Source organism: Bacillus sp. NP157 (assembly GCA_018889975.1).
In the GTDB taxonomy this organism is placed as follows: Bacteria; Pseudomonadota; Gammaproteobacteria; order Xanthomonadales; family Rhodanobacteraceae; genus Luteibacter.
In genome coordinates, this window is record CP076546.1 from 4092501 (window position 1) to 4150171 (window position 57671).

A 57671-nucleotide genomic window follows, 5' to 3' on the forward strand; every position below is an offset into this window, starting at 1 on the left:
GCGAACCCGGGGAACTGAAATATCTAAGTACCCGGAGGAAAAGAAATCAACCGAGATTCCGTCAGTAGCGACGAGCGAACGCGGACTAGCCCAAAAGTGTCGTACATTCTAGTCGAACAGCGTGGAAAAGCTGGCCGTAGACGGTGATAGCCCGGTAGACGAAAGGGTGCATGGCATGAAATTGAGTAAGGCGGGGCACGTGAAACCTTGTCTGAACATGGGGGGACCATCCTCCAAGGCTAAATACTCCTGACTGACCGATAGCGAACTAGTACCGTGAGGGAAAGGCGAAAAGAACCCCGGAGAGGGGAGTGAAATAGACCCTGAAACCGTATACGTACAAGCAGTGGAAGCCCGCAAGGGTGACTGCGTACCTTTTGTATAATGGGTCAGCGACTTACTGTCAGTGGCAAGCTTAACCGTATAGGGGAGGCGAAGGGAAACCGAGTCTGAATAGGGCGAATAGTCTCTGGCAGTAGACCCGAAACCGAGTGATCTATCCTTGACCAGGTTGAAGGTGCGGTAACACGCACTGGAGGACCGAACCCACATCTGTTGCAATAGATGGGGATGAGTTGAGGATCGGAGTGAAAGGCTAAACAAACTCGGAGATAGCTGGTTCTCCTCGAAAGCTATTTAGGTAGCGCCTCGTGCGAACACTGTTGGGGGTAGAGCACTGTTATGGCTAGGGGGTCATTGAGACTTACCAAACCATGGCAAACTCCGAATACCAACACGTGATACACGGGAGACACACGGCGGGTGCTAACGTCCGTCGTGAAAAGGGAAACAACCCAGACCCGCAGCTAAGGTCCCAAAGTCATAGCTAAGTGGAAAACGATGTGGAAAGGCATAGACAGCCAGGAGGTTGGCTTAGAAGCAGCCACCCTTTAAAGAAAGCGTAATAGCTCACTGGTCGAGTCGGTCTGCGCGGAAGATTTAACGGGGCTAAGCTATGCACCGAAGCTCGGGGTGTACAGATTTTGATCTGTACGCGGTAGAGGAGCGTTCCGTAGGCCTGTGAAGGTGAGTCGTAAGGCTTGCTGGAGGTATCGGAAGTGCGAATGCTGACATGAGTAACGATAAAGGGGGTGAAAAGCCCCCTCGCCGAAAGCCCAAGGTTTCCTCGCGCAACGTTCATCGGCGCAGGGTGAGTCGGCCCCTAAGGCGAGGCAGAAATGCGTAGTCGATGGGAAGCAGGTTAATATTCCTGCACTTTTCTACAGTGCGATGTGGGGACGGAGAAGGTTAGGTCTACCAGGCGTTGGTTGTCCTGGGGAAAGGCGGTAGGCATGATTCTTAGGCAAATCCGGGAATCTCTATGCCGAGCACCGAGACGAGTCCTATGAGGACGAAGTGACTGACACCACGCTTCCAGGAAAAGCCACTAAGCTTCAGCTGTAGAAAAACCGTACCGTAAACCGACACTGGTAGGCAGGGTGAGAATCCCAAGGCGCTTGAGAGAACTCGGGTGAAGGAACTAGGCAAAATGGCACCGTAACTTCGGGAGAAGGTGCGCCCCTTGGTGTGGTCACGTGCGTGACTGAGCATCGAGGGGTCGCAGTAACCTGGCCGCTGCGACTGTTTATCAAAAACACAGCACTCTGCAAACACGAAAGTGGACGTATAGGGTGTGACGCCTGCCCGGTGCTGGAAGGTTAATTGATGGGGTCAGCCGCAAGGCGAAGCTCTTGATCGAAGCCCCAGTAAACGGCGGCCGTAACTATAACGGTCCTAAGGTAGCGAAATTCCTTGTCGGGTAAGTTCCGACCTGCACGAATGGCGTAACGACAGCGGCGCTGTCTCCACCCGAGACTCAGTGAAATTGAAATCGCTGTGAAGATGCAGCGTTCCCGCGGCAAGACGGAAAGACCCCGTGAACCTTTACTATAGCTTTACACTGAACGTTGAGTTCTTCTGTGTAGGATAGGTGGGAGGCTACGAAACCAGGACGCTAGTTCTGGTGGAGCCATCCTTGAAATACCACCCTGAAGTGCTTGACGTTCTAACCTAGGTCCGTAATCCGGATCAGGGACCGTGTATGGTGGGTAGTTTGACTGGGGCGGTCTCCTCCCAAAGAGTAACGGAGGAGCACGAAGGTACGCTCAGCGCGGTCGGACATCGCGCACTGTGTGCAAAGGCATAAGCGTGCTTGACTGCGAGATCGACGGATCAAGCAGGTACGAAAGTAGGTCTTAGTGATCCGGTGGTTCTGTATGGAAGGGCCATCGCTCAACGGATAAAAGGTACTCCGGGGATAACAGGCTGATACCGCCCAAGAGTTCATATCGACGGCGGTGTTTGGCACCTCGATGTCGGCTCATCACATCCTGGGGCTGTAGCCGGTCCCAAGGGTATGGCTGTTCGCCATTTAAAGTGGTACGCGAGCTGGGTTCAGAACGTCGTGAGACAGTTCGGTCCCTATCTGTCGTGGGCGTTGGAGATTTGAGAGGGGCTGCTCCTAGTACGAGAGGACCGGAGTGGACGTTCCGCTGGTGTTCGGGTTGTCATGCCCATGGCATTGCCCGGTAGCTACGAACGGAAGCGATAACCGCTGAAAGCATCTAAGCGGGAAGCGCGCCTCAAGATGAGATCTCCCGAGAGCTAGACTCTCCTTAAGGCACCATCAAGACTAGGTGGTTGATAGGCACGGTGTGGAAGTGCAGCAATGCATTGAGCTTACGTGTACTAATGAGCCGTGAGGCTTGACCATATAACCCCAAGACGCTTCACCGTCTTAACTCAAGCTTCGATCCGGACGTTCCCGGACGCTTGTCACTCGTTTACACCCTCTGTGGAGCCGGCGCTCAAAAAGCGCTGCTCCCACCCCTTCCCTGGCGGCTATAGCGGCGTGGTCCCACCTGATCCCATCCCGAACTCAGAAGTGAAACGCGCATGCGCCGATGGTAGTGTGGCTCAAGCCATGCAAGAGTAGGTCACCGCCAGGGGCTTTATCCCGGAAACCCGGTCTCATCTGAGACCGGGTTTTCTTTTGCCTGCGTTTTGGCATCCCCGATCGCCGGATCGCTGTAGGAGCGCGCCTGCGCGCGATTTGCCCCTCGGCCTCACCGCTTCGTTGGCCATCGCGCGCAGGCGCGCTCCTACATGTCTTTGGCTTTCGCGCGCAGGCGCGCTCCTACAAAACTGGTCTGATCGGCTACTCTAGGCCTATGTATCTACAGACCTTTGGGCTGCGCGAACCGCCGTTTGGCGAAGCACCGGATCCGCGTTTCGCGTGTCTTTTCACGCGCGAGCGCGAGGTCCTGGCGCACGTCGAATACGAGCTCGGCGCCAGCAACCACAGCGTCACCCTGCTCACGGGCGAAGCTGGCATCGGCAAGACCCTGCTCTGCATGCTTATCGAGGCTGACGCGCCCCAGCACGGGGTGCGCCCGGTGCGTCACGGCGCGGGCGATTACGCCCTCGAACCGATCGCCTGGCTGCGTTCGATGTACGCGGGTTTCGGCCTGCCGCTACCCCTCAGCGCCGAAGCCAATACGCAGGAACACCTGGTCGATGGCCTCGCGCTGGGCCTCGGTCGGCTGGCCCATCACGTCAACCATCGCTTCCTCCTGATCCTCGACGATGCCGACCGGTTGGGCGACGATGACCTGGCTATCGTCGAAAGACTGCTGATCGCGAGCGAGAAAGCCAACGCGCCTTTCCACCTCGTCCTCGCCGGCTTGCCGGCGTTACGCGAGCGGCTCACGGGTACCCATGCTCCGTCGATCGCGCGCCATGTACGCAGCCGTTTGCCGCTCGGACCGCTGACCGCGGACGAGAGCGAACGCTACGTACGCCACCGCCTGCATGTCGCCGGCACGGCCCAGATGCCCTTCAGCCGGCTCGGCCTGCGCTCGCTCCGCGACGATGGCAAGGGCAATCCCAAACGGTTGAATGCCCTGGCCCAGCGCGCGCTCGAACGCGCGGCCGAACGCGGCGAACAATCCATCGGCGAGCGCGCCCTGGGCTTCGTCGCCCGCGAAGTGCTGCCGCAGTACGCACGGTATTGGCTGCGTCGCTACCGCAAGCCGATCCTCGCGATCACGGCCGTGCTCGCCGTCGTCTTCGTCAGCGGCTTCGGCATCTGGGTGTTCACCGGCCATAGCCCGTCTCGCCCGAAGAGCTTCGTCACCGTGAGCCCCGACCAGGCGCTGGCCAAGTTGCAGGACGCGTTGCCACCGCCGGAAACTGGCCAGCTGCGCGTGTGGGGCGAACTGCTCGCACGCTGGCAGGTGTCGTCCAAGGAAACCTCGGTAGCCAACGCGGTCAACTGCGACGCGATCATCTTCCCCGGCTTCGCCTGCGTGAGCGGGCGCGGGACCCTGGACCAGCTACGCCACTTCGATCGGCCGCTCGTGCTCGAGCTGGACGAGGCGCACGCGAAGCAACAGGTCCTGCTGGTCGGCGCCGGCGACGAAGCGGTCCGCTTGTACCTCGGCAACAAGTATGTCGAGCTCACTCGCGACGCTTTCGAGCGCATCTGGAAAGGCCGCTTCTATGCGGTGTTCCGTGTCGATCCGGCCATGCCGGGGAAACTTGCGCGTGGCAGCAGCGGCGACGGCATGCACTGGCTGCTGGGCCACCTGCCGGGCGCGATCCCGCACGCGACCGAGCCGACCAGCTTCGACACCGGCGTGGAGACGCGCGTACGCAACGTCCAGCAGCGCTTCGGCATTTCCGCCGACGGCGTGGTCGGTCCGGAAACCATGTTCGCGCTGTCGGCGCTTGAATCCGAAGGGCCCCATCTCACCCGCGGCGTGCCGTGATGATGTTCGTCCGGGTCGACACACGCCGGCGCTCGCGCGTGTGCTGGGCAACGATGCTCATCGTCATGGTCTGCGTCGTGTGTTTCGTCGGCCTGGCCCTGGCCGGCCGCACCGAGCGCATGGCGATCATGCTGCATTGGGGCACGGTGCCGGCGCACCTGTTCGGCACTGGCCTGCCTTTGTGGCAACAGATCAGCGATCCGGCCCTGCTGCGCCTGTTCACGGCGCTGTTCATCCATGGTGGATGGTTGCACCTGCTCAGCAACCTGCTCTTCCTGGTGATCTTCAGCCTACCCGCCGAGCGTAGCCTCGGCTCGCCGCGCTTCCTGCTCCTGTTCCTGCTCGGTGGCGTCGTCGCCAACCTGATCGGCGCGATCTCACTGACCGGCGCCCTCGTGGCGATCATCGGCTGCAGTGGCGCCGTGTCGGCGGTGGTCGGCGCCTACGTCACGCTGTTTCCGCGGGCCAGGCTCGGCCTGGTCGTCCCGCTGGGGCTTTATCTCGAATTCGTCCGCGTACCCGCCTTCGTCCTCATCGGCATCTGGGCGCTGGTCCAGCTGCTTTTCAGCTACGGCGGGGCGAGCTATGGCGCCGTCGTGTGGTGGACCCACATCGGCGGCTTCCTGTTCGGCATCGTCTTCGCGTTCTTCTCGCGGGGCGCGATCGAGCGACGCCTACGCGGCTGACGATGCCTGCGCCGTGGCCAGGTGCGTGCGGACGAAATGGCGGAGCAGGCCGGTCGCATGCGGCGTGGCGACCACCGCCGCCAACATCGCCGCCGGCGGCGTGCCCTCGCTGGCCAGCACGTCATGCTTGCGACGGATGTAGGCGCGCATTACCTCGGCCGAGAACTCCGGGTGGAACTGCGTGCTCACCGCGTGTTTGCCATAGCGGACCAGGTGGTTCGGATCGCGCGCGGACCGGGCGAGCGAGACCGCGCCCCGTGGCAGTTCGAGCACGCTCTGCTCGTGCGTCGTATGCGCATGGAACGTCTGTGGCAGCGCCGCGCCAAGTTCATCGGCAGCCGCCCCGGCCTGGATCGCCAGCGGCACCGTGCCCATCTCGCGACCGCCCGGCAGGTAATCGACACGCCCGCCCAGGGCGTGCGACATCAGCTGGTGGCCGTAGCAGACCCCCAGCAGCGGCAGGTCGGCGTCCATGGCATGGCGGATCCAGCCGGCCGTGCGTTCGCTCCACGGCAGCCGCTCGGTCACCATCGATGCCGAGCCGGTGAGGATCGCACCGGCGACGTCGTCGGGATCGGGCAGCGCGTCGCCGCGCTCCACGTCGACCACCTGCAGGCGTGGCGCGCGCAGGCGCAGGCCGAGCTGGAACCAGCGTGGAAAATCGCCGTGGCGTTCGCTGATGACGTCCGGGGCGCGCCCGGTGCGGACGATGAGGAGAGGCTTCATGGCTTACGTTGCGTCGTCGATATCGGAAGGAGGCAGGACATTGAGTACTTCGCGCACGGTGGTCAGCCCCGCGGCGACCTGCGCGGCGGCGGAAATGCGCAGCGGCTTCATGCCTTCGCGCAAGGCCACGGCATTGAAGCGCGCGAGGTCCAGCTCGGCGGTGATCTGCGCCCGTAGTTTGGGCGAGATAGGCATCATTTCGTACACGCCGGTACGCCCGAGGAAACCGGTCTTGCGGCATTCGAGGCAACCGACCGGCGCGAACACCCGCTCGGGCAGCGGCACGTCCCAGCCGTGGGTGAGCGCGCGCCATTCATCCGCATCCTGGGTGGTCGCCTGCTTGCAGTGCGGGCACAGCGTGCGCACGAGGCGCTGCGCCACCACGCCGGCCAGCGTCGACTGGATCAGGTAATGCGGCACGCCCAGGTCGAGCAGTCGGGTGACCGCGCTGGGCGAATCATTGGTATGCAGCGTGGACAACACCATGTGCCCGGTCAGCGATGCCTGCACCGCCATCTGCGCGGTTTCCAGGTCGCGCACCTCGCCGACCATGATGATGTCGGGATCCTGGCGCAGCAGCGTACGCACGCCCGCGGCGAAGTCGAGGTCGATCGCCGGCTGCACCTGCATCTGGTTCAGCTCGGGGGAAACCATTTCGATCGGGTCTTCCACCGTGCAGACGTTCAGCTCCGGCCGGGCCAGGTGCTTCAGCGTCGAATAGAGCGTGGTCGTCTTGCCCGAGCCGGTGGGCCCGGTCACCAGCACGATGCCGTGCGGGCGCTCCACCATCGCGCGCCAGATGCGGTCTTCCTCAGGCGCAAAGCCGAGCTGGCTGAAATCCTTCATCACCAGGTCGGGATCGAAGATACGCATCACGACCTTTTCGCCGAACGCCGTCGGCATCGTCGAGATACGCAGTTCCACTTCGCGGCCGGCGACGGAGCGCGTCTTGATGCGACCGTCCTGCGGGCGGCGCTTTTCGGCGACGTCCATGCGCGACAGGATCTTGATGCGCGAGGTCACGGCCGTCATCACCGGCGGCGGCAGTTCGAACACCTTCTGCATCACGCCGTCGATGCGGAAGCGCATCTGTCCCGCCTCGCGGCGCGGCTCGAGGTGGATATCCGACGCGCGCTGCTCGAACGCGTACTGCAGCAGCCAGTCCACGATGTGGACGACGTGGCGATCGTCGGCGCCGAGTTCGCCACCCTTGCCCAGCTCGAGCAGCTGCTCGAAGTTGATGATCTTCGACGACGCGTCCTGGCCCTTCGCATCCTGCGCCAGCTGGATGGAGCGCTGCACGCCGTAGAACTCGAGCAGGTAGCGATTGATGTCGATCGGGTTGGAGACCACCCGGCGGATGTCCCGGCGCAGCATGTGGCCGAGGTCCTGCGCCCAGTTGCTGTCGAAGGGTTCCGCGCTGGCGAAGGTCACCTCGTTGGGCGACGCCGCCACGGGCAGGATCCGGTGGCGCTGGGCATAGGCGCTGCTGACCACCTGGGTGACCTGGGCCACGTTGACCTTCATCGGGTCGATCTTCAGGTAGGGCAGGTTGGCCTTGCCGGCCAGCCACTCCACCAGCATCTCCAGGCTGATCGGACGGCCGGGATCGCGCCGGTTCTCCAGCTTGCTGTTGGCGATGAGGACGAGCGGGTGCAACTCGATCGCGCTTTTGCCCGAGCGCGAGCCGGCACGGACGCGCTTGGCGTCGTCGCCGGTGAGGAACCCGTCCACCACGAGGGAGGCCAGCACCTCTTCAAGTTCCAGTCGGCCACGACGCCCGAGCAGGGCGGCGTGTTGCGGATTGACTGCCATGCGATCCAACCCTGTAAATAGGCTACGCCGTTATACTAGCCCGCTTTATCAAGGACCCGGGAACCATGTCCGCGCCCACCTTCCAAGACGTGATCCAAACCCTGAACCGCTACTGGGCGGCGCAGGGCTGCGTGCTCATGCAGCCGCTCGACACCGAGGTCGGCGCCGGTACGTTTCATCCGGCCACGTTCCTGCGATCCCTCGGACCGGAACCCTGGGCTGCCGCTTACGTGCAGCCGAGCCGCCGGCCTACGGATGGCCGCTACGGCGACAACCCCAACCGCCTGCAGCACTACTACCAGTACCAGGTGGTGCTCAAGCCGAATCCCGACAACATCCTCGAGCTGTACATCGGCTCGCTGAAGGCGCTCGGCATCGACCCGCTGGTGCACGACCTGCGCTTCGTCGAAGACAACTGGGAATCGCCGACGCTGGGCGCCTGGGGCCTCGGCTGGGAAGTCTGGCTGAACGGCATGGAAGTCACCCAGTTCACCTACTTCCAGCAGGCGGGCGGCCTGGAATGCCGCCCGGTCACCGGTGAAATCACCTATGGCCTCGAGCGCATGGTGATGTACCTGCAGAACGTGGACAGCGTCTACGACATCGTCTGGACGCACGCGCCGCATGGCGTGGTGACCTACGGCGACGTGTTCCACCAGAACGAAGTGGAACAGAGCACCTATAACTTCGAATATGCCAACGTCCCGGAGCTGTTGCACTGGTTCGACGTGTGCGAAGGCGAGGCGGGCAAGCTGATTGCCGCCAACCTGCCGTTGCCGGCCTACGAGCAGGTGTGCAAGGCCAGCCACGCCTTCAACCTACTGGACGCGCGCCGCGCGATCAGCGTGACCGAGCGCCAGCGCTACATCCTGCGCGTGCGTACCCTTGCACGCGGCGTGGCCGAGGCCTACGTCGCCCAGCGCGAACGGCTCGGTTTCCCCGGCCTGAAGAACGACAAGGAGGCCGCCCATGGCTGACCAGCGCCTGCCGCTCATGATCGAGCTCGGCACCGAAGAACTCCCGCCGAAGGCACTGGACGATCTCGCCGGCGCTTTCGCGCGCGGTGTCGTCGAAGGCCTGGAGAAGCGCGGCGTCGCCGGCGATTACGCCGCGGCGAGCACCTACGCATCGCCGCGCCGCCTGGCCGTGCACATCCCGGCCGTCGCCGTCGCGCAGCCGGAACAGAACGTCGAACGCCGCGGCCCCGCCGTGAACGCGAGCATCGGCGCCGACGGCGAGCCGTCGAAGGCACTGGTCGGTTTCGCCCAGTCCTGCGGCGTCGACGTGTCCGCGCTGGAAAAGCTCGAAACCGACAAGGGCGCGTGGTTCGTGTTCCGCGCCGTGAAGGCCGGCCAGCCCACCGCAGCCCTGCTGCAGGAAGTGGTCGGCGAGGCACTCAAGGCGCTGCCGATTCCCAAGGCCATGCGCTGGGGTAATCGCGAAGACAGCTTCGTGCGTCCCGTGCATACCTTGCTGATGCTGCATGGCGCCGACGTGGTCGAGGGCAGCGTGCTGGGCCTGGCCAGTGGCCGGTCCAGCCTGGGCCACCGCTTCCACCACCCGGAGCCGGTCGAGGTCGCCCACGCCGACGCGTGGCTGGACACCCTGCGCCAGGCCCACGTGCTGGCCGATCCCGCCGAGCGCCGCGAGCGCGTGCGCAGCGAGGTCGCCCGCGTGGCCGCCGGCGGCACGCCGCGCCTCTCCGACGACCTGCTCGACGAAATCGCCAACCTCACCGAATGGCCGGTCGGCATCGCCTGCACCTTCGAGCGCGACTTCCTCGAAGTGCCGCCGGAGGCACTGGTCACCACCATGGAAACGAACCAGAAGTTCGTGCCCGTGTTCGACCAGGCCGGCAAGCTCACCGAACACTTCATCGGCGTGGCCAACATCGAAAGCCGCGACCCGGCCGAGATCCGCAAGGGCTACGAGCGGGTCATCCGTCCGCGCTTCGCCGATGCGAAGTTCTTCTGGGACGGCGACCTGAAAACGCCGCTGGCCGATAACCAGGAAGCGCTCAAGAGCGTGACCTACCAGCAGTCGCTGGGCAGCCTGTGGGACAAGACGGTGCGCGTGGCCGAACTGGCCCGGGTCATCGCCAACCGGGTCGGCGTCGACGCCGGCCAGGCCACCCATGCGGCCGCGCTGGCCAAGTGCGACCTGCTGACCCGCATGGTCGGCGAGTTCCCGGAACTGCAGGGCGTGATGGGCCGGTACTACGCCACTCGCCAGGGCATCGATGCCGAGGTGGCCGAGGCGCTCGACAGCTTCTACCAGCCGCGCTTCGGTGGCGACGCCATCGCCGCGGGCAAGGTCGGCCAGGTGCTGGCCGTGGCCGAGCGCCTGGACACCCTCGCCGGCATCTTCGCCGTGGGCATGAAGCCCAGCGGCAACAAGGATCCGTTCGCGCTGCGTCGCGCGGCGCTGGGCCTGGCCCGTACCCTGATCGAAGGTGGCCTGGACATCGACCTGCGCGCCGCCCTGGTCGAAGCCTTCGAGATGGTGCCCGAGGCGGCCTTCGTGGCCGGCGTGAAGCCGGGCAAGGACGGCAAGGCGCCGGTCGTGGACATCGGTGCGCGCAGGCGTGAACTCGGCGACGAGGTGCACGCCTTCGTGCTCGATCGCCTGCGTGGTTACTACACCGAGCAGGGCTTCAGCGTGGACCAGTTCGAATCGGTGCTGGCGGTGTCGCCGGCCACCCTGCCGGACTTCGACCGCCGCCTGCGCGCCGTCGCCGGGTTCGGCCGCCGCAGCGAGGCCGCCAGCCTGGCCGCCGCGAACAAGCGCGTGGCCAACATCCTGCGCAAGCAGGCCGAGGAAGCCAACGCCGCGCCGATCCCGGCCCAGGTCGATCCCGTGCACTTCGAGTTCGATGCGGAGCGCGAGCTGCATGCCGCCCTCGAGGCCGCCCGGGCAGACACCCGTGCGCTGCTGGCCACGGCGGATTACACGGGCACGCTGGCCCGCCTGTCCGCACTGCAGGCCCCGGTCGATCGGTTCTTCGACGACGTGCTGGTCAACGCGGACGATCCCGCCGTGCGGGCCAACCGGCTGGCCTTGCTGGCCCAGCTCAAGGCCTCGTTCGGCGCCATCGCCGACATCTCGCGCCTGTAAGGCGCGATGCGACGGGTAGGAGCGGCGCGATCCGCTCCTACCGGCTCGCCGTTCAGGCGGCGACCATGCCCGGCTCGTCGCTGATCCGCGACATCACGGTGCGGCGGAACGCGATCACCCGGTCCGCGTAGTCCGACTCGCTGGAGCGACCCAGGATCGCGTACATCTCGGCGACCAGGTCGGCATGCCGCACCGGCGAGAACCGGCTACCGGCCATTTCGATGTCCGACTGGAGCAGCTTCATCGCCGCGGCCAGTCGCGACGGGTCGAGCACGCCCGGGACCGATGCCTGCACGTGGTGGTGGTCGTCGCGGCCGCGAGCGGACTCCGACGTCTCCACGCGCCCCGTAGAATCTTCGGTGTTGGCGTCCAGCACCATCGGGCCTTCGCCCGCGGCCAGCCACACCAGCGAAATGCCCAGCGTGCGGGCCATGGTCACGCAACGACCACGCGACGGGTCGGTGTTGCCATCGCGCCAGCTGCGCACCACGCCCTCGGAAAAGCCACAGCGGCGTGCGATGTCGCTCACGCTGCCATTCATCTTGATGACCTGCCGTACCCGGCTTGCGAACGACGATGCCGGAACATCGCCGCCGGCGCGGCCGGTGGTCTCGAAGCTGCCACCGGCGGCGTCGGCCAGGAAGGATCCCCTCGAATTGTCATTCATGCGCTTGGAACCTCTTGGATTTGGATTAGCCGCCCCCCGGCGTCTCCGCGCAACAACGCGCGAGCGTGGTTACGGTGTACACGGAAATACCTTCGATGGCCTTTCATTTGAGAAGTTTCGTAATCAGAGGGCCTTGTGCCCGACTTTACGACTCTTCGGCGCCGGAAACGTGCGATCGAAAAGGCCCCAAACCTAGGAATGACCGCGTTTTTGCCTAGGAATGTTTCCTAGGCGTGAAAATGCAGGGTGCCCTACCCGGAAAACGTGCCTCTTCGCAAATGCCTGACAGATAAGCCGATTTTTCTGCCCGGCCTACGCATGCTAATGCGTAAGTAATTGCTGTGTAGGGTATTTTTTGCGAATTTCCTTTGTTGTGGATCGCAAAATCCTGCGATATACGTTTCCCGCGGCGACATAACGGGGAAGGCCGCAAGGGGGAGCAGGGTTCAGCCCAGGTGCCGTCCAGGCCCGCGAGCAGCGGTGCCGCGGCCCGCGGCCACGCGCCCGCTTCGTCGAAACACGACTGCCAGTTCCCGGCCTTGCAAGAGGCCGGGCGGGAAAGTGCGCCCGTTTTTTCTGCGGGCACCCGAAGGGGGGTGCCTTGTCCATTCTGGGGGAGACGATTTGATGAAGGTTCTGACACACGGTTTCCGGCCGCATCGCCGGACCGCACTTGCCATCGCGCTGGGTGCAAGCCTTGCAGCCGGCGGCGTTTACGCACAGTCCAATGCGTCGGGCGTGATCTTCGGCCATGCCGACAACGCCGATGGTGCGGTCGTCCGCATCGTCAACCAGGACACCGGCCTGTCGCGCGAAGTGCCGCTGCCGGCCGATGGCCGCTATCGCGCCACCTCGCTGCCGGTCGGCCGTTACAAGGTGACCCTCGAGCGCAGCGGCGCCGTGGCGGAAAGCCGCGACGTGCAGGTCAACATCGGCACCGGCACGGACGTGTCGTTCGTGGCGGCCGCCAGTGCCGCCGCCGCGACCAGCCTCGAAGGCGTGCAGGTCACCGGCACGGCCATGCCTGCGATCGACGTCTCGTCGGTCGACTCGCGCACTGTGCTCACTGCCGACCAGCTGCAGCGCATCCCCGTCGCGTCCAACGTCAACGCCGCCGCCCTGCTGGCGCCGGGCGTGGTCAGCGGCGACTCGCGCTACGGTGGCGTCGTCACCTTCGGCGGCGCGTCGGCTGCGGAAAACCAGTACTACATCAACGGTTTCGCGGTGACCAACCCGCTGACCGGCCTCGGCTTCGCGACGCTGCCGTTCGATGCGATCGACCAGCAGCAGATCCTTACCGGCGGCTACGGCGCCGAGTACGGCCGCTCCACCGGCGGCGTGGTCAACCTGACCACCAAGCGCGGCGGCAACACGTGGAAGTTCGGCGCCCAGGCGCAGTGGAGCCCGCGTTCGCTGAAGGCCAACCCGCGCAACATCTACTACCCGAAGACCTCCGGCCAGGTCACCGACGGCACGATCTACCAGTACCGCGAGGGCAACAAGACCACCGACCTGCTCTATGGCCTCTACTTCAGCGGCCCGCTGATCAAGGACAAGCTCTTCGTCTACGCCGCCGCCGACGTGGTCCGCACCGACAAGTCCGACGGCGTGACCAACGTGCTGACCAAGACCTCGTTCGATGGCCCCCTGAAGGCCAACCACTGGGTCGGCAAGGTCGACTGGAACATCACCGACAGCCACATCCTCGAACTCACCGGCATCGGCGACACCAACCTCAACGACACCAAGATCTATTCGTACGACTACGCGACCAACTCGCGCACGCGCCTGCTCGGCTCGGAGCACCAGAAGAACATCGGCACGGCGAACTCCACGCCGGGCGGCATCATGTACATCGGCAAGTACACCGGTTACATCACCGACTCGCTGACCGTCGATGCCCTCTACGGCCACAGCTCGACCAAGCACGTCGACGATATCTCCGGCGCCGCTGGCGTCACCTGCCCGAACATCGTCGATAACCGCAACGTGCCGGCCGCCCTCAAGCGCGTCAGCTGCGCGCCGGTGCAGGGCAACCTGATCGCCCCGGGTGCCGAGGACAAGGTCAAGAACTGGCGCTTCGATATCCAGTACACGCTGGGTGACCACGACCTGCGTGTCGGTATCGATAACCAGACGGCGGAATCCTACGGCGGCCTCGCCGTGCAGGGTGGTGCGCTGTGGACGTACAGCAACCCGCCGGCCTCCGGTGCCATCCCGGGCTTCCCCGAACTGGCGATCCCCGCCGGCACGACGGAAATCGCCCGTCGCCAGATCTTCCGCGCGGCCGGTAACGTCAAGGTCGAACAGGAAGCGCAGTTCATCGAAGACCACTGGCAGGTCACGCAGAACTGGCTGGCCTACATCGGCCTGCGCAACGAGCAGTTCAAGAACTTCAACACCGACGGCGTGGTGTTCGTGAAGCAGCGCCACCAGCTGGCACCGCGCCTGGGCGTCACGTGGGACGTGTTCGGCGACAGCACCCTGAAGGTCTATGCCAACGCCGGCCGCTACCACCTGGCCATCCCGTCCAACGTGGCCATCCGTGGCGCGGGCCCGCAGCTGTTCGAACGCCAGTACTTCGTCTATTCCGGTGTCGATCCGGTCACCAGCGCACCGATCGGGCCCACCCCGATCTCCGACATCCACTACGCCAACGGCGCGGATGGCACGGCGCCCGATCCGAAGACGCTGTCGGCGAAGGACCTCAGTGCCTACTACCAGGATGAGTACATCCTCGGCTTCGATAAGCAGATCAACAGCGAGTGGACGGTCGGTGCGAAGGCCACCTACCGCAAGCTGAAAAGCATCATCGACGACATGTGCGATACGCGTCCGATCGAGGCATGGGCCGACGCGAACGGCGTGACGATCAGCCCGGACGCCGCCATCCCCGGCTGCCTGCTGTTCAACCCGGGCAAGGGCAACACGTTCACCATCGACCTCGACAACGATGGCACCTACGAGAACGTCAAGCTCAACAAGAAAGACCTCGGCTTCCCGGACCTCAAGCGCAAGTACCTCGCGTTGAACATGTACGTGGAGCACCAGTTCAACAAGGAGTTCTACGGCCGCGCCGAGTACGTCTGGTCGCACAGCTTCGGTAACTCCGAAGGCCTGCTTAAGTCCGACATCGGCCAGCTCGATCCGTCGGTCACCCAGGACTGGGATTTCCCGGAACTGATGATCGGCTCGAACGGCCCGCTGCCGAGCGATCGTCGCCACCAGCTGAAAGCTTACGGCTATTGGCAGGCCACGCCGGAATGGCTGTTCGGCGCGAACCTGTCGGCCGTGTCGGGTCGTCCGAAGAACTGCCTGGGCATCCGTGATCCGGACATCTACCAGTACGGCTCGTCGTACTTCTACTGCAACGGCGAAGAGGCCCCGCGTGGGTCGCGTGGTCGCCTGCCGTGGACCTACCAGCTGGCGCTGAACGCGGAATACCGTCCGGCCTACTTCAACCACGACCTCGCGCTGAAGATCGACGTCTTCAACGTGTTCAACCAGCAGCGCGAGCAGAACATCGACGAAACGTACCAGACCGGTGACGGCACCCTGAGCGCCACCTACGGTCGTCCGTTGAGCTTCTCCACGCCGCGCAGCTTCCGCCTGACGGCGCGTTACGACTTCTCGCTCTGACCAAGGCGGCAGCAACTTTGTAACTACAACAAGTGGCCGCACGGTCCTCCCACCGTGACGGCCCCCCAAGGATGACTCCCCAGATCGCCCCGGCTCGCACCCGGGGCTTTTTTTTCGCCTAGGAATTTTTCGTACCCGGAACGTGGCATTTTTTGTTCTTGCCGGAAACGACCATGACTTAAGTCATTGATCTTTTTCTCAATCCGGTTGAGAGGCGTGGGATATTGCGGCGTAAGTAATTGCCTTAGCACGTAATTTCTTAGGCATTTTCATTGTTGTTACAGATCCGTGAACACCGTATACAGGTGTCGTGCGACGCCATCAGGCGGCGCCACAGGGGAAGGGGGATTCCCGAAACACGCCACGTGACCCGGCCAGGCGCCGGGGCGGAAGCGTGCACGGGTATCACGTCACAAACGGTACGTCATCCACCGCGATCGCCTTCGATCGTGGCGGGAAAGTGCTGCCAATTTTCGGGCCGTCGTTCGGCCATCGGGGAAACTACGTGAATAACGCTTCGTTCAACGGCAACCGCATGTTGCGCAGGTCAACCCTGGCGCTGGCCATGGGCATGTCCCTGGCCGCAGGCGGCGTGCATGCCCAGTCCAACGCCACCGGCACCATCTTCGGCGCGGCGGCGCCGAATGCCACGGTGGTGGTGGAAAGCCCGGACACCGGCCTGCGCCGCGAGGTCCAGGCCGACAAGGATGGTCGCTACCGCGCCTCGTCCCTGCCGGTGGGCCGCTACAAGGTCAGCCTGATGAAGGACGGCGCGGTGGTCGACAGCCGCGACAACGTCCAGCTGACCATCGGTTCGGGCACGGAAGTGGCGCTCGGCGCCGCGGCCACGTCCGCCACCGCCAGCAACCTCGAAGGCATCTCGGTAAACGCCTCGGCGCTGCCCAGCATCGACGTCAGCGCGACCGACTCGCGCACCGTGTTCACCGCCGACCAGCTGCAGCGCATCCCGGTGCCGCGTGACGTCACGGCGGTGGCCCTGCTCACCCCGGGTGCCGTCGCCGGCGACTCGCGCTACGGCAACGTGCCCAGCTTCGGCGGCTCGGCCGTGTCGGACAACGCCTACTACATCAACGGTTACGCGGTGACCAACCCGCTGACCCAGATCGGCTTCTCGTCGCTGCCGTTCGACGCGATCGAGCAGGAGCAGGTGCTGACCGGCGGCTATGGCGCGGAATTCGGTCGCGCCACCGGCGGCGTGATCAACATCGTGACCAAGCGCGGCACCAACCAGTGGAAGGTGGGCGCCGAGCTGCGCTGGGAACCGCGCAGCCTGAAGGGCGATCCCAAGAACAACTACTACCAGCAGACCGGCAACCCGGAAAGCGGCACCCTGTACCAGCGCCGCGAGAACAACACGTCGTGGCGCGAAACCGCGTCGGCCTATGTCAGCGGCCCGCTGGTCAAGGACAAGCTGTTCTTCTACCTGACCGGTGAAAGCACCCGCCAGGAAGGCAGCACCGTGGCCAGCGTGGAAGCCAGCAAGCCCACCGCCTACGACCAGTACCGCTTCGACACGCCGCGCTGGCTGGGCAAGGTCGACTGGAACATCACCGACAACCACATCGTCGAAGTCACCGGCCTGTCGGACAAGACCAAGCGCGAGTACGCCGATTACGCCTACGACTACACGACCGACTCCCACGGCGACGTCAAGAACGACGCCGCGCGTTACAAGGACGGCGGCGAGGTCTACGTCGGCAAGTACACCGGTTACATCACCGACAACCTGACCGTGACGGCCCTGTACGGCCGCAGCGACCAGGTCCACATGATCACGCCCTCGGGCTCCAACGGCGCGAACCCGCAGGTGCTGCGCAGCGCGACCACCTCGACCCCGGCCGGCCTGGCCTTCAACCCGAACTACTCGGCCTACGTGCCGTCGGTGCCGGGTGCCGAAGACAAGACCCACGGCTGGCGCTTCGACATCGAATACCGCCTGGGCGACCACAGCCTGCGCGGCGGTATCGACAAGCAGAACCTCGAGTCCACCTCGGGCAGCAATGGCTATGCCGGTGGGCAGTACTGGCTGTACGGCCGCTCGACGCGTCCGAACAACCCGATCAGCACCGTCTATGGCCAGGCCTCCCCGGCCAGCGGCGGCGGCTACGGTACCCAGGGCTATTACGTCCGTCGCCGTGTCTTCAACACCTTCGCCTCGGTGGAAGTGAAGCAGTCCGCCCAGTACCTCGAAGACAACTGGCAGGCCACCGACAACCTGATGATCCAGGTCGGCCTGCGTAACGAGCAGTTCTCCAACTACAACGGCGACGGCGAGGCTTACGTCAAGCAGCGCCACCAGCTGGCCCCGCGCCTGGGTGCCTCGTGGGACGTCTACGGCGACTCGTCGCTGAAGGTCTACGCCAACGCCGGCCGCTACCACCAGCCGCTGCCGAACAACGTCGCCATCCGCGGCGCCTCGGCCTCGCTGTACACCAACCAGTACTTCACCTACACCGGCATCAACCCGGCCAACGGCGCACCCACCGGCCTGACCTCGCTGGGCGCCCCTTACTCCACCAACAACGAGCTGGGCCAGCCGAAGGATCCGAAGGGCGTCGCCTCGCAGACGCTGAAGCCGCAGTTCCAGGACGAGTACATCCTGGGCATGCAGCACCAGCTGACCCCGGCGTTCGACTGGGGTGCGAAGGTCACCTACCGCCGCCTGCGCAACATCATCGACGACTTCTGCGATGACCGTCCGATCGCCGACTGGGCCGAGCGCAACGGCAAGGAGTTCAACTTCCTGTTCACCTGCGCCCTGTTCAACCCGGGCCGCGGCGGCACCTGGAGCTGGGACGTCGATGGCGACGGCAAGGCCGAGCAGGTCCACCTCAGCGCGAAGGACCTGGGCTACCCGAAGCCGGAGCGTAAGTACCTCGCCCTGGACCTCTTCATGGAGCATCCGTTCGACGGTACGTGGTTCGGTCGCGTCGACTACACCCTGTCGCACAGCTTCGGTAACACCGAAGGTCCCGTGCTGTCCGACATCGGCCAGTCCGACGTCTCCGCGACCCAGTCGTGGGACTACCCGGAAATCATGGAGCACACCAACGGCAACCTGCCTAACGACCGCCGCCACTACCTGAAGGCCTACGGCTACTACCAGCTGACCCCGGAATGGTCGTTCGGTGCGACGGCCACGGCCGCCTCGGGTCGTCCGAAGAACTGCATCGGCCTGTACCCGGATTCGAACGACTACGCGTCGGGTTACGGTTCGTCGTTCTTCTACTGCGACTTCAGCGGCACGGGCGTCACCGGTGCCAACACCGTGGCCACGCCGCGCGGTTCGCAGGGTCGCCTGCCGTGGACCTACCGCCTGGACCTCAACGTCGGCTACCGCCCGAACTACTTCGACAACAAGCTGCTGCTGCAGGTCGACGTGCTCAACGTGGCCAACAGCCAGAAGGTGCAGAGCATCAACGAAACCCACGAGTCGACCTACAACGCCGGCGTCATCAACTCGTACGGCCGTCCGATCAGCTTCCAGGATCCGCGTACCGTCCGCCTGACCGCGCGCTACGACTTCTCGTTCTGATCACGGCAAAAAACCGTAAGTAACTACAACAAGTGGCTGCGCGGGCTCCCACCCGTGACAGCCACGACCCGAATGGACTCCCCAGGTAGCCCCGGCCCCAAGCCGGGGCTCTTTTTTTTCAAGTGATTGTTTCCTTTCTTGAAAGTTTCACCCTTATGTGTCATTTCGGTGCAATCGATGTCCATTCGGGTTGAGATACGGGTGTAAATAATTTGTTGACAGGGTGGTCAAGGTACGCCTAGATTCGGCTTCGGCGAAGTCCGTGTGGGCGTCTCGTGGATGCGAGAGGCTGGCCCGGGCGACGTTGTCGGACTTGTTGGGAGCAGGTCTCAAGGGGAGCGTTGGCGCCACTCTGGGAGGAGTTGGAACCTTCGCGAATCACCCCGGAAACATGCACCCCAAGGCCGAAACTTTTTTCTGGCCTTTGGCTGGTTTTGCACGTTTTCAGGCCCGGTTGGGCCGATCTGGGGAGATTTGCACATGAGTTCTAGCAGCACCCGGCAGGCCTTGCGCCTGCGTCGTTCCTCGTTGGCGCTCGCGCTGGCGATGGGTATGGGCCTGACCGGCACGGTCTACGCCCAGGCCACCACCGGCGGCATCTTCGGTACCGCTGAAGCTGGCGATACCGTTCAGATCGTCAGCCCGACCGGTGTCACCCGCACCACCACGGTCGACGAGCGTGGCAAGTACTCGTTCAACAACCTTCCGCTGGGCGCCTACACGGTGAACCTGATGAAGGGTGGCGCCACGGTCGACACCCGCAAGGATGTCGAGCTGCGCGTGAACGCCGGCACCGACGTCTCGTTCGCCGCGGCAGCCGCTTCGGCCGCCAACGCGTCGAACCTCGAAGGCGTGACCGTCGTCGGCACCTCGCTGCCGCCGATCGACGTCTCCTCGGTCGACTCGCGCACCGTCATCACCCAGTCCCAGCTCAAGCAGCTGCCGCTCGGCCGTACGGCTGAAGCGATCGCGCTGCTGGCGCCGGGCGTGTCCCAGGGTGCGACGGGTTCGGGCTTCTCGAGCCCGACCGGCCAGGCGCTGATCTCCTTTAGCGGTTCGTCGATCAGCGAAAACGCCTATTACATCAACGGTATGAACACCACCGACCCGGTTGCGGGCTACGGCGGCATGGTTCTTCCGTATGGCGCGATCGACCAGCAGGAAATCCTCACCGGTGGTTACGGCGCCCAGTACGGCCGTTCCGACGGTGGCGTGATCAGCATCGTGGGTCGTCGCGGTACGAACGATTTCCACTTCGGTGGCCAGATCCTCTGGACCCCGGATTTCGCCAAGGCCGATCCGATCAATGCGAAGTATCCGTCGAGCTCGCGCCTCGATGGCAATACCTACCGCTATCGCAACAACAACAAGGATTGGGAAGCCGTTTACTCCGCGTATGCGGGCGGCCCGCTGATCAAGGACACCCTGTTCGGCTTCATCGCCGTGGAAGGTGCCAAGCGTGAAGGCTCCAACGTGTCCGCCGCTTCGGCGAACCGCGACACGGAGTACACGTACAAAGATCCGAAGATGTATGCCAAGTTCGATTGGAACATCAACGACAGCAACATCCTCGAGCTGACCGGCGCCAGCTACAAGCACGACTACAACGGCTCCATCTACGGCTTCGATAACGTCACGCGTACGCGCGGCGATTACCAGTCGCAGGACACGGTCTCGAACACCAAGCAGACCATGTGGCTGGCCAAGTACACCGGCTACCTCACCGACAGCCTGACCCTGACGGCGCAGTACGGCAAGCAGGACACCAAGCTGTACACCCAGGCCGGCAGTGCCGATCCGAACCTGATCGACATCCTCGGTCCGGAAGACCAGAACCCGGCCTACACCGGCGGTTTCCCGAACGGCATCACCAACGCACAGAACCTGCTCACGGTCGCTGACCCGACCCACGAGAGCAAGGTCACCAACTACCGCGTCGACCTGTCGTACGTGCTGGGCGACCACACCATCTCGGCCGGTATCGACAACCAGAACAGCGTCGACATCAACGACGGTGAGTCGATCTACGCCAACGCCGGCTACGCATGGAGCTACGGCGCCGTGACGCAGGGCACCCCGATCGCGGCGGGCCAGGTCACGCCTCCGGTTGGCACCCCGTACTACGTTTCCGAGTACCGCCAGCAGACGGCCGCCACCGTGCGTGTCCGCCAGCGCGCGCAGTACATCCAGGACGAGTGGCAGGTGTCGGATACGGTCAAGCTCTCGCTCGGCCTGCGTAACGACCAGTTCACCAACTACAACGGCAGCAACGAAGCCTACATCACCCAGACCAAGCCGCAGTGGGCCCCGCGCCTCGGCGGTACCTGGGACGTGTATGGCGACAGCAGCTTCAAGGTGTACGCCAACGCTGGCCGTTACTACCTCGCGCTGCCGCTCGTGCCCGCCCTGCGCGGTGCGTCGGGTTCGCTGCTCACCAACGTTTACTACAGCTACACCGGCATCGATCCGGCCACGGGTTACCCGACCGGCCTCACCCCGCTCAACACCACGAGCGGCGCTGGCGCACAGATCTCGGCTAACAACGAGTTCGGCCAGGCGAAGGATCCGAACATCGTCACGGCACACGGCCTGAAGTCCGAGTACCAGGATGAGTTCATCGCCGGTTTCGACAAGGCCTGGGGCGACAACTGGGTCTACGGTGCGAAGGCAACCTACCGCAAGCTCGGCAACGCGATTGACGATTATTGCGATACGTCCTCGGACCAGGATCCGCCGGGCCGCTTGCAGCAGCTCTTCACCGCAGCCGGTTCCAACATCGACCTGGCTTCGGCAGGCGTCAGCTGCTACCTGTTCAACCCGGGTCGCGCCAACACCTTCCTCGCCCCGAACGGCGATGGTGGTTACGAGAGCCTGCACGCGACGAACGCCGACCTCGGCTTCCCGCACCTGAAGCGCCACTACTACGCCCTCGAGCTGCACCTGCAGCGCAACAAGGGTGAAGGCAAGTGGTGGGGCAACGTGAGCTACGTCTACTCGAAGCTCTACGGCAACAGCGAAGGCCAGGTTGACTCGGATGCCGGTACGCGCAGCGATCCGTCGGTCACCCAGGCGTGGGATAACGCCCCGCTGATGGTGTACTCGAACGGCAAGCTGGCCAACGACCATACCCATGCACTGAAGGCTTACGGTGCTTACGAGATCACGCCGGAATGGCAGGTCTCGGGCAACATCGCCATCGTGTCGGGTGCGCCGCGCAACTGCTACGGCCCGTTCGGTCCGGATCAGATCGACGCAGGCTACGGCACCACCGCGTACCACTGGTGCAACGGCCAGCCGTCGTCGCCGGGTGACGTGGGTCGCAACCCGATGACCCACCAGGTCTCGGCTGCGCTGGCCTACCGTCCGGAGTGGGCGCAGGGTCGCCTCGGCTTCACGGCCGAAGTCTTCAACCTGTTCAACGAACAGAAGAAGACCCAGTCTGACCCGTACCTCGGTCCTACCGGCGAAGCCGGTGCCCCGCGCGCGACGTACAACGTGCCCATCGCGTTCGAAACCCCGCGTTACTTCCGCTTCGGTGTCACCTACGACTACTGATCGCGGTTAGGGTAAGAAAAAGAAAAACGCCACCCCCGGGTGGCGTTTTTTTTGACCGGGCATCTTTTTTATTGTTGTAAATCAGCTTCTTACGCGGGTCGCCACGATCTAAACGGCAAATGCGACGCCGATCTCGCTTCGGAAGACGGATTTCCTTGCCCGCTTGACTTTTCCACGGCCGTTTTTGCCGGTATGCTCCGTCGTTCCCCCCGGAAGTCCTTGCGGGCCATGCGCTTGCGTATCTTCCGTGATCCACACCCTTTCCGTTTCATACGAGGCTCGACCATGCGCAGGATCTTCTTGTCGCTCGCATCCGTGACCGCCCTGGCGCTTGCCGGCTGCGGTGGCGGTTCGGACAACAACGGCCAGCAGGCCGCCGCCGGTGGCGATGCCGCTGCCGCCAACAACGTCACCGGTACGGTGTCCCTGCGTGATGCGGGCGCCCAGCTGTCGCCGGACGCGAAGCTCGAGCTCAAGCTGGTCGACGTCACGACCCAGGGTTCGCAGCCGCTCGCCACGAAGTCGATCGCGCCGGTCACGCTGCCGCAGCAGTTCCAGCTCGACTTCAATGCGTCGGACATCAATCCGAACAACATGTACATCGTCGAAGTGTCGCTGCAGGACGGCGAGCGCCACTACTCGGCGCCGCTGAAGACGCCGGTGCTGACCAAGGGCGCGAAGAACGTCGCCAACATCCAGCTCGTCGGCGAAGCCACGCCGGGCGAGAAGGAGCTTGCCGGCTACGAGTCGGTCAAGAAGAACATCGGCGGCATGAAGGTCACCCAGGGCACCGCGCTGAAGGAAGGCGAGTCGCGCGGCTGGCAGATCTTCAAGAAGGGCAACGATGTCCAGTTCATCATCGAGCTGGTCGACTACGGCGACAAGGGCTTCACCTCCACGAACTACGCTTACAAGAACGGTAAGCCGTGGGTCATCGTGCAGGAAAAGAAGCCGAGCAAGGACGGCAAGCCGACCTCGACCCAGCGCGCAGGCTGGAACGACGCCGGTGAACTGGTGCTCAAGCAGAACCAGGCGGGCAGCAAGGTCGAAGACCTCAGCGATGCCGATGCCAACAGCCTCAAGAGCCAGGCTGAAGCCATGTACTCGAAGGCTGGCGGCAAGAAGTAATCACGCCACGCGGCCTTCGGGTACGCAGCGCGAAAAAGAACGCCCCCGTCTGGGGGCGTTTTTTTTTGCTGATTTTGCGTAGGAAATGCCCTGCATCGCGCGGGGCATTCGCTGACATCACTTTGAGAACATTCCTACGACAAATGAGATAAAGCGCGGCTACCGTCGTCGTAGGAATTCGCCCCGCAAGGGGCACGCGTCGGGAGTGAACGTATGAAGATGTTGGTTGCCGGCCTGGTTGGCCTGCTTGGCGTCGGGGCGCTATCCCTGCCGCAGGTGGCGGAAGCATTGCCCTCAAAAGTGAACTCGTACGTGTTCTACAGCGGCTCACAGGTCGTGGGCCAGTCGATTCTTTATTGCAACGGCGTGCAGCAGCATTGGGGTGATGCGCGTTCGAACAACCTCGCCAACGCGGTCAGCGTGACCTTCTCATGTAGCTCGGGCGAGACCACCCACGTGGCGTACCCCGCTGGACTCGATCCGTCCGCGAAGGCGAACTTCTGCTCGCAGTCCGGCCTTTGCGAAGTGGGCCCGTGGCCGGTGAATGGCGCCGGCACGTTGCAGAACGGCCTCTATTCCGACTGACCCCACCGCGAAAAGGAAACCACGTATGAAAAAGCTAATGATGGCGATCGCGGTCGCGGGCTTGTTCGCCGCGGGCACGGCGCAGGCGCTCCCTGGCGAAGTCACCGCGTATTACTACTACAGCGGCACGCAGCTGGTAGGCCAGTCGCTGCTCTACTGCAACAACGTGACGCAGCATTGGGGCGACGCACCCGCCAACGGCTTCCAGAACGCCGTTGCCGTGACCTATGCCTGCACCAGTGGCAAGGCCACCGACGTCGCGTTTCCCGCGAATGTCGACCCCTGGGTTCGCACCAACTTCTGCAGCACGCAGGGCAGCGCGTGCACTGTCGGCCCGTGGCCGAGTGCGGGCGTCAACATGCTGCCGGGTCGCTATTCGAACTAAGGCTGGCGCCACCACCGCGGCAAAGAAAAACGCCGGCATCTAGCCGGCGTTTTTTTGTTGCGCGTGGCGGTCTTGCTTAGAACGCGAGCTTTACGCCGAGCTGCAGGCTGTTGAGCTTCTGCGTGTCGTCGCCGAAACGGCCGCTGTAGCTGGCCCAGCCGCTCCAGCTCTGGTTGAAGTCGGCGGAGATGCCGACGTCGGCCGTGACCCAGTTCTTGTCGGGCGTGAAGCCCTGCAGTTCGAACTTGCCGCTCATGTTGGTCAGGCCGGCGGTGATGTAGCGGTCGTCGGCACGGCCGTCGTGGTTGTAGGCGACTTCGGCGAACGGATGGACCACGGTGTTGCCGGTGGCCCACGAACCCTGCACGCGCCAGCCGGCGGTTTCGATGCGGGCGTTGCGGATCTGCTTGCCGAAGGTCATCGCCGTGCTGGTGTTGTTGCGCTCGGTGTAACCGAACACGCGCAGCTGCTCGAACTCGACCGTGGCGAATGGGCCGGTCTTCAGCGATTCGCTACCGAACCACCAGCCGCCGGTCAGGCCGCCGCCAACGTGCGAACCGTCGGTCTTGCCGGTTTCGGTGCGACGCGCGGTGCCCAGGTCGATGCGGCGGTCGATGTCGGTGAAGCTCAGCTGGCCGAAGCTGGCGAAGCCGCCGACGTAGCCGCCACCGTTGTGATAGAAGGCGTAGCCGGTGCCGGCGACGTCCTGCATCTTGTAGCCGCCACCGCCCTGGAAGTCGGCGTTGGCCTGGGTCAGGCCCAGCGCGACGCCGGCGCTGACGTGGTCGCTGATGCGTGCATCGGCGCCGATGGTCAGGTTGACGTTGTCGCTGTCGGTCTTCGGCGAATTGTCGGTGTCCTTGTACTTCTGCTGGCCGTAATCGGCCGCCACGAACACGCGCGAATCGGCGCCGAAGTTGTCGGCGATCATCTGGTTGCGCAGCACGCGCATGTGCGCGGCGTCGGAGGCCAGGCCGGCTTCACCCAGCAGCGAGATCTTCTTCGGCGCTTCGAGCACCGAGATCGCGTACTGGCCGAGCAGGGCGTGCGCCGCGGTGGTCGGGTGGATGCCGTCGGCGAACAGCCAGGTGTTGGCAGCGTTCGGGTCGCGCAGGGTGTTCGGCGAGCAGGTGATCGAGCTGGCCGTGGTGCAGGCCGGGACGGTCACGTTGGTGAAGCCGTAGGCTGCCGGGTTGGCGATCACTTCGTTGAGCAGCGAGTAGGTGTCGATCGACACGATGCCCTTGTTGGCCGTGGCCAGGCCACCGGAGAGCACGCCGTTGTACAGCTGCGACAGCGACGAGATGCTCGACGCCGCGGCGGCGCCCGCCGACTGGGCGGCCGGGGTCTTGCCGATGTCCGGCAGGTTGAAGACGACGATGGTCTTGGCGCCGGCGGCCTGGAGGGCCTTGATCTGGCCGACTTCCTGCTGCGCGGCCGTGCCGACGATCACCTGGGCATTGGCCGGGTTGCTGGTCGCGGCCAGGATGTCGTTGGCGCCGATCCACATGGTGTACAGGGCGTTCGGGTCAGCCTTGCCGCCGTTGGCGGTCAGGTACTGGGTGATCTGTGCCGAGGTGGCCGGCACCGGGTTGGCGACGCCTGCGCGGGCGCCACCGAAAGCGTAGTCCGTGCCGCCCTGCAGGGAGGGGGTCAGGGTCAGGTTGAAGTACTTCGCGATGTTCTCGACCGCCACCGTGCCCGGGTTGGTGGTGAAGCGGGTGATCACCGGCGAGCCGGACAGGATCGCGACGTTGCCGTTATCGCTCAGGCTGTCGCCGAACGACACGACCTGCTGGTACCCGTCGGCGTGCGCCCCAGCACTGAACAGAAGGGCGGCACCGATGGCGCCTGCAAGATGGCGAATACGCATTTGGAATCACTCCGTGTGTGGGGCGTTAGAGAATCGTTACGGTACTGGAAGCCATACGGCGGCGCATGCTGCGGCGCCGCAGGGTTTCTGCAGGGTTTGGGGTGTATGGCACGCGGATCGCGCGCAGGCGCGCTCCTACAGGGGGGGCGCGCTGCATTTGTGGGAACGCGGCTGCGCGCGATCCCACGTCCCCTTAGGCGTCAGCGCTTGAGAGCTTTCGAAAAAGCATCCGCAAATGCGCTGTTCGCCGGCGCCGGTGCCGCCTTGGGCGCAGGCGCACCCCGGCCACCGCCGTTGCCACCGCCGCCACCCGGGCCACGGCGGTTGCCGCCGGTGCCGGCTTCGTCGCGCTGGCCGCCGGGGCGGCCGGTGCGGGCTTCGCCGGGCACGTCGTCCAGGCGCATGCTCAGGGCGATGCGCTTGCGCGGCAGGTCCACTTCCATGACCTTGACCTTGACGATGTCGCCGGCCTTCACCGCATCGCGCGGATCCTTGACGAAGGTGTGCGACAGCGCCGACACGTGGACGAGGCCGTCCTGGTGGACGCCCACGTCGACGAACGCGCCGAACGCGGCGACGTTGGTGACGCGGCCTTCCAGCACCATGCCGACCTTGAGGTCTTTCAGGTCTTCCACGCCTTCGGCGAAGGTCGGGGCGATGAACTCCGGACGCGGATCGCGGCCCGGCTTCTCGAGTTCCTTCAGGATGTCGCGGACGGTCGGGACGCCGAACGTCTCGTCGGTGAAATCCTCGGCCTTGAGGCCGCGCAGGAAGGCCGTGTCGCCGATGACCTGCTTCACTTCGCGACCGCACTGCTTGAGGATTCGCTCAATCACCGGGTAAGCCTCGGGATGCACCGAGCTGGCATCGAGCGGATTGCTGCCGCTGCTGATGCGCAGGAAGCCGGCGCACTGTTCGAAGGCCTTGTCGCCCAGGCGCGGCACCTTCAACAGCTCCTTGCGGCTGCCGAACGGGCCGTTGGCGTCGCGATGCTTCACCACGTTCTCGGCCACGCTGGAGGAGAGGCCGGCGACGCGCGACAGCAGCGGGGCGGAGGCGGTGTTGACGTCCACGCCCACGGCGTTCACGCAGTCTTCCACGCGCGCATCGAGCGCGCGGGCCAGCTTCACCTGGTTCACGTCGTGCTGGTACTGGCCCACGCCGATGGCCTTCGGCTCGATCTTCACCAGTTCGGCGAGCGGATCCTGCAGGCGGCGCGCAATCGAGACGGCACCGCGGATCGACACGTCGACGTCCGGGAATTCCTTCGCGGCCATTTCCGAGGCGGAGTACACCGACGCACCCGCTTCGCTCACCACGACCTTGGCGAGCGCGAGTTCCGGATGCTTGCGGATGACTTCGCCCGCCAGCTTGTCGGTTTCACGCGACGCGGTGCCGTTGCCGATCGCCATCAGGTTGACGCCGTGCTGCTTGCTCAGCTGCGCGATGCGCGCGATGGACTGGTCCCACTGGTTGCGCGGCTCGTGCGGATAGATGGTGTCGTAGGCCAGCAGCTTGCCCGTGGCGTCGACGATGGCCAGCTTGCAACCCGTGCGGATGCCCGGATCCAGGCCCATGACCGTCTTCGCTCCCGCCGGGGCGGCCAGCAGCAGGTCTTTCAGGTTGTCGCCGAACACGCGGATCGCTTCGTCTTCGGCGCCTTCGCGCACGCGGCCGAACAGGTCCAGGGTCAGGTGCAGGTGCAGCTTCACGCGCCAGGTCAGGCGCACGGTTTCGCGCAGCCATGCATCGGCCGCGCGGCCCTTGTTGATGATGCCTGCGCGCGCCGCGACGCGGCCTTCGCCTTCGGCGTGGCCCTGCTCGGCATCCAGCGCGGGGTTGAGGTCGATCTCGAGCACGCCTTCGTTACGCGCACGCATCAGCGCGAGCAGGCGGTGCGAGGGGATCTTCGAAACCGCTTCGGTGTGGTCGAAATAATCGCGGAACTTCGCGCCTTCGTTTTCCTTGCCGGCGACGACCACGGCGCGGATCTGGCCCTTTTCCCACAGCCAGTCGCGAAGCTCGCCGACCAGCGCCGCGTCTTCTGCGATGGTTTCCATCAGGATCGCGCGGGCGCCGTCCAGCGCGGCCTTGGTGTCGGCCACGCCCTTCTCGGCGTCGACGAAGCCGGCGGCGAGGTCTTCAGGGGTTTGCGTCGGATCGTCGCGCAGGCCCAGCGCCAGCGGCTCCAGGCCAGCCTCGCGGGCGATCTGCGCCTTGGTGCGGCGGCGCGGCTTGTACGGCAGGTAAAGGTCTTCCAGGCGCGCCTTGGTATCCGCGGTGAGGATGTCGGCCTTCAGGCTGTCGGTCATCTTGCCCTGCTCGACGATGCTGTCGAGGATGGCGGCGCGGCGGTCTTCCAGCTCGCGCAGGTAGCGCAGGCGCTCTTCGAGAAGCCGCAACTGGGTATCGTCGAGGCCGCCGGTCACTTCCTTGCGGTAGCGGGCGATGAACGGCACGGTGGCGCCGCCATCGAGGAGATCCACCGCTGCGCGCACCTGTTCGGGCTTCGCGGCGATGTCCAGGGCGATACGTTGTTCGATGCTCTGCATGTCTGTCCTGTGCGTTGCTCAGCCGGCCGGAACGTCGGGCCGGGACCGCCGATGATAGCAAGCACGGCAGCCCAGCCGGCCAGGCGGCCGGCCGGTGGATGGCGTCAGGCGTCGAAGCTGCCGCCCGTGCCGTTGCGTGGGGCAACGGGAGCGCGGGCGTCGGCGCGCCCCGTCAGCACGTAGGTGCCGGCCAGCATGTCGTGGATGCCCTGCTTGCGTTCGGAGAACGCCGCGGTGACGTAGAACACCAGCGGCAGGAACACCGCGATGAACGGCACGGCATTGGCCAGCCGGATGAGGTTGCGGCCGAGCGCGCGGCTCATGGTGAGGCGCTGGCCTTCGGTGTTGGTCACGCGGATGCCCACGGCCAGCTTGCCCGGCGTGGCCTGCCATTTCGACGCTTCGAACAGCACGTAGTACGCAAAGCCGATGACCAGCACGACATAGCTGATCGGCCGCACTTCTTCCATGTACTGCGCCATCGCCGCCGCCTGGTCGGTTTCCAGCTGGGCGAACAGCGTGGTGATGGCGTGCTGGAAGCCCATCGCCATGGCAATGAAGGTCGCAGGAATGGTGATGATGATGTAGTCGATCACCCACGCGCCGAAGCGCAGCCAGAAGCCGGCGTATTCCGGCTGCACCACGTCGTCGACGTAGCCCATGAACGGGGGCGGGGCGGGCGGCGCGGGCGGCGGCTCCGCACTGAAGGTGGCAGCCGCGGGGCGGTCGTCCGGGAACAGTTCGCCCAGGGGGCGCCAGTCGACCATGCCCTCATGCCAGCCGAGCTCATCCGTGCGGTAGGTGCCATCGCGCAGCCCTTGCCGGATGTCGTCCTCGGGATAAGGGCCAAACCGCTCGCCGTCGCGTCCGATCCACACTTGCATGGGTGTCATCCGTAGTCATCGCAAAACCTCGGGCGATGATGCCACACGCGGTTGACGGCTAGGCTGCGCGGCGCTTCAGGTGCACCAGCAGCAGGGAGATCGCCGCCGGGGTGACGCCACTGATCCGCGACGCCTGGCCGATCGTCGCCGGCAGCGAGCGCTTCAGCTTGGCCAGGACCTCGGCGGACAGCCCACGCACCCTCTCGTAATCGAAGTCGCCCGGGATCGACGTGGCTTCGTGGCGGCGCTGGCGTTCGATCTCGTCGCGCTGGCGCTCCAGGTACCCGGAATACTTGGCCTGCACTTCGACCTGGGTCGCGACCTCGGCGTCGGTTACCGCGGGGCCGAGCTCGGCGACGGTGGTGAGCTTCGCGTAATCGAGTTCGGGCCGGCGGAGCAGGTCGAGCGCGTGCGTCTCGCGGCTGACCGCGATGCCCAGCGTGCGCTCGATGGCGGCGCCCAGCGCATTGGTCGGCGCAGCCCACAGCCCGCGCAGCCGCGCCGTCTCGCGTTCGGCCGCCTCGCGCTTGGCTTCCAGCCGGCGGAAGCGCGCCTCGGGCACGACGCCGCGTGCGAAGCCTTCCGGAGTCAGGCGCAGGTCGGCGTTGTCTTCGCGCAGGTGCAGGCGATATTCGGCGCGCGAGGTAAACATTCGGTACGGCTCGATCGTGCCGTTGGTGGTGAGGTCGTCGATCAGCACGCCCACGTAGGCTTCGTCGCGACGCGGATACCACGGCGCCTCGCCACGGACGGCCAGCGCGGCGTTCATGCCGGCGATGAGGCCTTGCGCGCCCGCCTCTTCGTATCCGGTGGTGCCGTTGATCTGGCCAGCGAAGTACAGGCCCGGCACGCCCTTGGTTTCCAGCCACGGATGCAGCCCGCGCGGATCGAAGTAGTCGTATTCGATCGCGTAGCCGGGGCGCGTGATGTGCGCGTTGGCAAAGCCGGGGATCGAACGCACGAGGGCGTACTGCACGTCGAACGGCAGCGAGGTAGAGATGCCGTTCGGGTAGATCTCGAACGTATCGAGGCCTTCGGGCTCGACGAAGATCTGGTGCGACAGCTTGTCGGCGAAGCGCACCACCTTGTCCTCGATCGACGGGCAGTAGCGCGGGCCCACGCCTTCGATCTGCCCGCTATACAGCGGCGAGCGATCAAGCGAGCCGCGAATCAGCTCGTGGGTGGCTTCGGTGGTGTGGGTGATCCAGCAGCTGACCTGGCGCGGGTGGTCCGCAGCCGAGCCCATGTACGAGAAATGCGGCATCGGGTCGTCGCCCGGCTGTTCCTCGAGCACGCTGTAATCGATGCTGCGACTGTCGATGCGCGGCGGCGTGCCGGTCTTCAGACGATCGGCGGCGACGGGGAGCTCGCGCAGCTTGGCGGCAAGCGTGGAGGCCGGCGGATCGCCCGCGCGGCCACCGGCGTATTGCGCGGGGCCGATGTGGATCTTGCCGGCGAGGAAGGTGCCGGCGGTGAGCACGACGGTGGGCGCGTGGAAATCCAGGCCCATCTGCGTGCGCACGCCGACCACGCGGCCATTCTCCAGCAACAGGTCGTCGACCGCCTGCTGGAACAGGCGCAGGTTGGGCTGGGTTTCGACGATCGAACGGATGGCTGCCTTGTACAGGGCGCGATCGGCCTGGCAGCGCGTCGCCCGCACGGCGGGGCCCTTCGATGCGTTCAGCGTGCGCCACTGGATGCCGGCGAGGTCCGCCGCGCGGCCCATCGCACCACCGAGGGCGTCGATCTCCTTGACCAGGTGACCCTTGCCGATGCCGCCGATGGCCGGGTTGCAGCTCATCTGGCCGATCGTTTCGATGTTGTGGCTGAGCAGCAGCGTGCGTGCGCCCACGCGGGCAGCCGCCAGCGCGGCCTCGGTGCCGGCATGGCCGCCGCCGACCACGATCACGTCGTAGGTTTCGTTATGGATCATCGGGATGGGTCGCGCGCAGGAAGCCGGGTGGTTATTTTAGCGCCAGTTGCCCGGGCGCGGTGCCATGTACTTGGCACGAATGCTGCTTCCTTTATCAGGCACTTCCACCGGGCAGACGCTGCGCGACATACGCGCGCCGAGATTGAGCGACAGGGGTTCGATCGCGTGCCGGGGGAAGGAAGCAGGATGTGGGCAAGGATGCCCCATTCGGTTCAGGAATGAGATCTGGCGCCCGGCGGTCTCAGGAACAGGGGGAATCCAGGATGACCGTGCTGCCGGGCGCCAGAAACCGAAGTGATTGGCACGAATAGCCGCGGCCCCTGCCGCGGCTTTCTTCGTTGGAAAGAACACTACACCGAAGCGATGAACCGTGTGTGACTTTTTCGTCAACGAGCGACTCTAATTCGGCAATTGGTGACGCACAGCGTCAGTTTTCTACATATCCACGGTGTAACCGTGAAAACGCTCACACTTCCGCGCCTAGCCCAGGGCGACCCGGGCCAGGATATCGGTGAGGTCGCGGGATAGATCCTTGCGCGCCGCCAGTTCGGCGACCACCGCGTGCGCGGCTTCCCGGCGGGTCGGCTCGAGCCGCTTCCAGCCATTGAACGCCGTGGCCACGCGGGCCGCGACCTGCGGGTTCAGCGCGTCGATCGCTACCAGGCGGTCCGCCAGCCAGCGATAGGCCGCACCATCGGCACGGTGGAAGCCGGTCGGGTTGGCCCGGGCAAAGGTACCCACCAGCGCCTGCACCCGGTTCGGATTCTTCAGGGTGAACGCCTCGTCGGCCTCCAGGGCCTGGACGCGGACCAGGGCGGCATCGCCCGGCAGCTGGGCCTGCGCGGCAAACCACTTGTCCAGCGCCAACGCGTTGCCGTCGTAGCGTTCGCGGAAATGGACCAGCGGCTGGTCCGCCGCCGACGCATCCGCCACGGCAAGGGTTGCCAGTGCCGCCAGCCGGTCCGTCATCGACGGTGCATCGGCGTACTGGGCGCTGGCCAGGGCGACGCCTTCCTTCGCATCCAGCAGGGCGAGCAGGTCGAGCACGCGGCGCTTGAGCTGGCGCCGGGCCTGGCTGGCAGCGTCGAGTCCGGCGCTGGCCTGGCGGCGCAAGGCGTCGTAGCGGGACAGCAGGGCGGCGTGGCCGATCGCCGACGCGAGCGCGCGGAGCAACGCCTGGCGGGTCGCGCGAATCCGCTCCGGATCACGTTCGGGCTGGCGCTCGACCAGTTCGATTTCGCCCGGTGGGGTCAGCAGTTCCGCCAGCAGGGCGTCGTCGATCGAGGCATCGCCGAACAGGCCGGCCAGCGCCTCGGTCCACGCGGTCACGGCGGCGCCATGCAGATGGCCGTCACGGCACGCGTCGTAAGCCAGGCCTGCGAGCTGCTGGCCGGCATCCCAGCGGTTGAAGCCGTCCGGGTCGTGGCGCAGCAGCAAGGCCAGTTCTTCCGGCGCGTATTCGCATTCCAGGATCACCGGCGCCGAGAAACCACGCAGCAGCGAGGGCACCGGCGGCGTATCGATGTCTTCAAAGACGAACACCTGCTCGGCCGCGGACAGCACGAGGGTGCGTTCGGCTGGGCCGGCCACCGCTTCGCCTTCGAGGCGCAGCGGCAACGCGCGGCCGTCGGCGCCGAACAGCGAGAGCCGCACCGGCACCGGCAGGGCTTGTTTGTTCGGCTGGCCGGCGCTGGCCGGCGTGCGCTGGCGCAGCACCAGGCGATAGCGGCGCTTCGCCGCGTCGTGTCGTCCATCCGCGCTCAGGCGCGGGGTGCCGGCCTGGCCGTACCAGGCGAGGTAAGCGGACAGATCGACGCCGTTCGCATCGCCCAGCGCCTTCAGGTAGTCCTCGATGGTGGCCGCATCGCCGTCGTGGCGCTCGAAGTACAGGTCCATGCCCTTGCGGAAGCCATCGTGGCCGAGGTGGCCGGCGATCATGCGGACCAGCTCGGCGCCTTTCTCGTACACCGTGGCGGTGTAGAAGTTGTTGATCTCGGTGTACTGCGAGGGCCGCACCGGATGCGACAACGGGCCGGCATCTTCGGGGAACTGCGCACGCCGGAGCAGCGCCACGTCTTCGATGCGCTTGAGCGGCACCGAATTCTGGTCGGCGGAGAAGCTCTGCTCGCGGAAAACCGTCAGGCCTTCCTTCAGACTGAGCTGGAACCAGTCGCGGCAGGTGACGCGGTTGCCACTCCAGTTATGGAAATACTCGTGCGCGACCACGGCTTCCACGTGGCGATACTCGTCGTCCGTGCTCGAATCCGCATCGGCCAGCAGGTACTTCGCGTTGAAGATGTTGAGGCCCTTGTTCTCCATCGCGCCCATGTTGAAATCGTGGGTCGCGACGACGTGGAAGACGTCCAGGTCGTAATTGCGGCCATACGCCTGCTCGTCCCAGCGCATCGAGCGGACGAGCGAATCCATCGCGTAGTCGCAACGGTCGATGACATCCGCCTCGGCCCAGATATGCAGCCCGACCTGGCGGCCGTCGGCCGTCGTGTAATCCTGGCTGATCCGCTCCAGGCGGCCAGCGACCAGCGCGAACAGATAGCTCGGCTTCGGGTGCGGATCGACGAAGCGCGCCCAGTGCCGGCCGCCCTCGAGCTCGCCTTCGCCGTCGGGATTGCCGCCGGCCAGCAGCACGGGGAAGCGCGCCTTGTCCGCGCGCAGCGTGACGGTGTACGTCGCCAGCACGTCCGGGCGGTCGGGGAAGAAGGTGATGTGGCGGAAGCCTTCGGCCTCGCACTGCGTCAGCAGGAAGCCGTTGTCGCGGCTTCCCGAAAGGTAGAGCCCTTCCAGCGCGGTGTTTTCCGCCGGACGCAGCGCGGAGCGCGTGGACAGCGTGCAGCGGTCGCCTTCGACGCCCACTTCGAGGATGCCGTTCGCGAAGATGTATTCGCCTTCGCCGAGGCGGCGGCCGTCGACCTGTAACTCCAGCAGTTCCACGCCTTCGCCGTTCAGCCGGATCGGCTCGTCGGCCTGGCGGACCATGTGCAGCGTGGCAAGCACGTCGGTACGGTCGATGCCGAGGTCGAACTCGAGGTCGACATGCTCGACGGCCCAGGCGGGCGGCAGGTAGTCGGTGAGGCGGATGACGGCGGTGGGGGCGTCGGAACGGTCGCTCATGGCTTGGGACATCGTGATGCGGGCTCTGGCAGGCTAACATGCGGCCAGATTCGTCAAAAGGAACCCTGCCATGTCCCGATTCAGCGTAACGCGCTCGTCCCTCGGTGCCCAGGAACTGGTTGTCCTGCTCGACTCCGATGAAGGCCGCGAGGTGCGGATCGCCCGCCAGGGCGCCACCGTGGTCTCCATCACCGTGACCGGCCGCGACGGCGAGCACTCGATCACCGACGGCTTCCGCGACGAGGCGGAGCTGGTGCCGCACAAGGGCTCGCGCTTCGCGATCATGACCCCGTTCGCGAACCGCGTGAACGATGCGCGTTACACGTTTGAAGGCACGTCCTACGATTTGCAGCCAGGTGCCGTCGGCGCGGACCGGGCCATTCGCCACGGCTTCCTGCGCGGGGTGCAGTTCGACGTGCTGCGCGAGCACGCCGACGACCAGCACGCCACGGTGACCTTCGGCAGCAAGGCGATCCGCCCGGGCGTGCATCCGGGTTACCCGTTCGCGCTGGATTTCACGGTCAGTTTCACCCTCGACGAGAAGGGCCTCGCGCTCGAGGCGCACACGCGCAACGTCGGCGAGCACGCCGCGCCGACCTTCTTCGGCTGGCACCCGTACTTCCGCATCTCGCAGAACCCGATCGAAACCTGGGAACTGGAAGTGCCGGCGGAGAAAGTGATTGCCGCCGACAAGGATTTCATCCCGGTGCCGGGCACGCGGGCATGGCAGGCCATCGACAAGGTCGATCCCTCGCTCGATTTCCGCAAGCCGCGCCTGATCGGCGACGTCGCGTTGAACAACACTTACGCCGACCTGCAGCTCGACGCGGATGGCCGTGCACGCACGCGCCTGCGTGACCCGAAGACCGGCACGGCGATCGCGGTGTGGCAGGAGAAGGGCGTGATGCTGGCCTTCACCTCGGACACGGCCGATCGCGATGCGCGCAAGTCGGTGGCGCTGGAGCCGATGGAGTGCATCCCCGACGCGTTCAATCGCGACGACTGCACGCCGCTGCTGACACTGGCGCCGGGCGACGAGCGTCGCTTCGCCTGCGGCGTGGAGTTCGTTGCGTGATGTTGCCGTCGTATGCCGAGGTGCGCGACGCCGCGGCACGCATCGCGCCGTATGCACGGGTCACGCCTGCCTTGCAGAGCGATGCCATCGATGCGCGGATCGGCACGCAGGCGTGGTTCAAGTGCGAAAACCTGCAGCGCGGCGGTGCGTTCAAGTTCCGCGGCGCCAGCAATGCCGTGTGGTCGCTCTCCGACGAGGAAGCGCGGGCGGGTGTCGTCACGCATTCGTCGGGTAACCACGGCAATGCGCTGGCGATGGCGGCGCGCACGCGCGGCATCCCCGCGCACGTCGTGGTGCCCGAGGGCGCGGTGCAGGCCAAGGTCGATGCGATCGTCGCCGCGGGTGCGATCGTCCATCGCTGTGCGCCGACGACCGCGGCGCGCGAGGCGAAGGCGGCCGAGCTGGTCGCTTCCACCGGCGCCACCCTGGTCCATCCCTATGCCGATCCGCGGGTGATGGCCGGGCAGGGCACCCTGGTGCCGGAGCTGTTGCAGCAGGCGCCGGGGATCGACACCCTGCTGTTCCCGATCGGCGGCGGCGGGCTGGCCGCGGGTTGCTCGATCGCCGCGCATGGGATCGATCCGGCCATCGTCCTGTTCGGTGCCGAGCCCGAGGGCGCCGACGACGCCGCGCGTTCGCTCGAGGCCGACGAGCGCGTCGGTCCGTTCACCCCGCATACGATCTGCGACGGCCTGCGCACGCTGGTCGGCGAGCCCAATTTCCACGCGCTGCGCGATCATCAGGTGCAGGTGCTGCGGGTCAGCGACGACGAAGTGGTCGCGGCGATGCGCCTGCTCTGGTCCGAGCTGCGCATCGTCGTGGAGCCATCCAGCGCGACGACCCTGGCGGCCATGCTGCGTTATCCGGACCGGTTCGCAGGCCGTCGCGTCGGCGTCGTGCTGACCGGTGGCAATGTCGACCTGGATGCGTTGCCCTGGTGAGTTGAGCGCGGGCGCGGCGTTGTAGGCGCCGCCCAATCGCACCGCTGGCGGTCTACGACGCGCGCCTTTCGCCAGCGCCTACGCATCGGGTTGTCCGGCCCGGACATAAGCGCAGCCAACGCATCGATACGCTCTTCACCCCTTCCGCGGTGACGAGGTGACGCATGCGTTGTTCCTGGGCTGACCACAGCGACATCGAGCGTGAGTGGCACGACGAAGAATGGGGGCAGGTCGTCCGCGAGGACCGCCGCCTGTTCGAATACCTGGTGTTGAAAGGCGCGCAGGCCGGGCTGGCCTGGCGCACCGTGCTGGGCAAGCGGCGCGCCTATCGCAGCCTGTTCCACCACTACGACATCGAACGCATCGCCGGGATGGGCGACGACGAAATGGCGCGCATCATGCTGAATCGCGGGGTCATCCGCCATCGCCTGAAACTGGCCTCGGTGCGTTGCAACGCGCGCGCCGCGATGGCGATGGCGGCGCGCGGCGAGTCGATGTCCGAGTTGCTCTGGTCGTTCACCGGCGGCGAGCCGCTGGTCAATACGCACGTGCGCCCCGACGACGTACCCATGCGCACCGAAGTCTCCGATCGCATGGCGGTCGCGCTACGCCGGCGTGGTTTCCAGTTCGCCGGCACGGCGATCTGTTACGGCGTGATGCAGTCCGCCGGCATCGTCAACGATCACCTCATTACCTGCGACCGGTACCACTGAGGTGTCAGCCGAACGGGTTCTTCCGGCGCGAGCCACGCAGCTTGTCGATGGAGAAGCTGGCGATCTCGCCACCGCCTTCGCGACGGGACTGGCCTTCCGGCGGGCCCCACGCATGCGCGGTCACCACTTCCCACGTCGACGGGATGGTGCCTTCGGTGCGCATGGCTTCGTAGGCATCGAGCATGCGCTTGTAGTGCTGCTTGCCGGTGAGCCCGCGCAGGCGTCCCGCATCGGCGTTGTTGGCGCCGAGGCCGCGCAGTTCGTCGAGCAGGGCGCGCGGCGTGGGATAGGTCAGCGTGTAGCGTTCGGCGAACAGCACCGGGTCCTTCAGGCCCTGGGCGAGCATCGCATCGCCGATGTCGTGCATGTCGAGGAAGCGGGCCACGTGGGCATGCTCGTCTGCGGTGGCCCATGCGGTACGCAGTTCGACCAGCGTGTCCGGTCCGAACGACGAGAATGTCAGCAAGCCACCCGGTTTCAGCACGCGCGCGCATTCGGCGAACAGCCGCGGCAGGTCTTCGCACCACTGGAAGCACAGGTTGGAGAACAGGATGTCGACGCTGTTGTCCGGTACCGGCAGCGTGTAGGCATCGGCCTGGACGCGGCCGAACGGCTTGAGCCAGCCCGCGTGCTGCTTCGCCTGGCGGAGCATCGGCAGCGCGAGGTCGACGGCGACGACCTGCGCCTTCGGGTACTTCTTCTTCAGTGCGGCCGAGCCGCGGCCGGTGCCGGCGCCGACGTCGAGGATCAGTTCGGGGGCCTGCGGGAACGCGTCGAGGCGGTCGACCAGGGTGGCCTGCACCTCGCGCTGGAGCGCGTCGTGCTTTTCATACGTGCCGGCCGCGCGACCGAAGTTGCGGCGGACCTGGCGGCGATCGAAATGGAAGTCGCTCATGCGGGGGTGTCGGTGAACCGTGTGAGGACATCCGCCAGTTCGGCGGCGTGTCCGATGAAAGGGGCGTGCCCGGCGTGGGCCAGCTCGACGAAGGAGCCGCCGGCGGCCGAGGCCGACCAGCGCATGGCGTCGGGATGGACAATGCGGTCGCGGCGGCCGGCAATCCAGAGGCTGGGTACCGTGAGGCCAGGCAAGGCGGCCCGCAGGTCGGTATCTTCGAGCAGGCGCAGGCCTTCCATCAGCACGCGCGGGTCCGGCTCGCCGCGCGCGTACGCCTCGGCCATCAGCCGGCGGGTCTCGCCGCGCGGGTCTTCGCTGCCCATGGCCTCCAGCGCGATGAAGCGGTCGACGGTGGCCTTGTAGTCGGCGTCGAGGTCGGCGGCGAGCTTGCGGACCATCGCTGGATCGTTGCCGTGCGGCCAGTCCTCGCCACGCACGAACCGCGGGGTGGCGCTGACCGGCACCAGCCGCTGGACGGCGTCCGGATGATCCAGCGCCGCGGCGAGTGCGACCAGGCCGCCCATCGACCAGCCCAGCCAGGTGGCCGGCGGCGTGTCGGCGATGATCGCTTCGGCGCAGGCGCGGGGATCGAGCGGGATCGACGCGTCGCGTGAGCGGCCGTGTCCCGGCAGGTCCACCAGGTACATGTCGCAATGCGCGTCCAGCGCCTCGGCCAGCGGGTGCAGGATGCCGCCGTGCATGGCCCAGCCGTGGATCATCACCAGCGGGATGCTGCCGCTGCCGCGACGCTCGATGTACAGGCCGCTCACGGCGACGCGTCGCCGGGTGCGAGCGCAGGATCCACCGTGCCGCGGCCGTCGAACACGAAGCAGTCGCCGCGCCAGTGCGCACCGCCGACTTCCTCGAAGTACTTCAGGATGCCGCCTTCGAGCTGGTAGACGTGGTCGATGCCGATCTCGCCCATGTGGATGGCCGCCTTCTCGCAACGGATGCCGCCGGTGCAGAACGAGACGACGGTCTTGCCCTCGAAGCGCGCGCGATCCGCGGCGACGGCATCGGGAAAGCCGGTGAAGCTGGAGAGACCGTATTCCACGGTGTTTTCGAAGGTGCCGGCGGCGACTTCGTAATCGTTGCGGGTGTCCAGCAGCACGACTTCGCGCCCCGCGTCGTCGTGGCCCTGGTCGAGCCAGCGACGCAGGTCGGTCGGCATCACGTGCGGTGCGCGTCCGGCTTCCGGGCGGATCGCCGGCGCACGCATCGTGATGATTTCCTTCTTCAGGCGCACGCGCATGCGCCCGAACGGCACGTCCTCCGACCAGCTTTCCTTCGGCGTGATGTCGGCGAAGCGCGGGTCGTCGTGGAGCCAGGACATGAAGGCATCGACCGCATCGCGCGGCGCGGCGAGGAACAGGTTGATGCCCTCCGGCGCCAGCAGGATCGTGCCCTTCAGCGCGAGCGTCGCACAGGTCGCTTCCATCCGCTCGCGCAGGGCGGCGAGATCGTCGAGGGCGACGAACTTGTAGGCGGAAATATTGAGGATAGACATGGGCATGGGGCGTGACGCGGGGCCGCCCATTATACGGCCAGCGGTTCCACCGGCGCCGGGAGCCGGGCCAGGGCGCCCAGCAGGGCGTCGATCCGCTCGTCGGTATGCGCGGCCGACAGCGTGATCCGCAGGCGGGCGCCGCCGCGCGGCACGGTGGGCGGGCGGATCGCCACGACCAGGAACCCGGCCGCCTCGAGCTGGCGGGCGGCCTGCAGCGTGACCACCGCGTCGCCCAGCAGCAGGGGCTGGATCGCCGTGGTCGACGGCGACAGGGCCAGGCCGAGCTGGGCGGCACCGGCGCGGAAGCGCGCTATGTTCCCGGCCAGCCGCGGGCGCCGGCCCTCGTCGTCCTGGCGGACCAGGCGCAGGGCCGCGCGGGTCGCCGAGGCCAGCGCCGCGGGCATCGCCGTCGTGTAGATGTAGGGCCGGGCGAACTGGACGATGGCGTCGATCACGTCGGCATCGCCGGCGATGAACGCGCCCGCGCAACCGAGCGCCTTGCCCAGCGTGCCCATCAGCACGGGCACCTCGGCGCTGCCGAGGCCCGCCGCCGCGACCGAGCCGGCGCCTTCGGCACCGAGCACGCCGAGCCCGTGCGCGTCGTCGACGTAGAGCAGGGCCCCGCGGTCGCGGCACAGCGTGGCGAGCGCGGCCAGCGGCGCGACGTCGCCATCCATGCTGAACACACCGTCGGTGGCGAGCAGCGCCGGCGCGTCCGGGCAGGCGTCGAGCTGGCGCGCGGCGCCCTCGACGTCGGCGTGCGGGTAGCGGCGCAGCTCGGCGCCGGCCAGTTGTGCGCCGTCGATCAGGCTGGCGTGGTTGAGCTTGTCCTGCACGCAGGCCGCACCGCCGCGCCCGGGCATCGCGCCCATGCCGAGCAGGGCCTGCAGCGCGCCGAGGTTGGCCATGACGCCGGTGGAAAACAGCACCGCGCGTTCGCGCCCGGTCCAGTCGGCGAGTTCCTCTTCCAGCGCGGCGTGTTCGCTGCGGTGGCCCGAGACCAGGTGGGCGGCGCCGCTGCCGACGCCTTCGAAGACCGCCGTCCGGGTCAGCGCCGCGACCAGGTCGCGGTGGGTGGACAGGCCGAGGTAATCGTTGCCGCAGAAATCGGCGAGCACCTTGTTGCCGACCATCCGGCGCCCGCCGGGCAGCACGTCGCACGTGCGTACGCGGCGGAGCAGGCCGGCGCGCTCGCGTTCGGCGCGGGCGGCGGCCAGGCTGGCGCGCAGGTCGGGCCGGGGGCTCACGCGGCGGCGTCGGCGTCGGCGTCGGCGTGGGCGCGTTCGACGATGTCGGCGTGGACGGTGCCCGGCTCGATGTTCACTTCCAGCGGCTTCAGGCCAAGGCGTTCGAACAGTCGGCGGTCGTGCTCGACGTCCGGGTTACCGGTGGTGAGCAGCTTTTCGCCGTAGAAGATCGAGTTGGCGCCGGCGGCGAAGCACAGCGCCTGCAAGGCGTCGTCCATCGATTCGCGGCCGGCGGACAGGCGCACGACCGAGGCCGGCATCAGCAGGCGGGCGACGGCGATGCTACGCACGAACTCGAACGGATCCAGCGCGTCGGTGCCATGCAGGGGCGTGCCGGCGACCTGGACCAGCCGGTTGATCGGCACCGATTCGGGATGCTCGGGCAGGTTGGCCAGGGTCATCAGCAGGCCGGCGCGCTGGGTGCGCGATTCGCCCATGCCGACGATGCCACCGCAGCAGGTCTTCATGCCGGCGTGGCGCACGTGTTCCAGCGTGTCCAGGCGATCCTGGTAATCGCGGGTGTGGATGATCTCGCCGTAGTAATCCGGCGAGGTGTCCAGGTTGTGGTTGTAGAAATCGAGGCCGGCGGCCTTCAGCGTGTCGGCCTGCGGCTGGCTGAGCATGCCCAGCGTCGCGCAGGTCTGCAGGCCGAGGCCCTTCACCGCGCTGACGATCTCGGCGACCTTGGCCACGTCGCGGTCCTTGGGCGACCGCCATGCCGCGCCCATGCAGAAGCGGCTGGCGCCGGCGTCCCTGGCGGCCTGGGCGCGGGCCAGCACGGCCTCCACGCTCATCAGCTTTTCGGCCTTTACGCCGGTGGCGTAACGGGCGGCCTGCGGGCAGTACGCGCAGTCTTCGGGGCAGCCGCCGGTCTTGATCGACAGCAGCGTGGACACCTGCACCGCATTGGGGTCGTGGTGCTGGCGGTGCACCGACTGGGCCTGGAACAACAGGTCGTTGAACGGCAGGCTGAACAGGTGCTCGACCTCGTCGAGGGTCCAGTCGTGGCGAAGGGCTGCGGTCATGGCGGGCTCCGTGGCGAAGGCGCGCAGTGTCGGCGCCCCCTCGGCCACTGTCAACCTTAACGGTATGCCATGAGTTTACCGTCGCCGGGGCCCGGCCTGCCGTAGGATGGAGCCGTTCCCCAAGGAGTGTTTCCCCATGAGTGCAGCAGGGCAGGGTAGTTCCGGCAACGTCATCGCCGCCGTGTGCAGCTTTTTCATCCCCGGCCTGGGCCAGCTGGTGCAAGGGCGCGTGTTCAAGGCGCTGATCATGTTCGTGCTGGCGGCCGTGCTGTGGATCGTCTGGCTGGGCTGGCTGATCCACCTGTGGTCGATCGTCGACGCGGCGATGTTCCGCCCGCGTTACTGAGTCCACCCCGTCCGCCATTGATGGAGCGAATGCATGGATGCATTCCCGTGGCTGGCCCGCCTGGGCCGGTTTGTCTTCCCGCCGCGTTGCCTGCTTTGCGGCGCGGCCGGCGCCGGGGGCATCGAGTTGTGCCTGGGCTGTACGGCGGCGCTGCCGCTTAACTCGCATGCCTGTCCGCGTTGCGCGCTGCCCCGGCGGCCGTTGTCCTCGTCATCGTGCGAGGCATGTGCACGCAGGCTGCCGCCCTGGCGGTCGGCATGGGTGCCGTTTCGCTACGCGTGGCCGCTCGACCTGCTCGAAGCGCGCTTCAAGTTCGGCGGCAACCTGGTCGCCGGCAAGGTGCTCGCCCATCGCTGGATCGCCGCTGGCCCGCCACCGAGCCTGCCTGACGCGATCGTGCCTGTGCCGCTGCACGTGGCGCGGCTGCGCCAGCGCGGCTTCAACCAGGCGCTGGAACTGGTCAAGCCAGTGGCGAAGCACTTCGGCGTACCGCTCGCGCCACGCCTGTTGCGCCGGGTGCGGATGACGGAGGCCCAGAGCGACCTCGATGCCGAAGCGCGTGCCACGAACGTGCGTGGCGCGTTCGTTGCGCGGCCCGGCTCGTTGCCGACGCACGTCGCGGTGGTCGACGACGTGATGACTACTGGCGCGACGCTGGCGGCATGTGTTGAGGCGCTGCACGCGGCCGGGGTACAGCGGGTGGATGTGTGGGCGCTGGCGCGCACGCTGAAATCCTGACCCATGACCACCTACCTAACTAATGTAGGAGCGCGCCTGCGCGCGAAAGGATGTGCGCCACCGTGGAATCGCGCGCAGGCGCGCTCCTACAGGGTGATGTAGATGGGATTGCCGAGCAGGAGCAGGTGCCCGGCGCCGTCGCGTATGTCGACGCGTAGCCAGTGTGCCTTTCCATCGCCGGTCCAGTCGAAGCGCGCCGCGCCCGCCGCGTCCACGGTCTTCGCCGCGAGGCGTTTCCCATCCAGCGTCGCGATGGCCTGCTGTCCGGTGACGGCGGACGTCGCGACGTCGACGCGCAGCGCGACGCCCTTGCCCACCGCGACGGCGTCGCCCATGTGCGCCACGCCGTTGCCGGCCTGCGCGGTGACGTCGAGCATCCGGTCCGAGCTGCCTTCCGCGTCGACGAACACGTGGCCAGCACGGATGCCGTCGAGGATGCCTTCCATCGACAGTTCCCGCGCATGCACCACCGTCGTCGGGATGCCGATGCGGCCGGCGAACTCGTCGCGGGCACCGTCGCTTCCGTCGTGGCTGTCGCCGCCGCCGATCCCGGTGATGCGCACGCCCTTGTCGAGCTGCTTCTCCCAGAACGGGATGCCACTGTCCTTGCGTTCCACGTCGCGACCGTTGATCGCTTCGATCGCCTGGAACCCGTGCATGTCGACCGGCTTCACCGGGGTGAAGCCGCAGCCCATGCAGGTCTCGTCGTTGGGTCGCATCGGATGATTGATCGAGATGAGGCCATGGGCGCGCGCGACGTCGGCGGTCAGTGCGTTCCAGTCGGGCACGCTGGCGCTGCCGACGCGGAAATCCAGCGGACGCGACACGCCGAACAGGTTGGCGTGGCCCTCGAACGTGGTGATCTCGCGGGCGGGGATCATCAGCATGTGGTCGAAGTAAGGCTGCAATTCGCGCATCTCCGACACCTGCGACATGGTGTTGTGCTCGGAGATGGCGATGAAGTCCAGGCCGCGCTTCGCCGCTGACACCACGGTGAGGAACAGCGGGCAAGGCACTTTCGCCGTGCCGCTCGCGTTGAGGCAGCCGCCGTCGCTGTGCGCCGTGTGCATGTGCAGGTCGCCGCGGTACCAGCCGTCGGTCGTCTTCAGCGCGGGCGAAAGGCCGTGTTCCGGACCGAAGCCTTCTTCGTCGTTCGAGAACCACACATCGGCCGTGAACGACGCCGTCGACGTCGGCCGGATGTTCGGTATCCCGAGCAGCAGCCGCCAGCGGCCGGGCTGGATCGCGCCGGGGAGGAACGAGGCAGTGGCGTCGGTGGCCGACACCGTGAAGCGACGCTTGCTGCCGCCGCTCCAGCCACGGAAACCATCCTGCCCGGCGAAGCCGTCGGGACCGAGCAGCCCGAGGTCGATCGTGGTGCGTTGCTCGCGGCCGGTGTAGGTCACGTCGATGGTGATCCGCCGGGTACCTTCCGGCACGTCGAAGGGCACTTCGCGATAGGTGTGGTTGTCCTTGCCGGCGAGGTCGCCACGGAGCACGACGTCGGGCGTGCGTTCCGTGGCAGCGGCGCTGGCGCACAGGCAGGCGAGCAGCAGGGCGAAGAGGGCGCGCATCAGAAACGGTACATCGCGGCGGCACGGAACTGCCGCCCGAGGATCGGCCGGGCGATGAAGGTGGTGGCGCCGACGTCGGCGCTGGCCAGCTCGCCGGCGCGCGGGTTGCCCTCGGTGAGGCCGAGCGAGTTGAAAACGTTGTCCGCGTAGAGATAGAGCGAGAGCTGCGGGTTGTAGTCGTAGCGCGCGCTGAAATTCACCACGTGGTAAGCCGGCAGGCGCACCGAGTTGGCGGTGTCGACGAAGCGCTGGCCTTCGTGCTCGTAGGAGAACTGCAGGCGCAGCCGGTTATCCAGCAGGTTCACCCCGGGCACGATGCGGTAGCTCATCTTCGGCACGCGGATCAGCTGGTTGTCTTCGTAGTCGCGCAGCACCGGGGCGTTGTTGACGACCTCGGTATAACGCAGGCCCTTGTACTTCGGATCCTGCAGGGTGGCGTTGAACTGCACGTCGAACCACTTGCTCGGATACACCGTGCCCTCCAGTTCCAGTCCGTAGGTTTTCGTGTCAGCGTAACCGGTCTGCGGGGTGGAGGTATTGGTGCTGCGGTCGAACACGTAGTTGGAAAAACCGACGTTGTCGTACTTCGTGTAGAAGGCCGTGGCATAGAGGTCGACGAAGCGGTCGCTGTACTTCCAACCCGCCTCGCCCAGGTCCATCGTCTGCAACACCGGCGTGGCCGTCGGGTTGGTGATGTACGTGCTGAGGTTGGGCAGGCGGAAGGTGGACGTCCAGCGGGCGAACAGGCCCTGGCGCGGCGAGAACTGCCAGTTGGCGCCGAGCGTCCAGCCGGTCTTGTCGAAACTCTGGTCGTAATGCGCGTACTGGCCATTGCCGGTGAGCACCGCTGCCGCCGCCGGCGAGCCACCCAGGTCAACCGTGGCCTTGCCCTCGGTGTAACCCTGCACGCTGACCTTCTCCCAGCGCGCGCCGCCATCGATGCGCAGCTCGGGCGTCACCTGCCACTCGTCGGACACGTACAGCGCATTGGTGTCGGACTTGCCGCTGGCGTGTTCCCATTCGTAGCCATAGCCGTAGAAGCCATGGTCGGTGAGCGAACCGACGACGTTGCCGGCGGCGTCGACGCCGACCAGGTCGAGCAGGCGTGCGTTGTCGCGGGCATCGAGCAGCACGCTGGACGAGTAGCGGTCGAAGTCCTGCTGGAAATTCGCGTGGTAGTAGCCGAGGGTGACATCGTGGCTCTGCTCGCCGATCTCGAACTTGCGCAACACGCGCGTGTCGCTGATGAACTCGTTCACCGGCAAGGTCACGCCACGCAGGCCGCCGGTGACCACGAGCCCGTTGCCGTTCTGCCCGTTCACGTCGAACACCTGCGCGGGCTGGTCGACATAGCGCAGCTGCAGGGCGGTGGCGCCCGGGACCAGGCCGAGCCGCTTGGCGGCATCCTGCTGGATGAGCGAGGCGCCGGTCTGCACGGCGTTCGGGAACACGCCGTTACGCTGCGTGTCGGTGGTGCTGTAGCGCATCGATTCGGCGAGCTTCCAGTCGTCGCCGAGGTCGTGGTCGAACTTGAACGACACCTGGGTGCGCTTCACGTGCGTGCCTTCGGTGTTGTCGAAGTGATACGTGCCGCCGGCTTCGCGCATGTCGACGTCGCGGGTCTCCGGGCCGGCCAGCGTGCCGTAGTTACCGTTGATGCCGGGCACCGGGCGGATGTCGCCGTGCGGATCGGTGTACATCGGGATGCCGAGGTACAGGGCGACCTTGTCGTCCATGTGCTTCACGTCGAAGCTGACGCTGCCATGTTCGAGCTGCTTCGACAGCGTGGCGCGCAACTGGCCACCGTCGTCGGCATGGAACTGCGGACGGCGTACGCCATCGTCCACCCGCCAGAAGCCGCCGACGCCGAGTTTCCAGCCGCCACCGACCGGCGTGCCGTACCAGAAGTCCAGGCGGTTGAGCGAGTCGTTGCCGACGGTGTATTTGACCAGGCCTTCCGGGGTATCGCCGGCCACGCGCGGGATGAAGTTGATCGCGCCCGCGGGCGCGTTCGAATAGAAGATCGACGACGGGCCGCCGCGGACCACTTCGACGCGCTCGATGGTTTCGTCGAGACGGAAGGCCTGGTCGGCATTGAGGTAGCCGAGCGCCGGGTCGTGCTGCACCGGGATGCCGTCCTCGAGCAGGGTGACCGAGCCGTAGCCGTCGACGGGGATGCCGCGTGCGCGGATGTTGCCGGAGGCTTCGCCACCGGACGATTCCACCCAGAACCCGGGCACCGACTTCACCGCTTCGGTGACGCTGGTGGGTGCCTGCATGCGCAGGCGGTCTTCGTCGATGGTGGTGATCGAATAGCTGGTCTCGGCCTTCGTGCGCGTCTCGACGCCGGAACGGGCGGTGACGACGACGTTGTCCAGGTCCGTGGTTTTCTTCTCGGGCGCCGCGTCCTGGGCATGGGCGGCGGCGGAACACAGGAACGCGCCGACGAGTGCCGTGCGCAGGGCGCGGCAGAGCGGGGTAGTACGCATGCGGGGTCGAACTCCGGGGATGGGCTTGCACGTGCCCACCCCGCCGGCCGGCAGGGGTTTGCCGGAACGGTCGGCCTCTCCCTGGGCACGCGATCCCCTGAACTTATGCGTAAGTCGTGACGGATAAGTTCATGCGTGGTGTCCGTGAGATGTCACGAAGCCCGCAAAGTTTTCCGTCCCGTGACGTGTGTGATCGCGGTCACAGGGCCAGCGCGACGACGATGCCGACCCACAGGGCCAGGCCCACCCAGTTGTTGTGGCGGAACGCACGCAGGCAGGCATCGCGGGCGCGGTCGCGCATGATCCACTGCTGATAAGCGAACAGGCCGGCGCTGGCGGCGAGGCCCAGCCAGTACGGCCAGCCCAGCGCGGCGCGCGTGCCGACCATCAGCATGGTGAGCAGGAAGGTGCCCATCAGCACGCCGATGATCACCAGGTCGGCGTCGGCGAACAGGATCGCGGTGGATTTCGCGCCGGCCTTCAGGTCTTCCTCGCGATCGACCATCGCGTATTCGGTGTCGTAGATCACCGACCAGAGGATGTTGCCGATGAACAGCAGCCACGCCACCGGCGGCACGTTGTTGGTCACGGCGGCGAAGGCCATCGGGATCGACCAGCCGAACGCCGCGCCGAGTACCACCTGGGGCAGGTTGGTGTAGCGCTTGGTGAAGGGATACAGCGCGGCCAGGGCGGCGCCGGCGAAGGACAGCAGGATGGTCAGCGTGTTGGTGAACAGCACCAGCACGAAGGCGAACACCAGCAGCGCGGCAAAGGTGATGAGTGCTTCGCGCGGGGTGATCCGCCCGCTGGCGATCGGCCGCCCCGCGGTGCGCGCCACCTGGGGATCGAGCTTGCGGTCGGCGTAGTCGTTGATCGCACAGCCGGCCGAGCGCATCGCGAACACGCCCAGGGTGAAGATCACCAGCGGCCCCACCGGCGGGAAATCCTTCGCCGCCAGCCACAGCGCCCACCACGTCGGCCACAGCAACAGCAGGGCGCCGATCGGGCGATCCATGCGGGTGAGCTGGAGGAAGGCGTAGATCCGGTCGCGACGCGCGGCGGGGGCGCCGCGGAGCAGGAAGGCGATGACGCGTTCGGCGTTGGTCGAGGCGTCGGCCGGGCGCACGGCCGGCGTGGGCGCGCGGACCGGCGTCTTGCGCGCGGACGGCACCGGCTTGCGTGGCCGGGGTTTGTTGGAGGCAGGACTCATGCCGGGAGTCTAGCCGTTCGCGGCGCTGGCCCACAGGGCTGGGGCGCGGTTTCTTGCCGTAGAATCCCGCGATCCCACACGGATGCGACACCCCTTGGCCACGGACAACCCCAGCTACCGCCGCCTGTTCACCGTGCTCGCCCTCACGTGGCTGCTGCTGAACTTCGACGTGCTGGTGCTTGGCCGGGTGCTGCCCTGGGATGCCCTCGACGAGTTCTATCCCACGGTCTATTTCAACGCGAGCAACCTGCGCGCGGGAATCGCGCCGTGGTGGAACCCGTACATCTATGGTGGCTACGCACAGGTCGGCGATCCGCAGGGCATGCTCTTCTCGCCACTGCTGATGGCCTGGATGATGCTGCCGGCGCACCCCGGGGCGTCGTGGTTCTCGTGGGGCGTGCTGTTGCACATGCTGGTGGGTGGCGCCGCCATGCTGGCGCTGCTGCGGCGGCATGCCGCGAACGGCTTCGGTGCGCTGGCCGGTGCCATCGTCTACATGGCGGGCGGCGTGGCGGCGTCGCGGCTGGAACACGTCCCCATCGTGCTGGCCTATGCGTACGTGCCGCTGGTGCTGCTGGCGCTGCGCTGGCTGCTGGAGCGGCCCTCGCTGCGGCGTGGGTTCCTGCTCGGCCTGGCCACCGGGGCGATGGTCACGCACCTGGTCCAGGTGACGTACCTGTTCGTGCTGGTCATCGGCGTCTACGCCATCGTGGCCGTCGCCGCGGCGGCGAAGCCCATGGACGCACGCCAGCGTGCATGGCTGGCCGCGTCACTGGCGGTTGCCGCGCTTGTCGCGCTCGCGTGCGGCCTGCCGCAGCTGGCGCTGACATGGTCCAGCCTGCGCCTGTCCAACCGGATCGACCTGCCGTTGTCGGCGGCCGATGCCGGCTCGTTCGACCCGCGCGGCTTCCTGTTCCTGCTGGATCCCAATGCGTTCGACGGACTGGCTGACATCCACGCGTCGCCGGTCGATCCGATCCAGTCGTTCCTCTACATCGGCGCACTGCCCATCCTGTTGCTGGCCTGGCTTGGTCGCGCCTGGCGGGCAGGGCAGCGGCGGACCATCGTGTCCTTCGCCACGCTCGCCGGGCTTGCCACGCTCTACATGCTGGGCACCCACACGCCGGTCTACGGCTGGCTGTATGGCTGGATGCCCGGCCTCACGCATTTTCGCCGGCCGGCGGACGCCGCCTACGTCCTGAATATCGCGCTGGCCTTCCTGGTCGGCACCGCCGCCAGCCAGTTCGATCCCGGCTCACGTCGCGACGTGGTTCGCCTGCTCTGCGCGGCGGCCGCGTGGTTGCTGGGCATCGCGATCCTCTCCGGTTTCGCGCCGCACGGCGTGCCGCTCCTGGCGGTCGTCGTCGCAGGCCTTGCCCTGTGGCAACTGCGCAAGCCGGGCTCGGCGTGGCGTACGACGGCTTGGCTAGTCCTGTTGCTTGCGGTGGACTATCGCGCCTATAACTTCAACGGCACCTTCAACGCCAGCGGCAACGGTGCCGCGCGTTACACCGCGCATCCGGCCGTGCATTACCTGACCGGGTCGATGGCCCACGCCGATGCCAGGCCGTCCGAGCGCGTGTCGTCGCAGAACACCTCGCCGCTGTGGGACAACATGGGCGTCGCCTCGGGGATCGCCTCGACGCAGGGCTACAACCCGCTGCGCTACGCCCTCTACGAGGCGTGGTACCAGCCGCGCGACGGCAGCACCCCGCAGGCGATGCCTTCGCCCTACAACGCGTTGCCCGGCTCGCGCATCGACGACCTGCTCGGCGTGCGCTTCCTGCTGGTCGGCCGCGTCGACGGCGAGCTGCGCTATCCGCCGCCGCCGGATTACCGAAAGGTCGCCACGTTCCCGGCCATCGACGTATGGCGCAACGACGGTGCGTATCCGCGCTACCTCAACCCCACCCGGCTGCAGTTGCTCGCGGTCGGCGAGATGCCCGATGCCGCGGCGTTCGCGGCGACCGAGTTCGCGGAGATGGCGTGGATGACGCCTCGCGACGCCGACGACCTGGCAGGAGTGCGCCAGGCGCAGGATGGCTGCCGTGGCAAGGTCGGCACCGAGCATGTCGCCACGACGCATACACGGATCGAGCTACGCACACGGGCTGCGTCGCCGGGATGGATCGTCGCCGGTGAGCTCGACCATCCGGGCTGGATGGCGGATGTGGATGGCGAGCCGCTGCCCATCCACCGGGCCAACGGCATGTTCCGCGCGGTGTGCGTGCCAGCGGGCGAGCACACGCTCACGTTCCGGTTCAGTCCCTGGCGGATGGTCGCGTCGGCGTGGCGCGAGGCCCGCATGCCTTGACAAAAAAAAGGCGCCTCGAGGGCGCCCATGTTCTTATTTTGGTTCCAACGGTTCGACCGGATCGTCGTCTACCGGCGGCTCTGGGTCCGCGTCGCGCTCGGGGCGATAGCTGCCCGGCTGGCGGATCTCATCTTCCGGGCGATTCTTGCCCGGTTCCGCGAAAGGCGGCTGGGGGTTGGTCGGGGTGTAGGGCATGGGAAGACTCCACTCTGCTTACGTTGAGGGCCAACGTAGGCGTGGGGGAGTGAAGCTTCCGGCTACACCCCATGAAACCTCAGTCGACGAGGGCGTCGAGCTGTTCCAGCGTCTTTCGCACCCCCTGTTTATCGAGGGAATCCACGTAGATGTCGTACTGGCGGCGGAACCGCGTGTCCTTCGCCGGCAGCGGCCCGACCAGTTCGACGCTTTCGACCAGCGTGTCTTTCGAACCGCTGTCGATCAGCGGTTGTACCAGTCGCATCGCGTTCGGCTCACGCAACGGGTAGCCCTCGCCGTTGTCGTCCTTGCCCACGCGCACGTAGCGGTCGAACGCGGCGAGCAGGAAGGCTAGCCGGCGTGCATCCCTGCCGTGCTCCAGGCAGGCGGTGATGGTGGGACCGAGGAATCCAGGGATCTTCGACCCGCCGTCCAGGCACAGCCGATCGAGCTGGTCGGCGATCGACGCGTTGCTGAAGCGATCCAGCAGCTTCTGTTTGTATGGGCCGAGGTCCATGCCGGGTAGCGACTTCAGCCAGGTGCCGGCATCGTCGTTGAGGAAGTCGGTGAGGTAACGGTTGAACAGCGGGTCCATCACGGCGACGTCGACGCGACGGTGGCCCGAGAGGAACGCCGGATACGACAGCATCTGGTGCGAGCCGTTGAGCAGGCGGATCTTCGCGTCTTCATACGGCGTCACGTCGTCGACCATCTGGACGCCATGTCGCTCCCATGCCGGGCGTCCGTGCCGGAACTTGTCTTCCAGCACCCACTGGATGAAATCCTCGCAGACCACCGGGGCTTCATCGGGGAGGCCGGTGGCGGCGTTGAGCTCGTCGCGAACGGCCGGCGTCGTGGCCGGCGTGATGCGATCGACCATGCCGTTGGGGAAGTCCACCTGTGCATCGATCCACGCGGCCAGCTCGGGTGAGCGCGCGCGGGCGAAGGCCAGCACGGCCTTCTTCGCCTGCGCCCCGTTGTGCCGCAGGTTGTCGCAGGACATCACGGTGAAAGGCTCGGCGCCCGCGGCACGTCGCTTCTCCAGGGCGCCGACGATGAAGCCGAACGCGCCCTTCGGCTCACCGGCGTGTTCGAGATCGTGCTTCACCGTTGGGTCGTCTAGACGGAAGTTGCCATGCTCGTCGATGAGGTAGCCGCCCTCGGTGATGGTCAGCGAGACGATGCGGATGGACGGATCGGTCAGTCGCTGCAGCACCCTTGCAGCGCCATCCGTGGGTGCGTAGAGGTAATCGACCATGGCGCCGACGACGTGCGTGCGACGTTCGCCGCGCGGGTCGAACTCGCTGACCGAGTACAGGCCCTGCTGCGCCTTGAACGCATCCGCCAGCGGCTTGTCGTGCTCCAGCAGGTTGATGCCGACGATGCCCCACGAGGCCATGTCGGGGTCGGCAAGCGTCTGGTTCGTGTAAATGGCCAGGTGGGCGCGGTGGAAGGCGCCCACGCCGATATGGGCGATGCCCGCCGTGACCTTGCTGCGATCGAACGGCGGTGCGTCGACACCCTGCGGCAGGCGGTCGAGCTGGGAGGGGGTGAGAGCCATGGGACCTTCTTTACGGATGATGGATGGCTTTGCCCGTCGCATCGAAGACGTAGGCATGGGTGAGGTCGAGGCGGACGCAGATGTCGCGTCCTGCCCTGCGTTCGAAGTCGCCGTCGGCACGGACGGTGATGCTGCCGATCGTCGGTACGTCGACGTAGGCATAGGTCTCGCTGCCGAGGCGCTCGACCACGCTGAGCTTGCCGGCGAGCGTCTCGCCGCTGCCGTCACCGTCTTCGCAGACGCGCAGGTGTTCCGGACGGACGCCGACGGTAAGCTCGCCGCGCGCATCGACCTGGGTCGGCAGGTGCAGCAGGTTGCCGTTGGCGAGGCGCAGTTCGCCGTTCTCCGCCGTGGCGGCGAAGAAGTTCATCTGCGGCATGCCGAGGAAGCCAGCGACGAAGCGGTTCACCGGGCGCCGGTAGAGCTCCAGCGGTGAGCCGATCTGTTCGATGCGGCCTTCGCTGAAGATCGCGATCTTGTCGGCCAGCGTCATCGCCTCGACCTGGTCGTGGGTGACGTAGATCATGGTGGCGTTGAGTTCCTGGTGCAGCCGCGCGATCTCGAGGCGGGTCTGCGCGCGCAGGGCGGCATCCAGGTTGGAGAGCGGTTCGTCGAACAGGAACACGCGTGGCTCGCGGGTGATTGCCCGGCCGATGGCGACGCGCTGGCGCTGGCCGCCGGAAAGGGCGGAAGGTTTGCGATCGAGGTAGGGCTCGAGCGCGAGGATCTTCGCCGCCTTCGCCACCTTTTCATCGATCGCCAGTGGCTTAGCGCCGGACAGCTTCAGCGCGAACGACATGTTTTCGCGCACGGTCATGTGCGGATACAGCGCGTAGCTCTGGAAGACCATGGCGAGGTCGCGCTTGTCGACGGCACGATCGGTGATGTCGTCCTTGTCGAGCAGGATCTGCCCTTCGTCGACATCTTCCAGGCCCGCGATCAGCCGCAGGGTGGTGGACTTGCCGCAGCCGGAGGGCCCGAGGAAGACGCAGAACTCGCGGTCTTCCACCACGAGGTCGATGCCCTTGATGACATCGGTGCCCTCGAACGACTTGCGCAGTGAACGGATTTCCAGGCGAGACATGGGTGGGCTCCTATTTGACTGCGCCGAAGGTGAGGCCGCGGACCAGCTGGCGCTGCGATAGCCAGCCGAGTACCAGGATGGGTGCGCAGGCGAGCGTCGAGACAGCCGACAACTTGGCCCAGAACAGGCCCTCGGGACTGGAGAACGACGCGACCAGTGCGGTCAGGGGCGCCGCACTCGTCGTCGTAAGGTTGAGCGACCAGAAGGCCTCGTTCCACGACAGGATCAGGCAGAGCAGCGCCGTGGAGGCGAGGCCGCCGCGGCTGACCGGGATGAGCACGCGGAACATCGTCTGCCACGTGCCCGCGCCATCCATCCGTGCCGCCTCGAGGATGTCGTAAGGGATGTCGCGGAAATACGTGTAGATCATCCAGACCATGATCGGCAGGTTGATCAGCGCGAAGATGATCACCAGCGCCGTCTTCGAATCGAGCATGTCGAGGTCGCGCGAGATCAGGTAGATCGGCACGAGCACGCCGACGCTGGGCAGCATCTTGGTCGACAGCATCCACAGCAGCACGTCTTTGGTGCGGCGGGTGGGATGGTAGGCGAACGCATACGCTGCCGGCACGGCGACGAGCATGCCGAGGATGGTCGCACCGCCCGCGGTCACGATCGAGTTCCATGCGTAGTGCAGGTAGTTCGCCCGCGCGAGGATCTCGCGGTAGTTCTCCAGCGTCGGCGCAAACAGGAAATGCGGCGGCATGCTGAACGCGTCGAGCTCGCTCTTGAAGCTGGTCAACACCATCCACAGGATCGGGAAGAACACCACCAGGGCGACGATCCACGAGGCGACGGCGCGCACGGCATGGGCGAGGCGGCGACCGGATTTCTTCTTGGCCATGTCTTGTCTCCTCAGCGTTCCGTCAGCGACTTGCCGATCAGGCGGATCAGGAACACCGCCATGATGTTGGCCAGGACGACCGCGACGAGACCGCCGGCCGAGGCCGCGCCCACGTCGAACTCCAGCAGGGCCTGGGTGTAGACCAGGAACGGCACGTTGGTGGTCGCGTCGCCGGGGCCGCCGTTGGTGGTGACGAAGATCTCGGCGAACACGTTCAGCAGGAAGATGGCCTCCACCATCACCACCACGGCGATTGGCCGGGCGAGGTGGGGCAGGGTGAGGTAGCGGAAGATCGCCCAGCCGCGGGCGCCGTCCATCCGTGCGGCCTCCAGCTGCTCGCGGTCGAGCGATTGCAGCGCGGTGACGAAGATCAGCACCGCGAACGGCAGCCATTCCCACGAGACCACGGTGATCACCGAGAGCAGGGGCCAGTCGGCGAACCAGTTCACCGGCGTGGCGCCGAACAGTTTCCAGACCCAGGCGAGGAAGCCGGAGACCGGGTTCATCATCAGGTTCTTCCAGACCAGCGCGGCGACGGTCGGCATGATGAAGAACGGCGAGATCAGCAGCATCCGCACGATGCCCTGGCCGGGGAAACTTTCATCCACCAGCACCGAAATCGCCACGCCACCCACCACGGTGACGACCAGCACGCTGCCGACCAGCAGGATGGTGTTGAGGATCGACGTCCAGAAGCTCGGATACGCGAAGAAGTAGGTGAAGTTCTCCAGCCCGACGAAGGCCGACTTACCCGGGTAGAGCAGGTTGTAGTACTGCGTGGAGAAGTACAGCGTCATTGCCAGCGGCACGATCATCCACAGCAACAGCATCAGGATGGCCGGTTGCGCGAGCAGCCGCTCGGGGTGTTTGCGGACGCGCGCTTTCATGGCGTGGCCTCCTTCGAAATGACCGGCTTTTTGTCGTAGTAGCCGGCCCGCTTCATGGTCCGGTCGACTGCGCCCTGTGCCGTGTGCAGCAGTTCATCCACGTTGCCGCGGCCGGCCAGGGCGCCGGCGATCTGCCGGCCGACCAGGGTGGCCACCGCCTGGAACTCGGGGATGGAAACGATCTGGATACCCTTGTAAGGCACCGGCTTCAGCGTGGGATGGGCGGGATCGACCGCCTTGAGCGAATCGAAGGTGACCTGGGCGAACGGTGCCGCCTTGATGTAATCGGGGTTGGCGTAAGTGGATTCACGCGTGCCCGGGGGCGTGGACTCGGCGCCATACTTGTCCGCGACGAGTTTCAGGTAAGGCTTCGAGGTGGCCCAGAGGATGAAGTCGCGCGCGGCATCGCCCTGCTTCGAGCTGGCCGGGATCGCCAGCGACCACACCCACAGCCACGACGAACCCTTGTCGGTGACCTCGTGCGGCGATCGTACGAAGCCGACCTTGCCGGCGACCTGGCTTTCCTTGGGATTCGATACCGTGCCGCCGCCGACGGAGGCATCGACCCACATCGCGCAACGGCCGCCGGCGAACAGCGCGAGGTTCTCGTTGAAACCGTTATCTGAGGGGCCCGGTGGCCCGTAGTGTTTCAGCAGGTCGATGTAGAAGTTCACCGCCCGGTGCCACTCGGGCGTATCGACCTGCGGCTTCCAGTTTTCATCGAACCAGCGCCCGCCGAAGCTGTTGGCGATGGTGCCGAGCAGGGCCATGTTCTCGCCCCAGCCGGCCTTGCCGCGCAGGCAGATGCCGTAGACGCCATGCTCGGGGTCATGCAGCTTCTGGGCGAAGCCCTTGATCTGGTCCCAGGTCGGCTGCGCGGGCATGGTCAGGTTCGCGCGGGCAAACAGGTCGGTGCGGAAGTAGGTGATGCTGGCTTCGGCGTAGAACGGCACGGCGTAGAGATGGTTGTCCACGGTGAGCTGTTCGCGCACGTTCTTCAGCAGGTCGTCGCCCTCGTAGTCGGCGGGCAGGTTGTCCAGCGGCTTCAGCCACTTCTGCGCACCCCACAACGGGGCTTCGTACGCGCCGATGGTGATCACGTCGAACTGGCCGCCGTGCGTCGCGATGTCGGTGGTGAGGCGCTGGCGCAGCGTGTTCTCTTCGAGCACCACCCAGTTGAGGTGGACGCCTGGATGAGACTTTTCGTACTCGCCTGACAGGGCCTGCATGCGCACCATGTCGGCGTTGTTCACCGTGCCGATGGTGAGGGTGGTGTCGGCCCAGGCGGGCAGGGCGCACGCCGCGAGCGCTGCGGCACCCAGCCAGGTGCTGGCCTTGCGCCCACCGTATCGTTTCCGTTGATCGCTCATCGTGCCTCCCGTTTACGGCGAGTCGGCGCGCGACGTCTTTGCATTCGTCGCATCGTGGATGAGGGTTATAGGCGCTGGGCGTGCATGCCCACCAATACGTGCGGTGTCGTTTTGCGGTGAATTTGCATACTTTCTTGCGTCACGCGCTGTTCGGCGCTGGCGACCGACCGCATTTCACCGCTGTATGTGATGCGGCGCAGCATCGTGCCGGTCAAGCAATAAAGTATGTAACTTCGGGAAGTTGCCGGTTCCGCGCGACGCGAAGCATGCCGCGCCGCCGCATCAGAGTTCGGCGGGTGGCCGCCGGTGACGCATCCGATATTCGCGCGGGGTCATTCCGGTGAGGGTGAGGAAACGCCGGTTGAAGTTGGAGAGGTTGCTGAAGCCGACCTCGTAGCAGATCTCCGTGATCGCATCGGGCGAGTTGACCAGGCGGTCACAGGCGCGCTGCACGCGGGTCTGGTTGACGTAGTCGATGAAGCGATAGCCGGTGTGCTGGTGGAAGAAGCGCGAGAACGCCGACTCGGACATCTCCAGCCGGTCGGCGACGGTCTTCAGCGACACGTCGCCTGCGTGATGGCGATCGATGAACGCGACCGCGCGATGCAGCTTCAGCGACTGGTTCGGATCGGCCGACGCCTTGAACGGGCGGCTGCTGAG

At 66.2% G+C, this 57671-nt stretch carries 39 protein-coding genes and 2 rRNA genes (2 of these 41 cut by a window edge); 18 read left to right on the forward strand and 23 right to left on the reverse strand.

The annotated features are described in order from the left end of the window. The 4 genes from KPL74_18675 to KPL74_18690 all read left to right on the forward strand — a co-directional run. Window positions 1-2713 (forward strand): 23S ribosomal RNA (locus KPL74_18675) (it extends 172 nt beyond the left edge of the window). 120 nt (window positions 2714-2833) lie between these two features. Beyond that, window positions 2834-2948, forward strand: a 5S ribosomal RNA gene (gene rrf, locus KPL74_18680). A 222-nt stretch (window positions 2949-3170) separates the two neighbouring features. Continuing rightward, the gene (locus tag KPL74_18685; GenBank protein ID QWT19758.1) at window positions 3171-4769 is read left to right on the forward strand and encodes an AAA family ATPase; all 1599 of its coding nucleotides are present in this window, start codon (window positions 3171-3173) and stop codon (window positions 4767-4769) included. Continuing rightward, window positions 4769-5455, forward strand: a complete 687-nt coding sequence (locus tag KPL74_18690) for a rhomboid family intramembrane serine protease (GenBank protein ID QWT19759.1) — start codon at window positions 4769-4771, stop codon at window positions 5453-5455. Before KPL74_18685 ends, KPL74_18690 begins: the two co-directional genes overlap by 1 nt. Here the strand turns inward: KPL74_18690 and KPL74_18695 are convergent. Beyond that, complete coding sequence (locus tag KPL74_18695) at window positions 5444-6181, reverse strand: glutamine amidotransferase (protein QWT19760.1); 738 nt, start codon at window positions 6179-6181, stop codon at window positions 5444-5446. The genes KPL74_18690 and KPL74_18695 overlap by 12 nt on opposite strands. Before the next feature lie 3 nt (window positions 6182-6184). Then, window positions 6185-7996: a GspE/PulE family protein gene (locus KPL74_18700; GenBank protein QWT19761.1), complete on the reverse strand. Its 1812-nt coding sequence runs from the start codon at window positions 7994-7996 to the stop codon at window positions 6185-6187. A gap of 65 nt (window positions 7997-8061) precedes the next feature. Between KPL74_18700 and glyQ the strand changes: the two genes are divergently transcribed. Continuing rightward, window positions 8062-8973 carry a glycine--tRNA ligase subunit alpha gene (gene glyQ / locus KPL74_18705; protein QWT19762.1) on the forward strand — a complete coding sequence of 304 codons (912 nt, stop codon included), beginning with the start codon at window positions 8062-8064 and terminating at the stop codon, window positions 8971-8973. Then, entirely contained in the window at window positions 8966-11110 is a 2145-nt protein-coding gene (gene glyS, locus KPL74_18710) for a glycine--tRNA ligase subunit beta (GenBank protein QWT19763.1), read from the forward strand. Before glyQ ends, glyS begins: the two co-directional genes overlap by 8 nt. A 52-nt stretch (window positions 11111-11162) precedes the next feature. On the opposite strand, the gene KPL74_18715 is transcribed toward glyS, so the two are convergent. Continuing rightward, a complete protein-coding gene (locus tag KPL74_18715) occupies window positions 11163-11777 on the reverse strand; it encodes a helix-turn-helix domain-containing protein (GenBank protein QWT19764.1) in 615 nt (204 codons plus the stop codon). A 627-nt stretch (window positions 11778-12404) separates the two neighbouring features. Here KPL74_18715 and KPL74_18720 point away from each other — a divergent pair. The 6 genes from KPL74_18720 to KPL74_18745 all read left to right on the forward strand — a co-directional run bounded on the left by KPL74_18720 (window position 12405) and on the right by KPL74_18745 (window position 24625). Beyond that, entirely contained in the window at window positions 12405-15416 is a 3012-nt protein-coding gene (locus KPL74_18720; GenBank protein ID QWT19765.1) for a TonB-dependent receptor plug domain-containing protein, read from the forward strand. 505 nt (window positions 15417-15921) lie between these two features. Continuing rightward, on the forward strand, window positions 15922-18972 hold the full coding sequence (locus KPL74_18725) for a TonB-dependent receptor (protein ID QWT19766.1): 3051 nt from the start codon (window positions 15922-15924) through the stop codon (window positions 18970-18972). Window positions 18973-19452: 480 nt separating this feature from the next. Next, window positions 19453-22527, forward strand: coding sequence for a TonB-dependent receptor (locus tag KPL74_18730; GenBank protein QWT19767.1), 3075 nt, complete (start codon window positions 19453-19455; stop codon window positions 22525-22527). Between the two features lie 285 nt (window positions 22528-22812). Further along, on the forward strand, window positions 22813-23655 hold the full coding sequence (locus KPL74_18735; GenBank protein QWT19768.1) for a DUF1481 domain-containing protein: 843 nt from the start codon (window positions 22813-22815) through the stop codon (window positions 23653-23655). A gap of 213 nt (window positions 23656-23868) precedes the next feature. Continuing rightward, window positions 23869-24240, forward strand: coding sequence for a hypothetical protein (locus KPL74_18740; GenBank protein QWT19769.1), 372 nt, complete (start codon window positions 23869-23871; stop codon window positions 24238-24240). Between the two features lie 25 nt (window positions 24241-24265). Continuing rightward, a complete protein-coding gene (locus KPL74_18745; protein QWT19770.1) occupies window positions 24266-24625 on the forward strand; it encodes a hypothetical protein in 360 nt (119 codons plus the stop codon). 76 nt (window positions 24626-24701) lie between these two features. On the opposite strand, the gene KPL74_18750 is transcribed toward KPL74_18745, so the two are convergent. From KPL74_18750 to pepN, 5 genes are all read right to left on the reverse strand, one after another. Continuing rightward, on the reverse strand, window positions 24702-26498 hold the full coding sequence (locus tag KPL74_18750; GenBank protein QWT19771.1) for an autotransporter domain-containing protein: 1797 nt from the start codon (window positions 26496-26498) through the stop codon (window positions 24702-24704). A gap of 200 nt (window positions 26499-26698) precedes the next feature. Beyond that, entirely contained in the window at window positions 26699-29050 is a 2352-nt protein-coding gene (locus KPL74_18755; protein ID QWT19772.1) for an RNA-binding transcriptional accessory protein, read from the reverse strand. A gap of 104 nt (window positions 29051-29154) precedes the next feature. Further along, on the reverse strand, window positions 29155-29934 hold the full coding sequence (locus KPL74_18760) for an RDD family protein (protein QWT19773.1): 780 nt from the start codon (window positions 29932-29934) through the stop codon (window positions 29155-29157). A 58-nt stretch (window positions 29935-29992) separates the two neighbouring features. Continuing rightward, on the reverse strand, window positions 29993-31867 hold the full coding sequence (mnmG, locus tag KPL74_18765) for a tRNA uridine-5-carboxymethylaminomethyl(34) synthesis enzyme MnmG (GenBank protein QWT19774.1): 1875 nt from the start codon (window positions 31865-31867) through the stop codon (window positions 29993-29995). Window positions 31868-32347: 480 nt separating this feature from the next. Next, window positions 32348-34996, reverse strand: a complete 2649-nt coding sequence (gene pepN, locus KPL74_18770; protein ID QWT19775.1) for an aminopeptidase N — start codon at window positions 34994-34996, stop codon at window positions 32348-32350. A 70-nt stretch (window positions 34997-35066) separates the two neighbouring features. On the opposite strand from pepN, the gene KPL74_18775 reads away from it, so the two are divergent. The 3 genes from KPL74_18775 (at window position 35067) to KPL74_18785 (ending at window position 37725) form a co-directional block, all read left to right on the forward strand. After that, on the forward strand, window positions 35067-36071 hold the full coding sequence (locus tag KPL74_18775; protein ID QWT19776.1) for a hypothetical protein: 1005 nt from the start codon (window positions 35067-35069) through the stop codon (window positions 36069-36071). After that, the gene (locus tag KPL74_18780) at window positions 36068-37012 is read left to right on the forward strand and encodes a pyridoxal-phosphate dependent enzyme (GenBank protein ID QWT19777.1); all 945 of its coding nucleotides are present in this window, start codon (window positions 36068-36070) and stop codon (window positions 37010-37012) included. The genes KPL74_18775 and KPL74_18780 overlap by 4 nt, the downstream gene beginning before the upstream one ends. Before the next feature lie 164 nt (window positions 37013-37176). After that, on the forward strand, window positions 37177-37725 hold the full coding sequence (locus tag KPL74_18785) for a DNA-3-methyladenine glycosylase I (protein QWT19778.1): 549 nt from the start codon (window positions 37177-37179) through the stop codon (window positions 37723-37725). A gap of 4 nt (window positions 37726-37729) precedes the next feature. Here KPL74_18785 and bioC read toward each other — a convergent pair whose 3' ends face one another. Genes bioC through bioB form a run of 5 tightly spaced genes read right to left on the reverse strand, consistent with a single transcriptional unit; the run spans window position 37730 to window position 42399 of the window. Further along, window positions 37730-38620, reverse strand: a complete 891-nt coding sequence (gene bioC / locus KPL74_18790; GenBank protein QWT19779.1) for a malonyl-ACP O-methyltransferase BioC — start codon at window positions 38618-38620, stop codon at window positions 37730-37732. Beyond that, window positions 38617-39390 carry a pimeloyl-ACP methyl ester esterase BioH gene (gene bioH, locus KPL74_18795; protein QWT19780.1) on the reverse strand — a complete coding sequence of 258 codons (774 nt, stop codon included), beginning with the start codon at window positions 39388-39390 and terminating at the stop codon, window positions 38617-38619. Before bioH ends, bioC begins: the two co-directional genes overlap by 4 nt. Further along, a complete protein-coding gene (locus KPL74_18800; protein QWT19781.1) occupies window positions 39387-40127 on the reverse strand; it encodes a sulfurtransferase in 741 nt (246 codons plus the stop codon). The genes bioH and KPL74_18800 overlap by 4 nt, the downstream gene beginning before the upstream one ends. A 29-nt stretch (window positions 40128-40156) precedes the next feature. Further along, window positions 40157-41374: an 8-amino-7-oxononanoate synthase gene (locus KPL74_18805; GenBank protein ID QWT19782.1), complete on the reverse strand. Its 1218-nt coding sequence runs from the start codon at window positions 41372-41374 to the stop codon at window positions 40157-40159. Then, entirely contained in the window at window positions 41371-42399 is a 1029-nt protein-coding gene (bioB, locus tag KPL74_18810) for a biotin synthase BioB (protein QWT19783.1), read from the reverse strand. Before bioB ends, KPL74_18805 begins: the two co-directional genes overlap by 4 nt. Window positions 42400-42535: 136 nt before the next feature. Here bioB and KPL74_18815 point away from each other — a divergent pair, with 136 nt between their 5' ends. Both KPL74_18815 and KPL74_18820 read left to right on the forward strand, forming a co-directional pair. Continuing rightward, window positions 42536-42745 carry a hypothetical protein gene (locus KPL74_18815; protein QWT19784.1) on the forward strand — a complete coding sequence of 70 codons (210 nt, stop codon included), beginning with the start codon at window positions 42536-42538 and terminating at the stop codon, window positions 42743-42745. 33 nt (window positions 42746-42778) lie between these two features. After that, on the forward strand, window positions 42779-43483 hold the full coding sequence (locus KPL74_18820; protein QWT19785.1) for a ComF family protein: 705 nt from the start codon (window positions 42779-42781) through the stop codon (window positions 43481-43483). Between the two features lie 86 nt (window positions 43484-43569). Here KPL74_18820 and KPL74_18825 read toward each other — a convergent pair whose 3' ends face one another. From KPL74_18825 to ubiA, 3 genes are all read right to left on the reverse strand, one after another. Continuing rightward, window positions 43570-45057, reverse strand: a complete 1488-nt coding sequence (locus tag KPL74_18825) for a CehA/McbA family metallohydrolase (protein ID QWT19786.1) — start codon at window positions 45055-45057, stop codon at window positions 43570-43572. Further along, complete coding sequence (locus tag KPL74_18830; GenBank protein ID QWT19787.1) at window positions 45057-47546, reverse strand: TonB-dependent receptor; 2490 nt, start codon at window positions 47544-47546, stop codon at window positions 45057-45059. The genes KPL74_18825 and KPL74_18830 overlap by 1 nt, the downstream gene beginning before the upstream one ends. 199 nt (window positions 47547-47745) lie before the next feature. Next, the gene (gene ubiA, locus KPL74_18835) at window positions 47746-48756 is read right to left on the reverse strand and encodes a 4-hydroxybenzoate octaprenyltransferase (protein QWT19788.1); all 1011 of its coding nucleotides are present in this window, start codon (window positions 48754-48756) and stop codon (window positions 47746-47748) included. A 94-nt stretch (window positions 48757-48850) separates the two neighbouring features. On the opposite strand from ubiA, the gene KPL74_18840 reads away from it, so the two are divergent. Beyond that, window positions 48851-51070: a YfhO family protein gene (locus KPL74_18840; GenBank protein ID QWT19789.1), complete on the forward strand. Its 2220-nt coding sequence runs from the start codon at window positions 48851-48853 to the stop codon at window positions 51068-51070. A gap of 33 nt (window positions 51071-51103) precedes the next feature. On the opposite strand, the gene KPL74_18845 is transcribed toward KPL74_18840, so the two are convergent. The 7 genes from KPL74_18845 to KPL74_18875 all read right to left on the reverse strand — a co-directional run. Continuing rightward, window positions 51104-51265: a hypothetical protein gene (locus KPL74_18845; protein ID QWT19790.1), complete on the reverse strand. Its 162-nt coding sequence runs from the start codon at window positions 51263-51265 to the stop codon at window positions 51104-51106. A gap of 79 nt (window positions 51266-51344) precedes the next feature. Next, complete coding sequence (locus KPL74_18850) at window positions 51345-52826, reverse strand: mannitol dehydrogenase family protein (GenBank protein ID QWT19791.1); 1482 nt, start codon at window positions 52824-52826, stop codon at window positions 51345-51347. Window positions 52827-52836: 10 nt separating this feature from the next. Then, window positions 52837-53910, reverse strand: a complete 1074-nt coding sequence (locus tag KPL74_18855) for an ABC transporter ATP-binding protein (GenBank protein QWT19792.1) — start codon at window positions 53908-53910, stop codon at window positions 52837-52839. A 10-nt stretch (window positions 53911-53920) separates the two neighbouring features. Beyond that, window positions 53921-54754, reverse strand: a complete 834-nt coding sequence (locus tag KPL74_18860; GenBank protein ID QWT19793.1) for a carbohydrate ABC transporter permease — start codon at window positions 54752-54754, stop codon at window positions 53921-53923. Window positions 54755-54765: 11 nt separating this feature from the next. After that, window positions 54766-55641 carry a sugar ABC transporter permease gene (locus tag KPL74_18865; protein ID QWT19794.1) on the reverse strand — a complete coding sequence of 292 codons (876 nt, stop codon included), beginning with the start codon at window positions 55639-55641 and terminating at the stop codon, window positions 54766-54768. Continuing rightward, entirely contained in the window at window positions 55638-57011 is a 1374-nt protein-coding gene (locus KPL74_18870; GenBank protein QWT19795.1) for a sugar ABC transporter substrate-binding protein, read from the reverse strand. Before KPL74_18870 ends, KPL74_18865 begins: the two co-directional genes overlap by 4 nt. A 282-nt stretch (window positions 57012-57293) precedes the next feature. Next, on the reverse strand, window positions 57294-57671 hold the end of the coding sequence (locus KPL74_18875; GenBank protein ID QWT19796.1) for an AraC family transcriptional regulator. Its footprint extends 549 nt past the window's final position; 378 of the gene's 927 nt are visible here — the last part of the coding sequence; its start codon lies off the right edge, out of view — the gene reads right to left on this strand; the stop codon is at window positions 57294-57296.

Bases quoted from the DNA above. Each gene is read 5' to 3' on its own strand.
- KPL74_18685 (QWT19758.1), top strand. From the start codon at position 3,171: ATGTATCTACAGACCTTTGGGCTGCGCGAACCGCCGTTTGGCGAAGCA.
- KPL74_18690 (QWT19759.1), top strand. From the start codon at position 4,769: ATGATGTTCGTCCGGGTCGACACACGCCGGCGCTCGCGCGTGTGCTGG.
- KPL74_18695 (QWT19760.1), bottom strand. From the start codon at position 6,181: ATGAAGCCTCTCCTCATCGTCCGCACCGGGCGCGCCCCGGACGTCATC.
- KPL74_18700 (QWT19761.1), bottom strand. From the start codon at position 7,996: ATGGCAGTCAATCCGCAACACGCCGCCCTGCTCGGGCGTCGTGGCCGA.
- glyQ (QWT19762.1), top strand. From the start codon at position 8,062: ATGTCCGCGCCCACCTTCCAAGACGTGATCCAAACCCTGAACCGCTAC.
- glyS (QWT19763.1), top strand. From the start codon at position 8,966: ATGGCTGACCAGCGCCTGCCGCTCATGATCGAGCTCGGCACCGAAGAA.
- KPL74_18715 (QWT19764.1), bottom strand. From the start codon at position 11,777: ATGAATGACAATTCGAGGGGATCCTTCCTGGCCGACGCCGCCGGTGGC.
- KPL74_18720 (QWT19765.1), top strand. From the start codon at position 12,405: ATGAAGGTTCTGACACACGGTTTCCGGCCGCATCGCCGGACCGCACTT.
- KPL74_18730 (QWT19767.1), top strand. From the start codon at position 19,453: ATGAGTTCTAGCAGCACCCGGCAGGCCTTGCGCCTGCGTCGTTCCTCG.
- KPL74_18735 (QWT19768.1), top strand. From the start codon at position 22,813: ATGCGCAGGATCTTCTTGTCGCTCGCATCCGTGACCGCCCTGGCGCTT.
- KPL74_18740 (QWT19769.1), top strand. From the start codon at position 23,869: ATGAAGATGTTGGTTGCCGGCCTGGTTGGCCTGCTTGGCGTCGGGGCG.
- KPL74_18745 (QWT19770.1), top strand. From the start codon at position 24,266: ATGAAAAAGCTAATGATGGCGATCGCGGTCGCGGGCTTGTTCGCCGCG.
- KPL74_18750 (QWT19771.1), bottom strand. From the start codon at position 26,498: ATGCGTATTCGCCATCTTGCAGGCGCCATCGGTGCCGCCCTTCTGTTC.
- KPL74_18755 (QWT19772.1), bottom strand. From the start codon at position 29,050: ATGCAGAGCATCGAACAACGTATCGCCCTGGACATCGCCGCGAAGCCC.
- KPL74_18760 (QWT19773.1), bottom strand. From the start codon at position 29,934: ATGCAAGTGTGGATCGGACGCGACGGCGAGCGGTTTGGCCCTTATCCC.
- mnmG (QWT19774.1), bottom strand. From the start codon at position 31,867: ATGATCCATAACGAAACCTACGACGTGATCGTGGTCGGCGGCGGCCAT.
- pepN (QWT19775.1), bottom strand. From the start codon at position 34,996: ATGAGCGACCGTTCCGACGCCCCCACCGCCGTCATCCGCCTCACCGAC.
- KPL74_18775 (QWT19776.1), top strand. From the start codon at position 35,067: ATGTCCCGATTCAGCGTAACGCGCTCGTCCCTCGGTGCCCAGGAACTG.
- KPL74_18785 (QWT19778.1), top strand. From the start codon at position 37,177: ATGCGTTGTTCCTGGGCTGACCACAGCGACATCGAGCGTGAGTGGCAC.
- bioC (QWT19779.1), bottom strand. From the start codon at position 38,620: ATGAGCGACTTCCATTTCGATCGCCGCCAGGTCCGCCGCAACTTCGGT.
- KPL74_18800 (QWT19781.1), bottom strand. From the start codon at position 40,127: ATGTCTATCCTCAATATTTCCGCCTACAAGTTCGTCGCCCTCGACGAT.
- bioB (QWT19783.1), bottom strand. From the start codon at position 42,399: ATGACCGCAGCCCTTCGCCACGACTGGACCCTCGACGAGGTCGAGCAC.
- KPL74_18815 (QWT19784.1), top strand. From the start codon at position 42,536: ATGAGTGCAGCAGGGCAGGGTAGTTCCGGCAACGTCATCGCCGCCGTG.
- KPL74_18820 (QWT19785.1), top strand. From the start codon at position 42,779: ATGGATGCATTCCCGTGGCTGGCCCGCCTGGGCCGGTTTGTCTTCCCG.
- KPL74_18825 (QWT19786.1), bottom strand. From the start codon at position 45,057: ATGCGCGCCCTCTTCGCCCTGCTGCTCGCCTGCCTGTGCGCCAGCGCC.
- KPL74_18830 (QWT19787.1), bottom strand. From the start codon at position 47,546: ATGCGTACTACCCCGCTCTGCCGCGCCCTGCGCACGGCACTCGTCGGC.
- ubiA (QWT19788.1), bottom strand. From the start codon at position 48,756: ATGAGTCCTGCCTCCAACAAACCCCGGCCACGCAAGCCGGTGCCGTCC.
- KPL74_18845 (QWT19790.1), bottom strand. From the start codon at position 51,265: ATGCCCTACACCCCGACCAACCCCCAGCCGCCTTTCGCGGAACCGGGC.
- KPL74_18850 (QWT19791.1), bottom strand. From the start codon at position 52,826: ATGGCTCTCACCCCCTCCCAGCTCGACCGCCTGCCGCAGGGTGTCGAC.
- KPL74_18855 (QWT19792.1), bottom strand. From the start codon at position 53,910: ATGTCTCGCCTGGAAATCCGTTCACTGCGCAAGTCGTTCGAGGGCACC.
- KPL74_18860 (QWT19793.1), bottom strand. From the start codon at position 54,754: ATGGCCAAGAAGAAATCCGGTCGCCGCCTCGCCCATGCCGTGCGCGCC.
- KPL74_18865 (QWT19794.1), bottom strand. From the start codon at position 55,641: ATGAAAGCGCGCGTCCGCAAACACCCCGAGCGGCTGCTCGCGCAACCG.
- KPL74_18870 (QWT19795.1), bottom strand. From the start codon at position 57,011: ATGAGCGATCAACGGAAACGATACGGTGGGCGCAAGGCCAGCACCTGG.